The sequence below is a fragment of the Rathayibacter sp. AY1F6 genome, assembly GCF_002932035.1.
Taxonomy (GTDB): domain Bacteria; phylum Actinomycetota; class Actinomycetes; order Actinomycetales; family Microbacteriaceae; genus Rathayibacter.
Genome location: NZ_PSVD01000005.1, coordinates 1 through 56,407, shown reverse-complemented (window position 1 = coordinate 56,407; position 56,407 = coordinate 1). Strand labels below are relative to the sequence as shown.

The following is a 56,407-nucleotide window of genomic DNA, read 5'->3' as shown; positions in this document are numbered from 1 at the left end:
GGTGAGGGGCGGGCTGCGCGTCGAGCTGCTGATGCACGAGACGCGGGGCTGACGGGCGGAGGGCCGGCCGGGTCGGCGCGGTCCATGGAGGAACCGCACCGCGGCTGATAGCATGAACCGGTTCCGAATCCGAAAGCGACCGCCGGTCGACCCAGGATTCGAGCCACGGAGCAGGCCGGCAGGAAGCTGGTCCTCGGTGGTGGAGTCCCGGACGGCGGCAGCGTGCGACAGAGCACGGGCCGCCGCGGCACGAGTCGCAGGCGGCACGTCCCGCTCGCGGCACAGGTCGCGACAGCCCGGAGCTCTTCTACTGGTGGCCAGCACGAACGCCCTCCACACGACGGCACGGCGCGAAGCCCTGCCGTGGGATCGTCTCGATTCCTGACCGGACCGCTGCTCCGACGAACGCCGGCGCCCAGAAGGGGCGCCGCTGCAGACGTTAAGGAGACAGACCTCTTGGAAGGTCCTGAAATCACATTCGCCGAAGCCGTTCTCGACAACGGCTCGTACGGCACCCGCACCGTCCGCTTCGAGACCGGCCGCCTCGCGCAGCAGGCTCAGGGCGCCGTCGCCGCCTACCTCGACGAGGACACCATGCTCCTCTCGGCCACGTCGGCCTCGAAGAACCCGAAGGACAACTTCGACTTCTTCCCGCTGACCGTCGACGTCGAGGAGCGCTCCTACGCCGCCGGCAAGATCCCCGGCTCGTTCTTCCGTCGCGAGGGCCGCCCCTCCACCGAGGCGATCCTGGTCTGCCGTCTGATCGACCGGCCGCTGCGCCCCTCGTTCGTCGAGGGCCTGCGCAACGAGGTCCAGATCGTCATCACGGTCCTCAGCATCGCGCCGGACGAGTTCTACGACGCCCTCGCGATCAACGCCGCGAGCGCGTCCACGCAGATCTCCGGCCTGCCGTTCTCCGGCCCGGTCGCCGGCGTCCGCCTGGCGCTCATGTCCGACGGCTCCGGCAACGACCAGTGGGTCGCCTTCCCCAAGGCCTCCCAGCTGGAGAACGCCGTCTTCGACCTCACCGTCGCGGGCCGCGTCGTCACCAACGAGGACGGCTCCTCGGACGTCGCCATCATGATGGTCGAGGCCGAGGCCACGGAGTCCTCCTGGAACCTCATCAAGGCGGGTGCGACCAAGCCCAGCGAGGACGTCGTCGCCGAGGGCCTCGAGGCCGCCAAGCCCTTCCTCCGCGCACTCGTCGAGGCGCAGGCGAAGCTCGCCGCCGAGACCGCGAAGCCGGTCAAGGACTACCCGGTGTTCCTGCCCTACGCGCAGGAGACCTACGACAACGTCGCCGAGCTCAGCTACGACGAGCTCGTCCGCGTGTACCAGATCGCCGACAAGGTCGAGCGGCAGGACGCCGACGACGCCCTCAAGGCGCGCGTCAAGGAGCAGATCGCCGAGCGCATCGCCTCGGGTCAGCTCTCCGCCGAGGCCTACAACCAGGTCGGAGCGGCGTACAAGTCCGTCACGAAGGTGGTCGTCCGCGGCCGCATCCTTCGCGACGGCGTGCGCATCGACGGACGCGGCCTCGCCGACATCCGCCCGCTCGACGCCGAGGTGCAGGTCATCCCGCGCGTCCACGGCTCGGCCATCTTCCAGCGCGGCGAGACCCAGATCCTGGGCGTCACCACGCTGAACATGCTCAAGATGGAGCAGCAGATCGACTCGCTGTCGCCCGTCACCAAGAAGCGGTACCTGCACCACTACAACTTCCCGCCCTACTCGACCGGTGAGACCGGCCGAGTCGGATCGCCGAAGCGTCGCGAGATCGGGCACGGCTTCCTCGCCGAGCGCGCCCTCGTGCCGGTGCTGCCGAGCCGCGAGGAGTTCCCCTACGCGATCCGCCAGGTCTCCGAGGCGCTGAGCTCCAACGGCTCGACCTCGATGGGCTCGGTCTGCGCGTCGACCCTGTCGCTCCTCAACGCCGGAGTGCCGCTGCGCGCGCCGGTCGCGGGCATCGCGATGGGCCTCGTGTCCGACGTCGTCGACGGCCAGACCCGCTACGCGGCGCTGACCGACATCCTGGGCGCCGAGGACGCGCTCGGCGACATGGACTTCAAGGTCGCCGGAACCGCCGAGTTCGTCACGGCCATCCAGCTCGACACGAAGCTCGACGGCATCCCGTCGTCGGTGCTCGACGCCGCGCTCAAGCAGGCCAAGGACGCCCGCACCACGATCCTCGCGGTGCTCACGGCGGCCATCGACCAGCCCGACGAGATGGCCCCGACCGCGCCCCGCGTGATCTCGGTGCAGATCCCCGTCGACAAGATCGGCGAGCTGATCGGCCCCAAGGGCAAGACGATCAACGCGATCCAGGACGAGACCGGCGCCGACATCTCCATCGAGGAGGACGGCACCGTCTACATCGGAGCCGTCGACGGTCCGTCGGCCGAGGCCGCGCGTGCGCAGGTCAACGCCATCGCGAACCCGACCAACCCCGAGGTCGGCGAGCAGTTCCTCGGAACCGTCGTCAAGCTCGCGACCTTCGGCGCGTTCGTCTCGCTCCTCCCCGGCAAGGACGGACTGCTGCACATCAGCGAGGTCCGCAAGCTCGCCGGCGGCAAGCGCGTCGAGAACGTCGAGGACGTCCTCGGAGTCGGCCAGAAGCTGCTCGTCCAGATCACCAAGATCGACGACCGCGGCAAGCTGTCCCTCGCGCCCGTCGTGGCCGAGGAGGCCGAGGTCGAGGCTCCCGCCGAGAGCTGATCCCTCCTGCACGACCGTGACGCCCGTCCCACACCGGTGGGGCGGGCGTCCGTCGTCGGCGGGGGCATGGGGTACGGTGGCGGGACCGCGCCGCACCGCCCCGACCGGAGGACTCCGTGACCGACCCGACGCCCCTGGCCACCGAGCCGGAGACGCCCCTCCTCTCACGCACCCTGGGTCGGACCGGCCTCCCCGTGCATCCGCTCGCCCTCGACGGCTCCGTCTTCGGCTGGGCCGCCGGGATCGACGACACCACCGAGGTGCTCGACGCGTTCGGCCGTCTCGGCGGCACCCTGATCTCGACCGCGGACCACTACGCGACCGGTCGGAGCGAGTACATGATCGGCCGCTGGCTCGAGCAGAGCGGGCTGCGCGAGCGGATGCTGGTCGCGACGAAGGTCGGTCGGCACCCGGACGCGCCGGGACTCGCCCCGGAGGACGTCCGCATCGCGATCGAGGGGAGCCTCGAGCGGCTCGGCACCCGGATCGACCTGCTCTCGTTCGACAGCGAGGACCCCGGGATCCCCATCGCCGACAGCCTGGCGGCGGTCGCGCCGTTCCTGGCGGACGGCTCGGTCGGCGCCCTGGGTGCCGCGCACTTCAGCGGAGCGGCGATCACGGCGCTGCACGAGACGGCGACCGCGTTCGCGCTGCCGTCGCTCTCGGCCGTCGTGTCGGAGTACAGCCTGATGGAGCGCCGGACCTACGAGACCGACGTCGCCCCCGAGGTGGTGCGGCTCGAGCTCGGCACCCTCGCGCGGCTGCCCCTGGCGAGCGGCTACCTCACCGGCGCCCTGCGCAGCCGCACGGACGAGCCGGAGTCGGCCCTGTTCGAGGCGGGCCTGGACTACGTCGGCCGCCACGGCTCCCGCGTGCTCGCTGCCCTCGACGAGATCGCCGGCGCCCACGGCACGGAGCCCGGCGTGGTCGCGCTCGCCTGGGTGCTCTCGCACCAGGAGGTCTCGGCGGCGATCGTCCGGGCCCGGAACGCCGCGGAGCTCGAGTCGCTGTTCGCGGCGGCCGCGCTCCCACTGACCCGGAGCGACATCGCCCAGCTGGACCGCGTCTCCGCCTGAGGCTCTCGCCCGCTGGTCCGCCGCCGTCGGGCGCCGCGCCCCGCGCCGGGCTCGGAGCGGGGCGCGGCGAGGTTCAGCGGCGCAGGATGCGCGCCTCCCACGGGCCGAGCGTCGACCCGGTCGCACCGGCGACGTTGCCGAGGACCGTCTCGGCAGCCGCCCACTCCTCGAGCAGCGGCACCTCGAGCGGCTCACCGGACACGTTCCCGACGACGAGCAGCTCGCCCGGTCCGGTGCGCGTGAAGGCGAAGAGCGCGGGGTGCTCGGGCTCCAGCAGCGCGAAGCGGCCCAGCTGCACCGTCTCATCGGCGTGCCGCAGCGCGATCAGCGCCCGGTAGTACTCGAAGACCGACCGCTCGGCGGCCCGGTCGGCGGCGACGTTCACCTCGGCGGCGTTCGGGTTGACCGCGATCCACGGCTCGCCGGTCGTGAAGCCGGCCTGGGGGCCGTCGTCCCACTGCACCGGCGTGCGGGCGTTGTCGCGGCTCTGCGCGCGCAGCCCGGCGAGCACGGTCGCGGGGTCCTCGCCGCGCTCGTCGACGGCCTCGGCCCAGTAGTTCAGGGACTCGACGTCGCGGAAGTCCTCGATGCCGGCGAACGGGACGTTCGTCATCCCGATCTCGTCGCCCTGGTAGATGTACGGCGTGCCGCGCTGGAGGTGGAGGAGCGTCGCCCAGAGGGTCGCGGACTCGTAGCGGTGCGCGCCGTCGTCCCCGAAGCGCGAGACGAGACGCGGCTGGTCGTGGTTGCCGAGGTACAGGCTGTTCCAGCCGCGCTCGGCCAGGCCGTCCTGCCAGCGCGCGAGGTTGGCCTTCAAGGCGACCAGGTCCAGCGGCACCGGGTGGAACTTGTCGACTCCGTGGTCGATGCCGACGTGCTCGAACTGGAAGACCATGTCGAGCTCACGCCGCTCGGGATCGGTCACGAGCACCGCCTCCTCGAGGGTGACCCCGGGCATCTCGCCGACGGTGAGGAAGGAGCCCTCGCGGTGCGCGAACACGGCCTCGTGCATCTCGCGGAGGTACTCGTGGAGCCGCGGACCCACCCCTCCGACGATGCCCGCGCCGCCCTGCTCGCCGTCGACGGCTCCGACGTCCTTCGAGACGAGGTTGATCACGTCCATCCGGAAGCCGTCCACTCCGCGGTCGAGCCAGCGGTTCATCATCGCGTGCACCGCGTGCCGCACCTCGGGGTTCTCCCAGTTGAGGTCCGGCTGCTGCACCGCGAAGAGGTGGAGGAAGTACTCGTCCGTCGCCGGGTCGAGCGTCCAGGCCGGGCCGGAGAAGTAGGAGCGCCAGCCGTTCGGCTCGGCGACGTCGAGGCCGGCGCCGGCGGCCGCCTCGAGCTCGCGGCCGGGCTCGGCCGAGCGGCGCCCGCGGCGCCACCAGTACCAGTCGCGCTTCGGGTCCTCCTGCGAGGAGCGGGACTCGACGAACCAGGCGTGCTCGTCGCTCGTGTGGTTGACCACGAGGTCCATCACGATGCGGATGCCGCGCTCGTGGGCCTCCGCGAGGAGCAGGTCGAACTCCTCCAGCGTCCCGAACCGCGGGTCGATGTCCTCGTAGTCCGAGATGTCGTAGCCGTTGTCGTGCTGCGGCGACGGGTAGACCGGCGAGAGCCAGATCACGTCGACCCCCAGGTCGGCGAGGTGGTCGAGCTTCGAGCGGATGCCGCCCAGGTCGCCGATGCCGTCGCCGTTCGAGTCCGCGAACGAGCGCGGGTAGATCTGGTAGACGACGGCGCTCGTCCACCAGGGCGCGGACATCTCCCGCTCGGGGGAGTCGGAGGTCGGGGCGGCGGTCTCGGAGGGGGTCGGGGCGGCGGAGTCCATGGTCGCGAATCTAGCCCGGACGGCCGACACGGAGGGGCCCGCCGCACCGCTCGCCGGCGCGAGTCGACCCCGCCGGCGGCGCCCGTGTAACGATCTGGTGAACCGTGCGCGACCCGGCGGAGTGGCGGCTCCGGCGCTCGGATACTCTCTCCCCTGGCGGGACCCGAGCCGCCGCAGGGAGAGTGGTGGCGTGCCCAGGGACAGGACCGGCGCCGTCGTGCGGGCTCCCCGTCACAGTGCCGTCCCGCTCCCGCCCGCGGCGTCCCGCGCAGCCTCCTCGAGCGGCGTCCTCGCCGAGACCGGCCCCGTCGAGCCGACCGCCGTCGCACCCTCGCACCGTCGGCCGATGGGCGACTCCGGCCACGACCTCTTCCCCTTCGTGCTCGACGCGGCGGCCCTCGGCCGCGACGACGGTGCCGCGCTGCTCGAGCGCTACGCGGCGTGGGGCGGCAACGGCGTCGTCGTCACCGATTCGAGCCTCGCGGAGGGCGTCGGCGGCTGGCCCGCCGGACACCGCGACCGGGACCGCTTCCTCCTGATCGGCCGCTTCGCCGCTCCGGTCGGCGCCCCCGCGACGCCACGTGCGCTGGTGGACGGTGTCGAGGGGGCGCTGCGCCGCCTCCGCACCGATCGCCTCGACGTGCTGGCGGTCCGCCCCGACGGGGCCGGGCGCCTCGACGAGCTCCTCAGCGCTGTCGACGTGCTGCTGGCGCGCGGGCTGGTGCGGTCGGTGGTCGCCTCCGGGTTCTCCCCGGAGGAGCTGTTCGAGGCGCGCGTCCTGGCCGCCCACGGGCTGCCCCGCCTCGCCGGCGCGGAGGTCCGCTGGAACCTGCTCGAGCGGCCCGGCTCGGAGGGCGATCTCGGCCTCGTCGCCGCCGGCCAGGGACTCGCCCTGCTCGCGACCGTCCCCCTCGCCCACGGGTTCCTCCGCGGCGCCGAGCGCACCCGCCGCGAGCTCGGCCGCCTGCCCGACGGGGCACTCGCCGCCGCCCACCTCGGGCGCCGCGGACGCCGGGTCCTCGCCGTCCTCGACGCGATCGGTGCCGAGCTCTCGGCCGCTCCCGCCGCCGTCGCCCTGGCCTGGCTGCTCGGCCGGCCGCGGCTGACCGCCGCGACGGTCGCCCCGCGCTCACCCGCCGACGTGGACGCGCTGGTGCGCGCGGTCTCGCTCGAGCTCGACCCCGGACACCTGGCCGCGCTGGAGCGCGCGCGCCGCTGACCGCGCCCGTCCGCGACGCCCCCGGCACCTCTCCCGCCACGGCGCGACAGCCCGGCTCGGGCCGCCGTCGCGGTGGCCTAGGGTGGGCACGATGAATCACGGAGTCGCACTGCCCCTCGACCAGCCGGAGACGTCAGTCCGGGCCGCAGGCGGATCCACGGTCCGCCGCTCCGTCCTCCCGAGCGGTGTCCGCATCCTCAGCGAATCGGTGCCCGGCGCCCGCAGCGCCACGATCGGCTTCTGGGTCGCCGCGGGTTCTCGCGACGAGCGGCCCGGCCGCCCCGCGACCGCGGGCGAACCCGCCGTGCCCTCCAACGTCGGCTCGACGCACTTCCTCGAGCACCTGCTGTTCAAGGGCACGCAGAAGCGGTCCGCCCTCGACATCGCCGTGTCCTTCGACTCCGTGGGCGGGGAGCACAACGCTCTCACCGCCAAGGAGTACACCTGCTACTACGCCAAGATCCAGGACCGCGACCTCCCGATGGCGGTCGAGGTGATCGCCGACATGGTGACCTCGAGCCTGATCGATCCGGACGAGTTCGAGACCGAGCGCGGGGTCATCCTCGAGGAGCTGGCGATGGCGGACGACGATCCGGCCGACGTGGCGGGCGAGAAGCTGTTCGAGGCCGTGTTCGGCGACCACCCGCTGGGCCGCCCGATCGGGGGCACCGCCGCGACCATCGGCGAGGCCACCCGGGACGCGGTCTGGGCGCACTACCGCGCCGCCTACCGCCCGCGAGACGTGGTGATCACCGTCGCCGGCGCCGTCGACCACGAGGCGCTCGTCGCGCTGCTCCAGCGGGTCCTCGTCGCCGACGGCTGGGACCTCGGCACGGCGGCCCCGCCCGTCGAGCGGCGCGTCGGCGGCCGTGCGTCCTACACCCGCGGCAGCGCCCTGTCGGTGGTGCACCGCCCCACCGAGCAGGCGAACCTGCTGGTCGGCTTCCCCGGTCTCGCCGCGGGCGACGAGCGGCGGATGACGATGGGCGTCCTCAACTCGATCCTCGGCGGCGGCATGTCCTCGCGGCTGTTCCAGGAGGTGCGCGAGAAGCGCGGCCTGGCCTACTCCGTCTACTCCTTCGCCCCGTCCTACTCGGACGCGGGCCTCTTCGGGCTCTACGCCGCGTGCACCCCGGCGAAGGCGGGGACGGTCGCCGAGCTCCTGCTCACCGAGTTCCACCGCCTCGCCGAGGACGGCGTCACCGACGACGAGCTCGCGCGCGCCCGCGGCCAGCTCTCGGGAGCGGCGGCGCTCGCGCTGGAGGACTCCGACACCCGGATGTCGCGCCTCGGACGCGCCGAGCTGACCTTCGGCGAGTTCGTCGACCTCGACGAGAGCCTGCGCCGACTCGCCCTCGTCGGCGCGGAGGACATCCAGGCACTCGCGGCAGACTTGGCCCGGGGGCCGTCGTCGATCTCGGCCGTCGGCGCGGTCGACGAGTCGGCCTTCGCCGGGATCGCCGGGATCGAGAGCGCCTCCGCGATCTGATCCGATCGTCGAACGCCCGCTGACCGCGCACCGCCGCGCCGCACCAGGGAGGACCCCGTGTCCCACTACATCTACCTCGTCCGCCACGGCGAGCAGCAGGACGCCGAGCACGGCATGCCGGACGGCCCGCTCTCGGCCCGTGGTGAGCGCCAGGCGAGGCTCATCGCCGAGCGGCTCGGCGGAGTCCCCTTCACGGGAGCGTGGCACTCCCCGCTGCGCCGGGCCGAGGAGACGGCCGCACGCTTCCAGACGCTTCTGCCGAGCCTGCCGCTCCAGCCGTCCTCGCTGCTGTTCGACTGCATCCCCTCGGGGCCGACCCCGGACATGCCCAAGGCGTTCGAGCCCTTCTTCGGCAGCGTCACCGCGGCCGAGATCGAGGCGGGGCACGCGCAGATGCAGGACGCGGTGGCCGAGTTCCTGGCGCCGTCGCGCGAGGACCGCCACGACCTCCTCATCACCCACAACTTCGTGATCGGCTGGTTCGTCCGCCACGTGTTCGACGCTCCCGACTGGCGGTGGCTGGGCCTCAACCAGGCCAACTGCGGGCTGACGATCATCCGCGTCCGCTCCCGCAAGCCGCCGGTGCTCGTCGTGCACAACGATCTCTCGCACCTGCCTGTGGAGCTGCGCACCGGCCTGCCCGAGGCCCAGCCGTACTGAGCCGCGGGCTACGCTGAGTCGGTGACTACCTCCGTCGCCGTGGTCGGCGCGTCCGGCCGACTCGGCTCGTTCACCTGCTCGCTCATCGAGGCGTCGAGCGAGTTCTCGCTCGTCGCGCGGCTCGGCTCGCGGAGCGATCCCGCCGAGATGCTCGCGGCCGACGTCGTCGTCGACATGACCGTGCCGGCCGTCAGCCAGCAGATCGTCGACTTCGCCGTGGCCAACGGGAGGAAGGTGCTCGTCGGCACCTCCGGCTGGACCGGCGACCGGATCGCGGCCCTCCGGCGCAGCGTCGCCGAGCAGCCCGAGGCCGGCGTCGTGATCATCCCCAACTTCTCGCTGGGCTCGGTGCTCGCGACCGCGCTGGCCACCGTGGCCGCGCGCTTCTTCGACGCCGCCGAGATCGTCGAGACCCACGGCGCCCGCAAGGTCGACTCGCCCTCCGGGACCGCGGTCCGCACGGCCGAGCTGCTGCTGCGCGCCCGGGCCGAGCTCGGTCCGGTGCAGGCTCCGCACACCGACCAGCGGGCCCGCGGCCAGCAGGTCGCGAGCGTCCCGGTCCACAGCCTCCGCCTGCCCGGAGTGGAGGCGCGCCAGGAGGTCGTCTTCGGCGGCACCGGCGAGACGGTCACCATCCGGCACGACACCACCTCGCAGGCGTCCTACGAGCAGGGCGTCCTGCGTGCTCTCGACGCGGTCCGGACGACCTCGGGCGTGGTAGTGGGCCTCGACGCGCTGATCGACCTGCGCGCCGCCTTCGACGCCGCGCCTCTCGCCGAGCGGCCGGTCGACGAGCAGCCCGTCGTCGACCGGACTCCGTCCGGCCAGGCCGCCGCAGCGACGAGCACCCCGTGAGGACCCGCGTCGGGGTCGTCCTGATGGCGGTCCTGCTGGCCCTCTATCTGTTCGTCTGCCTGCAGTACTCCGTCGTCGCCTTCGCCGCGGCGACGGTGCCCGGCATCGTGATGGGCGTCGGCCTGCTGATCCTCGGCGCCGTCGGCGTCTGGGGGCTCGTGCGCGAGCTGCTGTTCGGGCTCCGCGCCGAGAAGCTGGCCCGTCGGCTGGAGGGCGAGAACGCGCTGCCGCAGGAGGTCCTCGACTCGCGGGCCAGCGGGCGTCCGCTCCGGGAGGAGGCGGACGCGCTGTTCCCGCAGTACGCGGAGGAGGTCGACGCGCAGCCCGGGAGCTGGCGCGCCTGGTACCGCCTCGGCCTCGCCTACGACGCCAGCGGCGACCGCAAGCGCGCCCGAGGCGCCATCCGCCGGGCCATCGCGCTGGAGCACGAGGCTCCGGCCTGACCGCTCAGGCGGCCGGGATCAGGCGAGCACCCACTCCAGCGCCGCGCCGACCGTGCGGTGGCGGAACTCGAAGCCGTCGTCGAGCAGCCGCTGGGGGACCAGGCGCTGGCTCGAGAGCAGGAGCTCGTGCCCGGCGTCGCGCAGCGCGAGCTCGATGATCTTCTCGGGGACGGCCAGCTTGAACGGGCGGTGCAGCTGCTCGGCGAGGGTGCGCATCACGTCGTTCGCGGTCGCCGGCACCGGTCCGGCGAGGTTCACCGGGCCCGAGAGCGAGGACGTGAGCAGGTGGCGGATCGCCGCGGCCTCGTCGTAGAGGCTGATCCAGGGCCAGGCCTGATTGCCGCTGCCGAGGGGTCCGCTGAGACCGAGCTTCGTCAGGGGCAGGAGCGGCTTGAGCGCGCCGCCGTCGCCGAGGACGAGCCCGGTGCGAGCGGTGACCACCCGCGTGGCCTCGGGCGCGAGGTGGGCGGCCTTCTCCCAGCGGTCGACGACATCGGCGAGGAATCCGTCGCCACGCGAGGACTGCTCGGTGAGCTCCTCGCCCGGGCGGTCTCCGTAGTAGCCGACCGCGGAGGCATTGATCAGCGTCGTCGGCGGGGTCGAGGACATCCGCATCGCGTCGGTGAGGGTCTGCGTGGACTGGATCCGCGAGTCGAGGATCTCCCGCTTGTAGGACGCGGTCCACGGCAGGCGGCTGATCGAGGCGCCGGAGAGGTTGATCACGGCGTCGACGCGGTCGAGCACGCTGAAGTCGAGCATGTGCGAGGTGGGCGCCCAGTGGAACTCGTCCGGGCTCGACGGCGCGTGGCGCACCAGGCGCAGGATCTCGTGCCCCTCGGCGCGCAGCTGGCGGGTCAGCTCGGAGCCGATCATCCCGCTGGCGCCCGAGATCAGGACGCGGAGCCGGGGAGCGGACGCATCCGGCCGGGCCGAGGGCAGCTCGGACGGCGTCGACACGTGCTCGCCCGGCGTGCGCGCGGCGCGCCGCGGCGAGCCGGAGTCCGTGGTCCCGTCGTGGTCGGAGTGCCGTGCGGATGAGTCGCTCATGGTGCCTCCCGGAGCCGGTCGCGGGCCGCCCGCGAAGCGGACCCAGCCTAGAGCCTCACGCCCGGGAGCCGGCCGAGCGCCCGACCAGGCCGGCCCGCGCGAGCACGAGGTAGAGCTCGCAGCCCAGGCAGAGGCCGAACACGGCGTTGAGGAAGGCGGCGAGGAAGGCGACGGCCGCGGCGACCGGAACCGATCCCGGGACGCCGGCGACGTGCAGGAGGACTCCGGCGCCGGTCACCACCAGGCCGATCAGCTGGGCGAAGCGCGGCGGGCGGGCGTCCTCCCACTCGCGCGGCGGTGCCAGGTGCGGCCGGACCACCCGGCGGAACAGCACCGCCCAGGGGCCGGAGCCGACGCCGCGCGCGGCCGACCAGGCGAAGAGGGCGGCGAGCGCGAGCAGCAGGAGGAAGCCGGGCTGGGAGAGCCGGCCGTCGAGGTCGGCCCGGGCCGCGGCCGCGAGCCCGAGGCCCACGGCCGTGAGGAGGAGTGCGGCGGTGACTCCGGCGGCGACCCTCGGGCCGCGGGGATCGACGGTGCCGGACGGGGGAGTGGCGCCGGTGGTGGAGGGGGAGCGGGTGCTCATCATGTCTCCTGGAGTCGGTCGAGCTCGATGGTCAGGGCGGCCCGGGTCGGAGCGCCGCCGACGCGGCTGCGCGGCACTCCGTCTCGATCGAGCAGGAGGAGCGTGGGCGTCTGCCGGACGCGGAAGCGCGCCGCGAGGTCGGGGCGGTGCGTCAGATCGACGTCGAGGTGCGCCAGCCCGGGCCGCTGCTGGGCGAGCTCCCCGAGCATCCGTCGCACTGCAGGGCACCGCGTGCAGACGTCGGTCGAGAACTGCACGACTGTGGCCCGGGTCCCGAGCACTGCGCCGGGGACGAGCTCGCCGGGGTCGATCGCGGGGTCCTGGCGCGAGGGGGCGCTCGCGACGCGCCCGGAGCGGGCCCGATGGACAGCCCCGAGGACGACGCCCAGCACGACGAGGCCGAGCAGTGCGGCGAGGATCGTCACGGGCTCCATCCGGGAAGCGTAGGTCGGCGCGGGCGCTGCGCGGACGACTGTTTCGGGATGTGACGACGGCCGCGGTCGGAGCGTGGTCTAGGTTCGATCCGTGACCGAACAGAGCAGCCTCAGCGCAGACCCGAGCAGTCCCGTCTTCCGCAGTGATGTCGTCGTCGAGCTGGTCCGCGCGAGCGCCCACGACTCCGACGTGCTGTTCGCGGCCCGCGTCTCGACCCAGGGCGAGAAGACGCTCGCCGAGGCGCTCGACAGCGAGGAGTCCGACGCCGAGCTGCAGCGCAAGCGCGACCGCGGCCTGATCAACTACCTCATGCGCGACCGCCACGGCTCGCCGTTCGAGCACAACTCGATGACCTTCTACGTGCAGGCGCCGATCTTCGTCTTCCGCGAGTTCATGCGGCACCGCATCGCCTCCTACAACGAGGAGTCGGGCCGCTACCGCGAGCTCCGTCCGGTCTTCTACGTGCCCGGCCCCCGGCGCAACCTCGTGCAGGTCGGCAAGCCCGGCGCCTACTCCTTCGAGCCGGGCACCGCGGAGCAGGCCGAGCTCGTCGCCGAGGAGACGCGCCGCGTCAGCACGCAGGCCTACGAGTCGTACCGGCGGATGCTCGGCGAGGGCGTCGCCCGCGAGGTCGCCCGGATCGTCCTCCCGCTGAACATCTACTCGTCGATGTACGTCACGCTCAACGCCCGCTCGCTGATGAACTTCCTCTCCCTGCGCACCAAGCGCGAGGACTCGACGTTCCCCTCCTTCCCGCAGCGCGAGATCGAGATGGCGGCCGAGCAGATGGAGACGCACTTCCAGGAGCTGATGCCCCTCACGGCCGCCGCCTTCACAGCGAACGGCCGCGTCGCCCCGTAGCCCGCCGCCCGGCGAGGACGAGCGGGCCGTCCCGCCCGATCGCCTGCTGCCGTCCGCGCGGGCGGCTCCGGGAAGCTCCTCCCGGCGGCGCGGCGGCGACCCGCTACCCTGGCAGCGTGTCAACTCCGGAGAATCCCTTCGGCCAGGTCCTGGTCGCCCTGGTCACCCCGTTCACCGCCGACGGCGAGGTCGACTGGCCCGGTGTCGAGAAGCACATCGACGACTGCATCGCAGCGGGCGCGGACGGCATCGTGGTCACCGGGACCACGGGCGAGACCAGCACCCTGACCGACCCGGAGAAGATCCGCCTCGTCGAGGTCGGCCGCTCGGTCGCCGGGGGCCGCGCGAAGATCATCACGGGAGGCGGCTCGAACGAGACCGCCCACGCCATGCAGCTCGCCCGTCAGAGCGAGAAGGCCGGCGCCGACGGCAACATGATCGTCACCCCGTACTACAACAAGCCCACGCAGGCGGGCGTGCTCACCCACTTCCGGATGATCGCGGATGCGACGGACCTGCCGGTCATCCTCTACGACATCCCCGGCCGCACCGGCGTGCCGATCCGCTACGAGACGATCCTGCGGGCGGCCAAGCACCCGAACATCCTGGCCGTGAAGGACGCGAAGGGCGATCTCTCCGAGGTCAGCCGCGTGCTCAACCAGACCGACCTGATGTACTTCTGCGGCGACGACGCGAACGTGCTCCCCGAGCTCGCCATCGGCGCCGCGGGGCTCATCGGCGTCACCGCCAACATCGCCGCCGCGCCGTACCGCACGATCGTCGACGCCGTGAACGCGGGCGACCTCCACGCGGCCACCCGCGCGCACCAGCAGCTCGAGCCGCTCGTGCGCGCCGTGATGACGCACGTCCCCGGGACCGTCGCCGCGAAGTACATCCTGCACGGCCTCGGCCGCATCTCCTCGCCGCGCGTGCGGCTGCCCCTGGTCGGCCCGGAGGAGTCGGAGGCGGCGCTCATCGAGGACGAGCTCGGCCTGGTCCGCGACATCCCGGGCGTCGACTTCCGCAACTTCCGGCCCGACCGCAACGCCGCGGCCGGCGGCGCCCTCCCGAAGGTCGCCGGCACCACCCGCTGAGCCCGAGCGGCACGTCCCGAGAAAGCACCGCTGGAGAAGGAGGGCGCATGCCCGGTCCCGTGATCATCCCCGCCCCGCTCGCTCCGGGAACGCTCCGGATCATCCCCCTCGGCGGCCTCGGCGAGATCGGCCGCAACATGACCGTCTTCGAGATCGACGGCAGGCTCCTGGTCGTCGACTGCGGCGTGCTCTTCCCGGAGGAGGACCAGCCGGGCGTCGACCTGATCCTCCCGGACTTCACGCCCATCCGGGACAGGCTCGACGACATCGTCGGAGTGGTCCTCACCCACGGCCACGAGGACCACATCGGCGCCGTCCCCTACCTGCTCCGCCTGAAGCGCGACATCCCGCTGATCGGCTCCACCCTCACGCTCGCCCTCGTCGAGGCGAAGCTCAAGGAGCACCGGATCACGCCGTACACGCTCACGGTGAAGGAGGGCGACGTCGAGAACCTCGGGCCCTTCGAGCTCGAGTTCGTCGCCGTGAACCACTCGATCCCGGACGCGCTGGCCGTGTCGATCGTCACCGACGCGGGCTCGGTGCTGCACACCGGCGACTTCAAGATGGACCAGCTGCCGCTCGACGGCCGGATCACCGACCTGCGCGCCTTCGCCCGCCTCGGCGAGGAGGGAGTCGACCTGTTCATGGTCGACTCCACCAACGCCGACGTCCCCGGCTTCACGCCGAGCGAGCGCGACATCGGCCCGGTCATCGAGAGCGTCATGGCCAGGGCGACCCGCCGCGTCATCGTCGCGAGCTTCTCCAGCCACGTGCACCGGGTGCAGCAGGTGCTCGACGCGGCTCACGCCACGGGCCGCCGCGTGGCGCTGCTCGGCCGCTCCATGGTCCGCAACATGCGCATCGCCGCGGATCTCGGCTACCTGCACGTCCCTCCGGGAGTCCTGGTCGACATGAAGAAGTCGGGCGATGTCCCCGAGGACAGGATCGTCTACATGTCCACCGGGTCGCAGGGCGAGCCGATGGCCGTCCTCAGCCGGATGGCCAACCTCGATCACCAGATCGAGCCGGGGGAGGGCGACACCGTGATCCTCGCCTCCAGCCTCATCCCCGGCAACGAGAACGCGGTGTACCGGGTCATCAACGGGCTCACCCGGCTCGGAGCGACCGTCGTGCACAAGGGCAACGCGAAGGTGCACGTGTCCGGGCACGCCGCGGCCGGCGAGCTCCTCTACTGCTACAACATCCTCAAGCCGCTGAACGTGATGCCGGTGCACGGCGAGTACCGGCACCTGGTCGCGAACGCGCAGCTCGCGCGCGAGACCGGGATCGCGGAGGAGAACACGATCATCGCCGAGGACGGCACCGTGATCGACCTGCTCGACGGCAGGGCGACCGTCGTCGGACGGCTCGACCTGGGGTTCGTCTACGTCGACGGATCGTCGGTGGGCGAGATCACGGACGCCGACCTCAAGGACCGGCGGATCCTCGGCGAGGAGGGCTTCATCTCGATCATCGTGGTGGTCGAGGCGGGCACGGGGCGGATCGTCGTCGGCCCCGAGATCCACGCGAAGGGCTTCGCGGAGGACGACAGCGTCTTCGACGAGGTCAAGCCGCGGATCGCGGCCGCGCTCGAGGAGGCGGTGCGGAACGGGGCGAGCGACCAGCACGCGCTGTCGCAGGCCGTCCGTCGCGTCGTCGGCCGCTGGGTCAACACCTCCTACCGCCGCCGGCCCATGATCGTGCCGCTCGTCATCGAGGCCTGAGCCTCCCGGCCGGCGGCGGATCGGCGCCGGCCGTCGCGGCGCGGGTCACCGGCCCTGACGGGGGCGGCGGGTACGGTGGCCTCATGGCGACCAGTACCAAGACGACCTCGCGCGGGCGCGGCAGCGCGACTCCGCGCTCCGGCGCGCCGCGATCCGGCCGGGGCTCGGGCAAGGCGGCCGCCGAGACGAAGACGGTGGCCTTCGAGTCCGCCCCGCGCACCAACCCCGCCGTGCGGCTCTGGATGGCGCTGGCCCACCTCGCGGGCGGCGCCGCGCGCGCCCTCGGTCCCGAGCGGCTGGCGAAGGAGGAGCGCCGCGACGGCGTCCCCTTCCTGCTGCTGCTGCTGGCCGTCGCGGGCGCGGTCGTCGAGTGGTTCCTCGCGACCGACCCGGTCGCCCTGGTGCTCGACGCGTGGAGCTTCGGCGGCTTCTTCGGCCGGGTCGCCTACGTGCTGCCGGTCGTCCTTCTCCTCTTCTCCCTCTGGCTCTTCCGGCACCCCCGGTCCGTCGACGACAACGGGCGGATCGGCGTGGGCGTCATCACGCTGCTCGTCGCCTCCGCCGGCATCTGCCACGCGCACCTCGGCCTGCCGCAGCCCGGCCAGGGAATCGAGACCATGGCGGCAGCGGGAGGCGTCCTCGGCTGGCTGGTGGGCGCCCCGCTCGCGGCGATCGCCACCGTCCCCGGCGCGACCGTGCTGCTGTCGCTCGTGATCCTGCTGTCGCTGTTCATCATCACCAAGACCCCGCCGAACCGCATCGGCGCGCGCTCGCGGGAGCTCTACGGCTACCTCTTCGGCGCCCCCGTGCTCGACGACGAGGAGCGCGCCCGCCTCAAGGCCGAGCGGGCCGCCGCGAAGGCCGCGGCGAAGGCGGAGGCCGAGCAGGAGGAGGACGCGCAGCAGGACGGCGGAGGGCTGCCCTGGTGGCGGCGCACCGAGTCCGGGCGCGAGGACGAGCCGACCGTGCAGACCGAGCTTCCGATCGACTCCTTCACCGAGGTCATCGAGGGCGCCGCGCCGGCCCGCGGCCGCGCGAAGGGCTTCGACACCGCGCTCGAGGAGCGCGACGACGAGGCCCACCCGCCGACCCGCTCCTACGCCACCGAGGTGCTGGCCGAGGCCGAGACCGCCGAGGCGGCGCTCGCCCGCTTCGAGCAGACGGGCGCTCCCCGCGGCGCGACCGGTGTGGTCGACGACGACGCGACCGAGGTCATCCGGCTCGACCGCCTCGACGTGGCGCCCGCCGTCCCGATCCCGCCCGTCATCGAGACCGGCCCGATCGCGCCCCTCGCCGAGGAGGACCCGACCGCCGGTTTCGACTCCTCGTTCGAGGACGACGCGCCGTACCGCCTCCCCTCGGCGGCCGCCCTCTCGACGGGCACGCCCTCCAAGGCGCGCTCGGCGGCCAACGACGAGATGGTCCGCGCCATAACCGAGGTGCTGCAGCAGTTCAACGTGGACGCGACGGTCACCGGCTTCTCCCGCGGCCCGACCGTCACCCGCTACGAGATCGAGCTCGGCCCCGGCGTCAAGGTCGAGCGCGTCACCGCGCTCAGCAAGAACCTCTCCTACGCCGTCGCCAGCAACGAGGTCCGGATCCTCTCCCCGATCCCGGGCAAGAGCGCGATCGGCGTCGAGATCCCCAACACGGACCGCGAGATCGTCTCGCTGGGCGACGTCCTCCGCTCGCCGGCCTCGACGACGTCCACGCACCCGATGACCATCGGCGTCGGCAAGGACGTCGAGGGCGGCTACGTCGTGGCGAACCTCGCCAAGATGCCGCACCTCCTGGTCGCCGGCTCCACCGGCTCCGGCAAGTCCAGCTTCGTCAACTCGATGATCACGAGCCTGCTGATGCGCGCGCGCCCGCAGGACGTGCGGATGGTCCTGATCGACCCCAAGCGCGTGGAGCTCACCATCTACGGCGGAGTGCCGCACCTGATCACTCCGATCATCACGAACCCCAAGAAGGCCGCCGAGGCGCTGCAGTGGGTCGTGAAGGAGATGGACATGCGCTACGACGACCTGGCGTCGTTCGGGTTCCGTCACATCGACGACTTCAACGCGGCCGTCCGCGCGGACGAGATCAAGCTCCCCGCGGGCAGCAGCCGCGTCCTCAAGCCGTACCCGTACCTCCTCGTGGTGGTCGACGAGCTCGCCGACCTGATGATGGTCGCCCCGCGCGACGTCGAGGACTCGATCGTGCGCATCACCCAGCTCGCGCGCGCCTCGGGCATCCACCTCGTGCTGGCCACGCAGCGGCCGAGCGTCGACGTGGTGACCGGCCTCATCAAGGCGAACGTGCCCAGCCGCCTCGCCTTCGCGGTGACCAGCGTGACCGACTCGCGGGTCATCCTCGACCAGCCGGGAGCCGACAAGCTCATCGGGCAGGGCGACGGCCTCTTCCTCCCCATGGGCACCAACAAGCCGATGCGCGTCCAGGGCGCCTGGGTCCGCGAGGACGAGATCGCGAAGGTCGTCGAGCACGTCACCCGTCAGGCGCAGCCCGAGTACCGCCAGGACATCACCGTGCAGGCGCAGCGCAAGGAGATCGACTCCGACATCGGGGACGACCTCGAGCTGCTGATCGCGGCGGCCGAGCTCGTCGTCAGCACGCAGTTCGGCTCGACCTCGATGCTGCAGCGCAAGCTCCGCGTCGGCTTCGCCAAGGCCGGCCGACTGATGGACCTGCTCGAGTCGCGCGAGGTCGTCGGCCCCTCCGAGGGGTCGAAGGCCCGCGACGTGCTGGTCACCGCCGAGCAGCTGCCGGGCGTCCTCGCGCGGATGCGCGGCGAGGACCCGGGCGAGGGGCCGGCCGCGCCGTCCTCGGTCGCCCCGGACCCGTACGCGGATCCGCTGGCCGAGCCGACGGGGCCCGCCGCCACCGACTACCACGACGACGACGAGGGGTCCGGCGAGGACGCCTGGACGCTGACGGGACGCGAGTGACCGTCCCGGTCGCCCGCACTGCGAGGAACGGCGGAGCACGATGACCCACCCCACCGCACCGGCTCCGGCCGCGTCGGGCAACTGGAACCTGCCGAACGCGATCACGGTCGTCCGGATCCTGCTGGCGCCCGTCTTCTTCTGGCTCCTGCTGGCCGACGGGGGGCAGGACGGCGGGATCCGGATCGCCGCGGCGCTCCTCTTCATCGTCGCGATCGCCACGGACGGCATCGACGGGCACATCGCCCGGAGCCGGGGCCTCGTGACCGATCTCGGCAAGCTCCTGGATCCGATCGCCGACAAGGTGCTCACCGGCGCGGCGCTCGTCGGGCTCTCGATCCTCGCGGAGCTGCCGTGGTGGGTGACGATCGTCATCCTGGTGCGCGAGATCGGCATCACCGTGTTCCGGATGGCCGTGCTCTCGGACCGGGTGATCCCCGCGTCGCGGGGCGGCAAGCTCAAGACGATCGTGCAGTCGATCGCGATCTCCCTCGCTCTGCTGCCGCTCTGGGCCGTCCTCGGCGAGTGGGTCCACTGGCTGAACGGGATCACGATGACGGCCGCGGTGGTGCTCACGGTCGCCACCGGGATCGACTACCTCGCCGACGCCGCCCGCCAGAGCCGGGCCGCCCGGTCGACGCGGTGACGGCCGCGCAGCTGATCGCCGAGCTCCGGCGGCGGGGTGTCGACCTCGCCGTCGCGGAGTCGCTCACCGGCGGCGCGCTCAGCTCCGCCCTCGTGGAGGTGCCCGGCGCCTCCGCCGTGTACCGCGGGGGAGTGGTGAGCTATGCCACCGACCTCAAGGACCGGCTCCTCGGGGTCGACGCGCGCGTCCTCGGCGAGCGGGGGCCCGTCGATCCCGGAGTCGCCGTGCAGATGGCGCGCGGAGCGTCCTCGCGGCTCGCAGCCGACGGGCGTCCGACGCTCGGCCTGGCGACGACGGGGGTCGCCGGTCCGGATCCGCAGGGGGATGCGGCCGTCGGCACCGTCTTCGTGGCGGCCGTCCTCGGCGAGGACGAGCTCGTGCGTGAGCACCGGTTCGACGGCGACCGCGCCGCGATCCGCGCCGCCTCGGTCGACGCGGCTCTCGCCCTCGGCGCGGAGCTGATCTCCCGCGGCGCATGAGGCGGATACCCAGCGAGGGCCCTCCGGGAATCGGAATGCGCCGCATTGCGGCCCGGTTACAACTGGTGTCGCTCACACGCAAAGTCCAGTCATCCGGTATTAGAGTCGACACCATACGAACCGGGTAGTGAACAGCTATCCGGTTCTCTCGTCCCAGCCCCCCGATCACCCGCTCCGGAATCTCCGGCGCTCGTGCTCGCGGTGCAGGTGCACGACATGCGGTTGACGTGGAGAAGGAGGGTCCAGTGGTTCTAGTTCGTCAGGAGATCGGCGATGTCCTCAGGGACTTTCGCCTGCAGAAAGGTCGTACGCTCCGTCAGGTGGCGAGCAAGGCGAGCGTTGCGCTCGGCTACCTGAGCGAGGTCGAACGCGGTCAGAAGGAGGCCTCCTCGGAGATCCTCGCCTCTGTCGCCGACGCCCTCGACACCCCCATCTCGGTGATCATGCGCGAGGTCGGCGATCGTCTCGCCGTCATCGAGGGCATCGACACCATCCCCGACACCATCCCGGCCGACATGGTCGCCGGCTTCGACGCGGACCTCGTCACGCAGTAGTCGGCCCCCGTCCCCTCCACTCACCGCACCCGTTCCACGCGAAGGGCGCCCAGGCTCCGGCCGGGCGCCCTTCGGCGTTCCCGGGGGAGTGCGGCCTCCGGGCAGCGGCTACCGTGGACGCATGCGCTTGAGCGAGTTCCGGCAGCTGGTGGACGACGAGTTCGGCGGCGCCTATGCCCGTGTCCTGGTCTCGGACCTCGTGCTGACCGAGCTCGGGGGCCGCACCGCCGAGCGCGCCCTCGCGGACGGAGCGGAGCCGCGCGAGGTCTGGCTCGCCCTCTGCCGCGCCAACGACATCCCGGAGGCCCGGTGGCACGGCGTGGATCCGCGAAAGCGCCACCGCTGACGCTCCCGTCGCCGAAGCCGTGTTCGACACGCCGACGGCTCGTGCTCGAATCCGTGTTCGAACGGGACTAGGCTCCTCCACAGAAGCAGGAACGGCCCCGTCTCCACGGAGTCGCTCTCGCTCGGCCCCGATGTCGGTGGTCGGGCGTACCGTCGGAGACACCTGAACGGACCTGCTTCACCGCCTTGTCGCAGCCGGCCGGCACTGTCACTCCGACAGCCACCGGCATGTCGCGACAGCCTGTAGGCGACACCACCACGAACACGAGAGCGAGACGGCCATGCCCAGTTCCTCCGACCGCGAGAAGTCCCTCGAGACCGCACTCGCCCAGATCGACCGCCAGTTCGGCAAGGGCGCCGTCATGCGCCTCGGCAGCGACGACCGCGCTCCCGTCGAGGTGATCCAGACCGGTTCGATCGCGCTCGACGTCGCGCTCGGGATCGGCGGGCTCCCCCGCGGCCGCATCGTCGAGATCTACGGCCCCGAGTCCTCCGGAAAGACCACCCTCACGCTGCACGCGATCGCGAACGCGCAGCGCAACGGCGGCATCGCCGCCTTCATCGACGCGGAGCACGCGCTCGACCCCGAGTACGCCAAGAAGCTCGGCGTCGACATCGACTCCCTCCTCGTGTCGCAGCCCGACACCGGAGAGCAGGCGCTCGAGATCGCCGACATGCTCGTGCGCTCGGGCTCGATCGACCTCATCGTGATCGACTCCGTCGCGGCCCTCGTGCCGCGTGCCGAGATCGAGGGCGAGATGGGCGACTCCCACGTCGGCCTGCAGGCCCGCCTCATGTCCCAGGCGCTGCGCAAGCTGACCGGCGGACTGAACACCACGAACACCACGATGATCTTCATCAACCAGCTGCGCGAGAAGATCGGCGTCTTCTTCGGAAGCCCCGAGACCACGGCGGGCGGCAAGGCGCTCAAGTTCTACGCGTCGGTCCGCCTCGACATCCGCCGCATCGAGACGCTGAAGGACGGCACCGACGCGGTCGGCAACCGCACGCGCGTCAAGGTCGTGAAGAACAAGATGGCCCCGCCCTTCAAGCAGGCCGAGTTCGACATCCTCTACGGCGTCGGCATCTCCCGCGAGGGCAGCCTGATCGACTTCGGCGTCGAGCACGAGATCGTCCGCAAGTCGGGCGCCTGGTACACCTACGACGGCGACCAGCTCGGCCAGGGCAAGGAGAAGGCGCGCCAGTTCCTCATCGACAACCCCGATGTGGCCGCCGAGATCGAGAAGCGCATCCTGGTCAAGCTCGGCGTGATCGTCGACCCGAACGCGGCCGTCGAGGCCGCGCCGGTCGCGATCGAGACCAAGCAGCCCGTGCGCAAGGGCGCCTAGCCCGTGGCGGAGAAGGCCGCGGAGGGGGCGAAGGGCCGCCCCGTGGCCTTCCTGCCCTGGGTCGACCGGGGTGCGGCGGGCGACGAGGGCTGGGCTCCGGCGGCGCCGGACGCCGACGGGGCCGGGTCGCTTCCGGAGCCGTCCGGAGCCGGGACGCCGCGTACCAGTGCGCCCGGGACGGTCGGAGGAGAGTCGGGAGGCTCGGCCGTCGGCGGCGCCGCGTCTCCGGCCTCCGAGCGGATCGCCGAGCTCTCGGCTCATGTCGCCCGGCGCGCGCCGGCGTTCGTCGAGAACGCGGACGACGAGGACGACGACGACGCGATCGAGATCCCGGAGGAGATCGATCCCGAGCAGGTCGCGGATCGGATCGTACGGGGGCTCTCCCGCAAGAGCCTCTCGGTCGCCGAGGTCGAGGCGCGCCTCTACACGGAGGGCGTCGCCGAGAAGGACGCCCTCGAGATCCTCGAGCGCTTCACGCGCTTCGGCTACCTCGACGACCTCCGCATGGCGGAGCAGCTGGTCGTCTCGCTCCGCGACCGCAAGAAGCTCGGCCGCTCCTCCATCCAGCAGGAGCTGCGCGCGCGGAAGATCGACCCCGAGGCGATCGCGTCAGCGCTCGACGAGCTGGACGGCGACGACGAGTACCGCACGGCGCTCGAGCTCGCGCGCAAGCGCCTGCCGAGCCTGCGCTCGCTCTCCGACGAGGTCGCCGAGCGCCGACTCACGGGATTCCTCGCGCGCCGCGGCTACGCCGGCGGACTCGTGCAGCGCGTCGTCCGCGAGACGATCCGGAAGCCGGGGTCGAGCGTCCGCTTCCGCTGACACGGCGGCCCGGGAGCGGTCCGACCGGAGCGTAGAATCCCACACCATGAGCACGCTCGGTACCGCCCCGTCGCCCGTCGCCGAGACCCGGCCGAGGACCTACGAGGTCCGTACGTTCGGGTGCCAGATGAACGTGCACGACTCCGAGCGGCTGAGCGGTTCGCTCGAGGCGGCGGGCTACGTGTCCGCCGATGGAGCCGAGGCCGACGTCGTCGTGATCAACACCTGCGCGGTGCGCGAGAACGCCGACAACAAGCTCTACGGCAACCTCGGCCACCTCGCGTCGGTGAAGCGCCGCCACGAGGGGATGCAGATCGCGGTCGGCGGCTGTCTCGCGCAGAAGGACAAGAACGTCATCCTCGACCGTGCCCCGTGGGTCGACGTGGTCTTCGGCACGCACAACATGGGCGCCCTCCCCAGCCTGCTCGAGCGCGCCCGCCACAACGACGAGGCGCAGCTCGAGATCCTCGAATCGCTCGATGTCTTCCCCTCCACGCTCCCCACGAAGCGCGACTCGACCTACAGCGGCTGGGTCTCGATCTCGGTCGGCTGCAACAACACCTGCACCTTCTGCATCGTCCCCTCGCTCCGCGGCAAGGAGAAGGACCGGCGCCCCGGCGACGTGCTCGCCGAGATCCAGGCGCTCGTGGACGACGGCGCGATCGAGGTCACCCTTCTCGGCCAGAACGTGAACTCCTACGGCGTCGAGTTCGGCGATCGCCAGGCGTTCTCGAAGCTGCTCCGCGCGGCGGGCACCATCGACGGGCTCGCGCGGATCCGCTTCACGAGCCCCCATCCCGCGGCCTTCACCGACGACGTGATCGACGCCATGGCCGAGACGCCGGCGGTGATGCCGCAGCTGCACATGCCGCTCCAATCCGGCTCCGACCGCGTCCTCAAGGCGATGCGCCGCTCCTACCGCTCCGAGAAGTTCCTCGGGATCCTCGACCGGGTGCGCGATCGCATCCCGCACGCGGCGATCAGCACCGACATCATCGTGGGCTTCCCCGGCGAGACGGAGGCCGACTTCCAGGAGACCCTGCGGGTGGTCGAGGCGGCCCGCTTCGCCTCCGCCTTCACCTTCCAGTACTCCATCCGGCCCGGCACCCCGGCCGCGACGCTGCCCGACCAGATCCCCAAGGCGGTCGTCCAGGAGCGTTACGAGCGGCTCGTCGCCCTGCAGGACGCGATCAGCGAGCAGGAGAACCGCGCAGTCGTCGGCCGAGAGGTCGAGGTCCTCGTCGCGACCGGCGAGGGCCGTCGCGACACGGAGACGCACCGGCTGAGCGGACGCGCCGAGGACAGCCGTCTGGTGCACTTCGACGTGCCCGAGGGCTCCGAGCAGCCGCGTCCCGGAGACGTGGTCTCCGTCCGGGTCACCCGTGCCGCCCCCTTCTACCTCCTGGCGGATTCGCCCGACGGCGCGCCGCTCCGCATCCGCCGCACCCGCGCGGGCGACGCCTGGGACCGGGCGCAGACCGAGTCCTGCGGAGTTCCGGCCGCCCCGGGCGGGAGCGGGGCGCCCCGGGTCTCGCTGGGCCTGCCGTCGCTGCGCGTGCGCGACGCCGGCACGCTGACGACGCCGATCTACGACGCCCTCGATGGCGAGCGCTGAGACCGGAGCCCCCGATACCGCGCCGGAGCTCATCGCGGTCGTCGGCGCGACCGGCACGGGCAAGTCCGACCTCTCGCTCGAGCTCGCCGAGGCGATCCGGCAGGACGGCGGCGCCGCTGAGATCGTGAACGCCGACGCGATGCAGCTCTACCGCGGGATGGACATCGGCACCGCGAAGCTGCCCGCCGACGAGCGTCGGGGCGTCCCGCACCACCTGCTCGACGTCCTCGACGTGACGGAGGAGGCGTCGGTCGCCCGCTACCAGAGCGAGGCGCGGCGCGTGATCGAGAGCGTGCTGGCGCGCGGGGCGACGCCGATCCTCGTCGGGGGCTCCGGTCTGTACGTCTCCAGCGTCGTCTTCGAGTTCTCGTTCGCGGGCACCGACCCGGCCGTCCGGCGCCGGCTCGAGGAGACCGCCGAGCGGGAGGGCCTGGGCGCCCTCGTCGAGCGGTTGCGCCGGATCGACGCCGGAGTGGCCGAGCGGATCGGTCCGCACAACGCCCGGCGCATCGTCCGCGCGCTCGAGATCGCGGAGCTCACCGGCGGGAGCACGCACAGCGCGCTGATGTCCGACGAGCCGGTTCGGTGGCGCCCCGCCTCGATCCTGTTCCTCGAGGCTCCGCGGGAGGAGCTGGTGCAGCGCCTCGACCGGCGGGTGGAGCGGATGTGGGCGACCGGGATGCTCGACGAGGTCGAGCGGCTCGTCCCCTTCGGCCTGGAGCGCGGCGTCACAGCCGGGCGGGCCATCGGGTACGCCCAGGCGCTCGCCCAGCGTGCCGGCGTCCTCCGCGAGGAGGAGGCGATCGCGGCGACGCAGGCGCTCACGCGCCGCTACGCACGTCGGCAGAACAGCTGGTTCCGGCGCTACGCCGGCGCCCACCGGCTCCCGTACGACGCGCCGGACCTGGTGTCGCGGGCGCACGCCGCCGCCCAGGCCGCCGCTCCCGCTCCTCGCTAGGCTGTGCGCCATGACGATCGAGCTGCACTTCACCAAGGGCCAGGGCACCGGCAACGACTTCGTGCTCTTCAGCGACCCGGACGGTGAGGTCGACCTCTCGCCCGCGCAGATCGCGATGATCTGCGACCGCCACTTCGGCGTCGGCGCCGACGGCGTCATCCGTGCCGTCCGCTCCCGCGCGATCCTGGAGGGCGCCGCGGCTCTGGCCGAGGAGAGCGAGGCGGAGTGGTTCATGGACTACCGCAACGCCGACGGCTCGATCGCCGAGATGTGCGGCAACGGCATCCGCGTCTACGCCGCGTTCCTGCTCGCGGGCGGCCTCGCGGCGCTCGAGCCCGGCGACACCCTGCCGATCGGCACCCGCGCCGGCGTCCGCGACGTCACCCGCAGCGGTGCCGGGTTCCAGGTCGACCTCGGCCGCTGGGAGCTGGCGGGCGGCGAGCCCCTGGTGCGGGCGAAGGAGCTCAAGGTCGCGCGCCCCGGTCTCGGGATCGACCTCGGCAATCCGCACGTGGTCGTCGCCCTCAGCAACGACGAGGAGCTCGACTCCGCCGACCTCTCCTACATCCCGCAGCTCGACCCGGAGCTCGAGGACGGCGCGAACGTCGAGTTCGTGGTTCCCGGCGAGCCCCTGGTCCACGACGGGATCGGGCGGATCCGGATGCGCGTGCACGAGCGCGGCAGCGGCGAGACCCTGAGTTGCGGCACGGGTGCCGCGGCGGCGGCACTGGCGGTGCGCTACTGGGCGGGAGCGCGCGCTCCGCAGGCCTGGCGCGTGGAGGTCCCGGGCGGCACGCTCGGCGTGACGATGTTCGCGGCGGAGGAGGGCGAGCACGTCGGGCTCTCCGGCCCGGCCGACCTCGTCTTCACCGGGACGATCCGGATCGACTGAGGACCCGGTCAGGCCAGGCGGGTCGTCCGCAGCACGCGGAAGCCCTTCGCCGAGGAGACGCGCTCCACGTCGAGCCGCCCGGCGAACGCGGCGCCCAGCCAGGTCTGGAGCGAGTCGGAGCCGAGGTTGCGCTGCACGACGAGCCAGGCGTCCGCGCCCTCCTCGAGCCGCGGCAGCCAGCGTTCGAGCAGGAGGTGCAGCTCCTCCTTGCCGATGCGGATCGGCGGGTTCGACCACACGGTGCGGAAGCGGACGTCGTCGGGAACATCCTCGGGCAGCACGGCGTTGACATTGAGGACGCCGAGTTCCTCGCAGTTGCGACGGACCAGCTCGAGCGCCCGCTGGTTGACGTCGACCGCCCACACCCGGGCGTCGGGGGAGGCGAGGGCGAGCGCGAGGGCGATCGGGCCCCAGCCGCAGCCGAGGTCCAGCAGGTCCCCGTCAGCGGGGGCGTCGGGCACCGCGTCCAGCAGGACGCGTGTGCCGAGATCGACGTGACCGGGGCTGAACACCCCTCCTGCCGTCGTGACCTCGAGGTCGCGGCCGGCCAGGCGGGCCTGGATCCTGCGGGGCCGGAGGTCGCCGTCGGGAGTACTCGAGAAGTAGTGCTCGGCGGCCATGAGAAGTGAACCTATCAAGACCTGAGGAGTTAGTGTTATCCGGATGACGGAAGACCTGAACGAGACCGACACGACCGAGGCCGTGGACGTCGTCTCGAGGGTCCTGGCGAACGCGCAGTCGCGTTCGGCGGGGTACTCGCGCTTCGTCGCGGGTGGAGCCCAGGCGCTGCAGAGCGCCGGCCACGAGGGCGAGAACAGCGACGGCGAGCAGTTCGACCGCGACGACCGGCAGGCGCTGCGACGCGTCGCCGGCCTCTCGACCGAGCTCGAGGACGTCACGGAGGTCGAGTACCGCCAGCTGCGCCTGGAGAACGTCGTGCTCATCGGCGTGTACTCGCAGAATTCGCTGGAGGACGCGGAGAACTCGTTGCACGAGCTCGCCGCGCTCGCGGAGACGGCGGGAGCGACGGTCCTCGACGGCCTGCTCCAGCGCCGCCCGCACCCCGATCCGAGCACCTACCTCGGCAAGGGCAAGGCCCAGGAGCTCGCGGGGCTCGTCGCGGCCCTCGGCGCGGACACGGTCGTCGCCGACACCGAGCTCGCACCGAGCCAGCGGCGTGCGCTGGAGGACGTGGTGAAGGTCAAGGTGATCGACCGCACCGCGGTGATCCTCGACATCTTCAGCCAGCACGCGAAGAGCCGTGAGGGCAAGGCGCAGGTCGAGCTCGCGCAGCTCGAGTACCTGCTCCCGCGACTGCGCGGCTGGGGCGAGTCCATGTCCCGCCAGGCCGGCGGCCAGGTGGGCGCGGGAGCCGGAATGGGCTCGCGCGGTCCGGGTGAGACGAAGATCGAGCTCGATCGTCGCCGCATCCACACCCGCATGGCGCGCCTGCGCAAGCAGATCACGGCGATGAAGCCCGCCCGCGAGGCCAAGCGCGCGAACCGCAAGCGCAACGCCGTCCCCTCGGTGGCGATCGCGGGGTACACGAACGCCGGCAAGTCGAGCCTGCTGAACCGGATGACGCACGCGGGCGTCCTCGTCGAGAACTCGCTCTTCGCGACTCTCGACGCCACCGTCCGCAAGGCCCAGACGAAGGACGGGCGCCTCTACACGCTCGCCGACACGGTCGGCTTCGTGCGAGCGCTTCCGCACCAGCTCGTCGAGGCCTTCCGGTCGACGCTCGAGGAGGTCGCGGACTCCGATGTGATCGTCCACGTCGTGGACGCCTCCCACCCCGATCCGGCCGGGCAGATCGCCACCGTGCGCGACGTGATCGGCGAGGTGGGCGCCCGCAGCATCCCCGAGATCATCGCCTTCAACAAGGCCGATCTGGTGGACGAGGGCACGCGGCTGGTGCTGCGCGGTCTCGCTCCCGACGCGGTCTTCGTGTCGGCACGCAGCGGCGAGGGCATCGACGAGCTGGAGGCGCGGATCGCCGAGATCCTGCCCGAGCCGGACGTCGAGATCGACCTGCTCGTGCCGTACGACCGGGGCGACGTGATCTCGCATCTGCACCGCAGCGGCCGGATCCTGTCGACGCAGTACGTCGAGGGCGGCACCCACGTGGTCGCCCTCGTGCACGCCGATCTGGCGGGCTCGCTCACCGAGTTCGCGGTTCCGCGCGCGGCCGTCCAGGCCTGATCGCCACTACCCGAGCGCCCGTCTCCCCGTCAGGGAGGCGGGCGCTCGGCGCATCCGGGAGGGGGTGCGGCGACCCGCACCATCGACCCGCTCCGGCGGCCGGAGGGTTCGGCGATCTCGTGTCGGCGGCCCTCCTCCGCCTTCCCGTGACCGCGACGGAGGGGCGCGCGCCCCGATCGCCGGTGCCCGTCGAACGCAGGAGGGGGCCCGGCCGGCTGCACGCCGGTCGGGCCCCTCCTGCGTTCCCGGTGTCAGACCGAGCGGAGGACCGCCACGATCTTCCCGAGCACCTCGGCCTCGTCGCCGAGGATCGGCTCGAAGTTGGAGTTGCGGGGCAGCAGCCAGGTGTGGCCGTCGCGCTGGCGCAGCACCTTGACGGTGGCCTCGCCGTCGAGCATGGCCGCTACGATCTCGCCGTTCTCGGCGGTGCGCTGCGAGCGGACCACGACCCAGTCGCCGTCGCAGATCGCGGCGTCGATCATCGACTCGCCGACGACCTTGAGCATGAAGAGCTCGCCCTTGCCGACGAGCTGCCGGGGAAGCGGGAACACCTCGTCGATCTGCTGGTCGGCCATGATCGGCACGCCCGCCGCGATGCGGCCGACGAGAGGGACCATCGCCGCGTCGCCGACCGTCGCGGTCGACTCGAACGACCCGTCGTCCTCCGTCGAGCTGGGGACGTCGATGAGGATCTCGAGGGCGCGGGGCCGGTTCGGGTCGCGGCGCAGATAGCCGCTGAGCTCGAGCTGGTTGAGCTGGTGGGTGACGCTCGACAGCGAGGCGAGGCCGACCGCGTCGCCGATCTCGCGCATGCTCGGCGGGTAGCCGCGGCTCGACACCGAGCGCTGGATCGCGTCGAGGATCGCGAGCTGCTTGGCGCTCAGGCTCTTCCGGCGCCGGCCCGCGGCCGCCTTCGTCTTGGCGGCCGGGGTCCCGGCCCTCTGCGCGTCGCTCACGATGCTCCCTCTTCCCGGTGCGCACGCCGCGTGCGCGCCCGCCCGGTCGCGACCCGACAAGGAATGTCGGTGGTCGCTGCTGTACTACGACCAGGCTCTCGAAACTGTATCCGCCGGAACTCCCGACTCGGAACATTCGTTCGAGTGTGTCGCGCGCGAGTACGCCCGCGGATCAGCCGGACGGTCCCTTGACCGCTCCGTCGTTCGAAGATATGTTCGGTACAGGCGTTCGGGGCGGCCCTCCCGGCCGAGGGCCTCTCCGAATCCCTATTGAAAGGAGCGATCCCATGACCGCACAGCTCACCTCCCGCCCGCTGCAGCGCTCGTCCGCGGCCCGGCCCGTCGAGGTCCTGCCGTCCGCTCCCGAGCCGATGAACGCGTTCGGCGAGGCGCGGATCGTCCGCACCCGTCTCCGCCTCACGCGCCGCGGCCGCGCCGTGGTGGCCGCTCTGGGAGCCCTGCCGATCGTCGCGGGTGCCTTCGCCTTCGGGCTCAACGGCGGTGGAGCGGTCGCGTCGAGCGACGCCGCTGTGGTCGAGTTCCAGTACGTCACCGTCCACGCGGGCGAGTCGCTCTGGTCGCTCGCCGAGGAGCTCGCCCCGCAGGCGGACCCGCGCGACGTGGTCGACGACATCCTCTCCCTCAACCAGCTCTCGAGCGCGGGCGTCGAGCCCGGGCAGCGCCTCGCCGTCCCGGCCGAGTACGACACCGCTCGCTGAGCCGGGCTGCCCGGTCGTCCGCGTCGGGCGCTTCGCTACCATTCCCTGGTGACGACTCTCGACGACCTGCCCCTCCGCGACGACCTCCGAGGCAAGCACCCGTACGGCGCACCCCAGGCGGTCGTGCCCGTCGCCCTCAACGTCAACGAGAACACCCACCCGGTCCCGGACGACGTGATCGCCGACATCGTCGGGCGGGTCTCGGAGGCGTTGCGCACCGTCAACCGGTACCCCGACCGCGAGTTCCGAGAGCTGCGCGACTCCCTCGCCGGCTACCTCGGTCACGGGCTCACCGCGGACGGCGTGTGGGCTGCGAACGGATCGAACGAGGTGCTCCAGCACGTCCTTCAAGCGTTCGGCGGTCCGGGGCGCTCGCTGCTGGGGTTCGCGCCCACCTATTCGATGTACTCGATCCTCGCGTCGGGGAGCGGAACGGAGTGGATCCCCGCTCCGCGCGAGGCGGAGTTCGAGATCGGAGCCGAGTACGCCGCCGAGCAGGTGCGCCGGGCCCGGCCCGACATCGTCTTCCTCTGCGCTCCGAACAATCCGACCGGGACGCCGCTCGACCTCGCCGTGATCGAGGCGGTCTGCGACGCGACCGACGGCATCGTCGTCGTCGACGAGGCGTACGCCGAGTTCGCGGGCAGGGGCGCGCCCACCGCGCTGAGCCTCCTCCCCGGGCGACCGCACCTGCTCGTGTCCCGCACCATGAGCAAGGCCTTCGCCTTCGCCGGTGTCCGCCTGGGCTACCTCGCCGCCGACCCCGCGGTGATCGACGCACTCCGCCTCGTCCGCCTCCCGTACCACCTGTCGGCCCTCACCCAGGCCGCCGCGACCGCCGCCCTCGCTCACGCCGACGAGATGCTCGCCATGGTCGGCGAGATCATCGTGCAGCGCGACCGGATGATCGACGGCCTGCGCGCCCTCGGCTACCGCCCGTACGCGACCGGCAGCAACTTCGTCCTCTTCGGCGGTGTCGCGGATCCGGCCGCCGTGTTCGAGGGCCTGCTCGCCCGCGGCGTCCTCATCCGCGACGTCGGCATCCCGAACCACCTCCGTGTCAGCGCCGGCACCGAGGAGGAGACGACCGCGTTCCTCGAGGCGCTCGCCTCCCTCCCCGCACCGTCGGCCGACCCCGCGGTGGCGCTCTCGCGCGAGTGAGCTCCGCCCGGGGGCGGCGACGCGGCGCGAATAGACTGGGAGGCATGACCTCCCCGAGCGCCGCACCCGGGCGCACCGCCTCCCTCAGCCGTGCCACCAGCGAGTCGAGCATCGAGCTCTCCCTCGACCTCGACGGCACGGGCGTCGCCGATCTCGAGACCGGCGTGCCCTTCTTCGACCACCTGCTGACGGCGTTCGCGAAGCATTCGCTCACGGACCTGCGCGTCCGGGCCCGCGGCGACATCGAGATCGACATCCACCACACCGCGGAGGACATCGGCATCGTGCTCGGCACGGCCATCCGACAGGCTCTCGGCGACAAGGCCGGGATCTCCCGCTTCGGCGACGCGCTCGTCCCCCTCGACGAGGCGCTCGTGCAGGCCGTCGTCGACATCTCGGGGCGCCCCTACCTCGTGCACACCGGCGAGCCGGAGGGCTTCGCGCTGCACCTGATCGGCGGTCACTTCACCGGGTCGATGGTGCGCCACGTCTTCGAGGCGATCGCCTTCAACGCCGGCCTCACCGTGCACGTCACGGTGCTCGGCGGCAGGGACCCGCACCACATCGCCGAAGCGGAGTTCAAGGCGTTCGCCCGCGCCTTCCGTCAGGCCAAGACCCTCGATCCGCTCGTCTCCGGCGTGCCGTCGACGAAGGGCGCGCTGTGAGCTCGGCCCGCCCCTCCGTCGTGGTCTACGACTACGGCTCGGGGAACGTGCACTCCGCCGTCAAGGCGCTCGAGCTCGCCGGGGCCGACGTCGAGCTGACGGGGGACCGGCAGAGGGCGCTGGAGGCGGACGGCCTCCTCGTGCCCGGCGTCGGCGCCTTCGACGCGGTGATGTCGGCGCTGACCCGCGCCCGCGGCGGCGAGATCATCGAGAAGCGCCTCGCCGGCGGGCGCCCCGTCCTGGGCATCTGCGTCGGGATGCAGGTGCTCTTCGAGCGCGGCGTCGAGCGCGGGGTCGAGAGCGAGGGCCTGGGCGAGTGGCCGGGGACGGTCGACCTCCTCCCGGCCGAGGTCGTCCCGCACATGGGCTGGAACACCGTCTCCGCTCCCGAGGGCTCGGTGCTCTTCGACGGCATCGCCGAGGAGCGCTTCTACTTCGTGCACTCCTACGGCGCCCGCGAGTGGTCGCTCGACGTGATGCCCCCGTTCCCGCGTCCCGCGGTCACCTGGGCCGATCACGGAGGCCCCTTCATCGCCGCGGTCGAGAACGGGCCGCTCTCGGCCACGCAGTTCCACCCCGAGAAGTCGGGGGCCGCCGGGCTCCGGCTGCTGGCCAATTGGCTGGGCACCCTCCGCACGAACTAGGATCGGCCGGTGGTCGGCGCCTCCAGGGGCCGGCACCGGCTCCGAGACTGAGGATGACGATGAGCGAGTTCACCAAGGCCCCGGGCCTGGTCCTCCTGCCCGCGATCGACGTGGCGGGCGGCAGGGCCGTGCGGCTCACGCAGGGCGAGGCCGGGACCGAGACCAACTACGGCGACCCGATCGACGCCGCGGGCGACTGGGCCGACCAGGGCGCGGAGTGGATCCACCTCGTCGACCTCGACGCCGCCTTCGGCCGCGGCGACAACCACGGCATCATGAAGAAGGTCATCCGGCAGGTGAAGGGCGTCAACGTCGAGCTCTCCGGCGGGATCCGCGACGACCGCAGCCTCGAGTCCGCGCTGAGCGCCGGCGCGAAGCGCATCAACCTCGGCACCGCGGCGCTCGAGAACCCCGAGTGGGCCGCGAGCGTCATCGCGCAGTACGGCGACCAGATCGCCGTCGGGCTCGACGTCCGGGGCACCACGCTCGCCGCGCGCGGCTGGACCAAGGAGGGCGGCGACCTCTGGCAGGTCCTCGACCGCCTGGAGGAGGCCGGCTGCACCCGCTACGTCGTCACCGACGTCACGAAGGACGGCACGCTCAAGGGCCCGAACCTCGAGCTCCTCGAGCAGGTCATGGCCCGCACCCACCGCCCCGTGATCGCCTCGGGCGGCATCTCGAACCTCGACGACATCGCCGCTCTGCGCGACCTCGTGCCCCAGGGGCTCGAGGGCGCGATCGTCGGCAAGGCGCTGTACGCGGGCGCGTTCACGCTCGCGGAGGCCCTGGATGTCGCATCCGAGTGAGCCCCGCCCGCTCCCGGCGCATCTGACCGACTCGGCCGGCACCCCCTGGGCGGGCCGGCACTTCGAGCCGAGCGCAGCACCGGAGGACGACGGAAGCGCCCCTGAGCCGCTGGTCGCAGCGCTCGAGTCCTTCGCCCGCGGCACTCGCGGCCCGGAGGCCGTGGTCGACGCGATACGCACGTCCCGCCTGCTCATCCCGCTGGTCGCCCGCCTCGGCGAGGAGGCCGAGGGAGTCGGGGGACTCCGGGCGGACAAGACGCAGGAGCTCGCGATCGTCACGGTCGCCGGACCCGACGGCCGCACGGTGCTCCCCGTCTTCAGCGGCGTCGAGAGCATGCGCCGGTGGGACCCGGCCGCCCGTCCCGTCCCTGTCGACGGGCGCCGCGCGGCCCTGGCGGCCGTCGCGGAGGGCACCGAGGTGATGGTCCTCGACCCCGCGTCCGAGCGGGAGTTCGCGGTCCGGCGCCCGGCCCTCTGGGCGATCGCGGAGGGCGGCGCCTGGCGGCCGGCCCCCGCCGATGCGGAGGTGCTCCGGGCTCTGCGCGCGGCTGCGGAGGGGGAACGGGCGGTCGCCTCGCTCGAGGTGCGCGCGGGAGACCCGGAGCAGCGCCTCGCGGGCCCCGAGCTCGTGGTGGTCCTGAGCCTGCGCCCGGGGCTCGATCAGGACGCGCTCGGCGCCCTCGTCGCGCGCCTGGGGGAGCGGTGGGCGGCCGACGAGACCGTCGCGCAGCGCGTCGACTCGATGACGCTGCAGCTCGCCGCCGCCCGCTGACTCCCGATCAGGTGACCGGGCCGGTCCACTTCTCGCCCGGGCCCTTGCCGATCGGGTCGGCGATCGGGGACGCCTCACGGAACGCGAGCTGGAGGGTGCGGAGGCCGTCGCGCAGGCTCCGGGCGTGCATGTCGCTGATGTCGGGCGCCCCGGCCGTGACCAGGCCCGCGAGCGCGCTGATGAGCTTGCGCGCCTCGTCGAGGTCGACCTGCGCTCCGGGCTCGTCGGCGAGCCCGCACTTGACGGCGGCCGCGCTCATCAGGTGCACGGCGGCGGTGGTGATGATCTCCACCGCCGGGACCTCCGCGATGTCGCGCGCGGCCTCCACGTCGGAGGCTCCGCCGTCCTCGCCGAATCGTCGCGTGTAGTCGTCGTCGTACTGGGCCATGGGTCCTTCGTTCGTCGTCCGTGGTGGAGGGGCGCGGTCGCCGCAGCAGAGGATCGAGGGCGGCCGGATTCGCTCTGTCGGGCGGGCCGCTGGTCTGCTATGGTTGTCCGGGCTCCGAGGCATGTCCTCGGTTCGAAAGTGGAGATTCTCCCACCCGCGCTTGACCGCTTCACAAGGTTACCGGGTCAGAAGCACTCCGCCCCCGAGGGTCATCAGGCCACCGGAGGCAGGGCTGCGGCTCTCGAGGTCCGCCTCGGGAACCGCGTCACAGGGTGCGAGCGCCGTGCTGCAGGCACGACGTGGACGGGACGATCACCTCTCTCGGGTGCGCTGGAGAAGACTCCGGCAGCGCAGCTGCACTCACCGAGATCAGAGGAGAAACGCAATCAGCGATCCCCGTACCAACGACCGTATCCGCGTCCCCGAGGTCCGCCTCGTGGGTCCCGCAGGAGAACAGGTCGGCGTCGTCAAGATCGAGGTCGCCCTGCGACTCGCGCAGGACGCAGACCTGGACCTGGTCGAGGTCGCCCCCAACTCCAAGCCGCCCGTGGCCAAGATCATGGACTACGGGAAGTTCAAGTACGAGCAGGCTCAGAAGCTCAAGGAAGCCCGTCGCAACCAGGCGAACACGATCCTCAAGGAGGTCCGTTTCCGCCTGAAGATCGACAAGCACGACTACGAGACCAAGCGCAAGCGCGCCGAGGGCTTCCTCAAGGCGGGCGACAAGGTCAAGGCGATGATCCTCTTCCGCGGTCGCGAGCAGTCGCGCCCCGAGATGGGCGTCCGCCTGCTCCAGCGCTTCGCGGAGGACGTCGCCGAGTTCGGCCAGGTCGAGTCCACCCCGACCATCGACGGTCGCAACATGGTGATGGTCATCGGCCCGCTGAAGAACAAGTCCGAGGCGAAGGCCGAGGCCAATGCGGTCCGCGCCGCTCGTCGCGAGGCCAACACCCCCGAGGACACGGCCGAGGCCGAGTCCGTCTAGTACTTCGCCGCCCCGGCCTCGGGGCCGGTGGACGCCCCGCTCGCGGGGCACCGGTTTCGCCCCGCCGAGCGCGGAGTGACGTTCACAAGGAGAGAACATGCCCAAGATGAAGACCCACTCGGGTGCCAAGAAGCGCTTCAAGGTGACCGGCTCCGGCAAGGTCATGAAGCAGCAGGCCGGCATGCGTCACAACCTGGAGTCCAAGTCCAGCGTTCGCACGCGCCGCCTCAACCAGGACCAGGTCCTCGCCCCGCAGGACGCCAAGGTCGCCAAGAAGCTTCTCGGTCTGTAGCCCACCGCCGGCGCAGCCCGCTGCGCCGCGTGGTCGCTACTCAGCCGACACGGATCGATAGGAAGAAACAGCAATGGCAAGAGTGAAGAGGGCCGTCAACGCCCACAAGAAGCGTCGCGTCATCCTCGAGCGCGCCTCGGGCTACCGCGGCCAGCGGTCGCGCCTCTACCGCAAGGCGAAGGAGCAGGTCACCCACTCCCTCGTCTACTCGTACCGCGACCGCCGCGCCAAGAAGGGCGAGTTCCGTCGTCTCTGGATCCAGCGCATCAACGCCGCGTCCCGCGCGAACGGCCTGACCTACAACCGCTTCATCCAGGGCCTCGCCCTGGCCGGCGTCCAGGTCGACCGCCGCATCCTCGCGGACCTCGCGATCACCGAGCCGGCCACGTTCGCCTCGCTCGTCGCGACCGCGAAGAGCGCGCTGCCCGCCGACACCTCGGCGCCCAAGGCCGCAGCGTAGTCAGCACGGCTTCCCGGAGGGGGTCGCGACCGAGAGGTCGCGGCCCCCTCCGTCGTCCGCAGGCCCTCCCGCGCCGTGTCTGCGGGGGCGGCGATCACCGCGCCGATAGGCTCGCCGCATGCTCGACAACCCCCGCTCTCCCCGTGTCCGCTCCGTGGCGAAGCTCACCCGCCGCCCGGCCCGGCTCGAGACGGGGCTCTTCCTCCTCGAGGGCCCGCAGGCTCTCTCCGAGGCGCTGCAGTACCGCCCGGAGCTGATCGTCGAGTCGTTCGCGACTCCGACAGCTCTGGAGCGCCACCCCGAGATCGTCGCCGCCGCCGCCGAGGCGGAGGTGGAGATCGAGTACGTGACCGAGGACGTCCTCGACGCGATGGCCGACACCGTCACTCCGCAGGGCTTCGTCGCGGTCTGCCGTCAGTTCCCCACGTCGCTCAAGGACGTCGTCGCCTCCGAGCCGCGTCTCGTGGCGGTGCTCGAGGAGGTCCGCGACCCGGGCAACCTCGGCACGATCATCCGTGCCGCCGACGCCGCCGGTGCTGACGCGGTCGTGCTGTCCGGCCGCTCGGTCGACCTCTACAATCCCAAGGTCGTGCGCTCCACGACCGGCTCGCTCTTCCACCTCCCGGTCGCGGTCGGCGCCGACCTCGCCGACGTGCTGGGCCGGCTCCGCGGCGTGGGCCTCCGCTCCGTCGCGGCCGACGTGAAGGGGGAGGACCTGCTCGACGTCCGCGCACGCGGGGACCTCGCCCAGCCGACCGTCTGGGTCTTCGGCAACGAGGCGCGCGGCCTCGAGGACGAGTCGCTCGCCCTCGTCGACGGCGTGGTCGCGGTGCCCATCTACGGGGCGGCGGAGTCGCTCAACCTCGCGACCGCGGCCTCCGTCTGCCTGTACGAGAGCGCCTTCGCGCTGCGTTCCTGAGAGGAACCGGGCCGAGGGTGCCGCGAACCTGGAGAACAGGGCGCGTTGTTACCCTTCGGTTAAGAATTCCCTCATGATTTGACCGGCCCATCCCCGTGTGCTTCTCTGACGGCATGGTCACAGCCCCGCAAGACGAGCGCGCCGCCGCTCCCGCCGGTGAACCCCTCGTCGTCCTCTCCGGGGTGCAGAAGCACTACGGCGACTTCCAGGCTCTGAAGGACATCGATCTGACGGTGCACCGGGGCGAGGTCGTCGTGGTCCTCGGCCCCTCCGGGTCCGGCAAGTCGACGCTCTGCCGCACGGTCAACCGGCTCGAGACGATCTCGGGCGGCACCATCACCATCGACGGGCAGAAGCTCCCGGAGGAGGGCAAGGGCCTCGCCGCGCTCCGCGCCGACGTCGGGATGGTCTTCCAGTCGTTCAACCTGTTCGCGCACAAGACGATCCTCGAGAACGTCACCCTCGGCCCGATCAAGGTCCGCGGGCTCTCCCGCAAGGACGCGGAGGCCCAGGCCACGGCGCTGCTCGACCGGGTCGGCGTCGGCCACCAGGCCGCCAAGACGCCGGCCCAGCTCTCCGGCGGGCAGCAGCAGCGCGTCGCGATCGCGCGGGCGCTGGCGATGAAGCCCAAGGTGATGCTGTTCGACGAGCCGACCTCGGCGCTCGACCCCGAGATGATCAACGAGGTCCTGGACGTGATGGTCGGGCTCGCCAAGGACGGGATGACGATGATCGTCGTGACCCACGAGATGGGCTTCGCCCGGAAGGCCGCCGACCGCGTCGTGTTCATGGCCGACGGCGAGATCCTCGAGGACACCGACCCGGAGTCGTTCTTCACCGCGCCCCGCACCGACCGGGCCAAGGACTTCCTCTCCAAGCTCATCACGCACTAGAAGCGCGATCAGCAGCCACCAGGCAGGTCGGACCCGTGACCCGGGAGCCGACCCGACATCGCCCGCTCCGGCGGGCCGAACCCCAGGAAGGACGATCATGCGCACCAGGCTCATGTTCATGACCGCGGGACTCGCAGCAGCGACCCTCGCCCTCGCCGGCTGCTCCGGCGACTCCGGGACCGCCGGCGGCGGCGCCGGTGGAGGCTCCGAGGGAGGGACCTCCGCGTACGAGGTCGCCTCCGACGTCACTCTCGAGGGCAGCCCGACCTTCGACGCGATGACCGCGGACGGCAAGGTCGTCATCGGCGTCAAGGAGGACCAGCCGGGGCTGGGCTACCTCGACGCGGCGACCGGCGAGCGCTCCGGCTTCGACATCGAGATCGCCAAGTGGACCGCCGCCTCGCTCGGCTTCGCGGCCGACGCCATCGAGTTCAAGGCGATCCCGTCGGCCAACCGCGAGGCGTCGATCGTGAACGGCGACATCGACTACTACGTCGGCACCTACTCGATCACCGACAAGCGCAAGGAGCAGGTCGGCTTCGCCGGACCCTACTTCGAGACCGGCCAGCAGCTGCTCGTCGCGGCCGACAACGACACGATCACCGGACCGGACGACCTCACCGCCGACACCACCGTGTGCTCGGCCACCGGCTCCACCCCGATCCAGAACATCCGCACCAACTACCCCGAGGTGAAGACCGAGGAGTTCGACACGTACTCGCAGTGCGTGGACGCGCTCGCCGACGGCACCGTCGACGCCGTCACCACCGACGGCGCGATCCTGATCGGCTACGCCGCTCAGCGGCCCGACGAGCTCAAGGTCGTCGGAGAGCCCTTCAGCACCGAGCTGTACGGCATCGGCCTGCCCAAGGACGACGACGCCCTGCGCCACTTCGTCAACGGCATGCTGACCGACGGCAGCGAGACCTGGAGCGCCATCTACGACGAGACGCTCGGCCAGTCCGGCACGACCGTCACCCAGCCGGCGGTGAACGACTACTAGGAAGCGCCCCGGGCGGCCCGACCGCCGCCCGGGGGTCCCCTCTCCTCGACCACCACCACCGCTCCGACAGAAGGGCCAGCCGCATGGATGTCCTGTTGAACAACCTCGACGTCTACGTCCCGGCCTTCGGCAACACCCTGATCCTCTTCAGCGTCTCGCTCGTGTTCGCCCTGCTGATCGGCACGGTGGTCGGCGCGATGCGCGTCTCGCCCGTCCCGATCGCCCGCGCGGTCGGCACGGTGTACGTGAACACCATCCGGAACACCCCGCTCACGCTGGTGATGTTCTTCTTCGCCTTCGGCTACCCCAAGCTCGACCTGCCGCAGGTGGACTACACGAACCTGGCGATCTGCGCCCTCAGCCTCTACACCGCGACCTACGTCGCGGAGGTGCTGCGGTCGGGCATCAACACCGTGCCGATCGGCCAGGCCGAGGCGGCCCGCGCGATCGGCCTCGACTTCGGCCTCACGATGACGCAGGTCGTCCTGCCCCAGGCCTTCCGCTCCGTGATCCCGCCGCTCATGAGCGTCCTGATCGCGCTGCTGAAGAACACCACCGTCGCCGCCGGCTTCTCGGTCGCGGAGGCGGGCACCATCGTCCGCGTCCTCAACGAGCGCGGCGAGAACAGCCTCATCGTCGTCCTCTGGGTGGCCCTGGTCTTCGTGGTCCTGGTCACCCTGCTCTCGCTCGTCCAACGTCAGCTCGAGAAGAAGTGGAGGGTCGCCCGATGAGCTCCGTCCTCTTCGACAACCCCGGCCCCCGGGCCGTCGTGCGCAACCGCGTCATCGGCGTCGTCGTCGTCCTGCTGATCGCGGCGTTCCTCGGCTTCGTGGTCTGGCGCTTCGCGGAGTCCGGCCAGTTCGACGCCTCCAAGTGGCGCGCGTTCGGCTACCCGCTGGTCTGGCAGAGCATCGGCGGCGCCCTCGGCCGCACGCTCGCGGCCTTCGCCACGGCGGGCGTCGCCAGCCTCGTCCTCGGCCTCCTCCTGGCGATCGGCCGGCTCTCGGACCGGCGCTGGATCAACGTCCCCGTCACGCTCTTCATCGAGCTGTTCCGGGCGATCCCCGTCCTGATCCTGATGATGCTGATGTACTACGGCCTGCCGTTCGCTGGCCTCAAGCTCAGCCCCTACCTCGCCGTCGTCATCGCCCTGACCCTCTACAACGGCTCCGTCTTCTCCGAGATCTTCCGCGCCGGCATCGAAGCCCTCCCGCGAGGACAGAAGGAGGCGGGCTACGCGATCGGCCTGCGCAAGTCCGGCGTGATGCGGCTCATCCTGTTCCCCCAGGCGATCCGCTCGATGCTGCCCGTGATCATCGCCCAGCTCGTCGTCGCCCTCAAGGACACGGCGCTCGGCTCGATCATCACCTACAACGAGCTGCTGTACTACGCGCGCTACCTGGGCAACCAGTCGAGCCTCGACAGCCCGATCATCCCGGCGGCGATCGTCATCGGAGCGATCTACATCGGCATCTGCCTCCTCCTCTCGGGGCTGGCGAAGTGGATCGAGATCCGCACGAAGAGCGGCGGACGCGGCGGCCGCACCATCGGCGGCCACCCCGCAGCCCGCGCGCAGACGGACACGCAGCTGATCGCTGTGCAGGATTGAACTGTGAGGATCGCCCGAGGGCGATCCTCACCGCGGTCGGCTTCCTGACGGGGTCGGGTTCCGCAGAGCGTCCTGCGTCCGGCTAGGAGGAATCGCTCGCACGCGATTCCTCCGTTCGCCTCGAGGGTCCGGCGATCGCTCAGCGCATCGAGCGGTGGTGCTCCGCTCCGGCGTCGTCGACGCGGAGGCGGTGGTGATCGGGGAGTCGCGATCGGTCCGGGGGTCTTCCCGTCCGGCGGCGCCCAGCTTCCTGCCGGTCGAGCAGCCTCCGACCCCGGCGTAGCGAGAACCCGCCCCTGCTGGTCGAGCAGCGCCGGTGGCGGGGCTTCGAGAGCCGTCGGCGCAGACGGGGGCCTGGCCGCGGGCGAGCGCGACGAGCACCGCGCGCGGGCGGCGGGAGGGGGCGGAGGCCCTCGCCTACACTGGGGGATCGTGTCAGACAGCAACCCGATCACCGACGAGGCCGTCTCCGCGGCGGTCGCCGACGCCCTCGCCGCCATCGGCGCGGCGGGCGACTCCACCGCTCTGAAGTCCGCCCGAGCCGCCCACCTCGGCGAGGGGTCCGCCCTCGCCCGCCTCAACGCGCAGATGCGCTCCGTCCCGCCCGAGCACAAGGCGGCGTCCGGCAAGCTCGTCGGCGGTGCCCGCAAGCAGGTGGGCGACGCCTACGCCGCCCGCGAGGCCGAGCTCGTCGAGGCAGAGGACGCGGCCGCGCTCGAGGCCGAGCGCGTGGACGTCACCGCCGGCGCCAGCTTCGTGCGCCGCGGCGCCCGCCACCCCCTCTCTCTGCTCCAGGAGTCGATCGCCGACGTGTTCGTCGGGATGGGCTGGGAGATCGCGGAGGGGCCGGAGCTCGAGAACGAGTGGTTCAACTTCGACGCCCTGAACTTCGACGAGGACCACCCGGCCCGCGCCATGCAGGACACCTTCTTCGTCGACCCCGTCGACTCGCACCTGGTGCTGCGCACGCACACCTCGCCGGTGCAGATCCGCTCGATGCTCGAGCGCCCGCTGCCGCTCTACGTGATCGCTCCCGGACGGGTGTACCGCACCGACGAGCTCGACGCGACTCACACGCCCGTGTTCACGCAGTTCGAGGGTCTCGCCGTCGACCGCGGCCTGACCATGGCGCACCTGCGGGGCACCCTCGAGCACGTCGCGCGGATCCTCTTCGGCGACGACGCGCGCATCCGCCTGCGCCCGAACTACTTCCCCTTCACCGAGCCCAGCGCCGAGCTGGACGTCTGGCACCCGACCTTCGTCGGCGGTGCCCGCTGGATCGAGTGGGGCGGCTGCGGCATGGTGAATCCGAACGTGCTGCGCGCGGCCGGGATCGACCCGGAGGAGTACTCCGGATTCGCCTTCGGCATGGGGATCGAGCGGACCCTGATGTTCCGCAACGACGTGAAGGACATGCGCGACATGGTCGAGGGCGACGTCCGCTTCAGCGAGCAGTACGGGATGGTGATCTGATGCGCATCCCGCTGAGCTGGCTGGGGGAGTACGTCGACCTCGAGCAGGACGTCACGACGGAGTCCGTGCACGCGGCCCTGGTGTCGGTCGGCCTGGAGGAGGAGGACGTCCACCGCTTCGAGGTGACCGGCCCCGTCGTCGTCGGCGAGGTGCTCGACCTCGCTCCGGAGCCGCAGAAGAACGGCAAGACCATCAACTGGTGCCACGTCCGCGTGGCTCCGGAGGGCGGGCGGGCCGCCGACGGCGGAGAGGACGTCCGCGGCATCGTCTGCGGAGCCCACAACTTCGCGGCCGGCGACAAGGTCGTCGTGTCCCTGCCGGGTGCGGTCCTGCCCGGGCCGTTCCCGATCTCCGCGCGGAAGACCTACGGGCACGTGTCCGACGGGATGATCGCCTCGAGCCGCGAGCTCGGCCTCGGGGACGACCGCGAGGGCATCCTCCGCCTCGCCTCGCTCGGGCTCGACCCGGAGCCGGGCACGGACGCCGTCGCGCTCCTCGGTCTCGACGACGCCGCGGTCGAGGTCAACGTGACGCCCGACCGCGGCTACGCCTTCTCGATCCGTGGCATCGCCCGCGAGTACGCCCACGCCACCGGAGCCACCTTCCGCGACCCCGCTCAGGCGCTCCCTCCGCACGAGCGCACGGAGACAGCGCCCGTCTTCCCCGTGTCCGTGGCCGACGAGGCGCCGATCCGCGGCCGTGTCGGCGCCTCCGTGTTCGTCACGCGCGTCGTCCGGGGCGTCGACGTCTCGCGACCGACGCCGCCGTGGATGCTCGCGCGACTGCGCCTGGCCGGCGTCCGCTCGATCTCGCTCGTCGTGGACATCACCAACTACGTGATGTTCGAGCTGGGCCAGCCGCTGCACGGCTACGACCTGGCGACCCTGCAGGGCGGCATCGTGGTGCGCCGCGCCGCACCGGGGGAGACCCTCGAGACGCTCGACGGCCAGACCCGGCGCCTGCACGCGGAGGACCTCGTCATCGCCGACGACAGCGGGGCGATCGGCCTCGCCGGAGTGATGGGGGGCGCGCGCACCGAGATCTCGGACGCCACGTCCGACGTCCTGCTCGAGGCGGCGAACTTCGACCCGGTCTCGATCGCCCGGACGGCTCGCCGGCACAAGCTGCCGAGCGAGGCGTCGCGGCGCTTCGAGCGCGGCGTCGATCCCGAGGTGGCCTCGGTCGCCGCGGCCCGCGCGGTGCAGCTGCTAGTGGAGCTCGCCGGCGGCACGGCGGACGAGCTCGGCTCGGTCCTGGCCGACCCGCGCACGGCGGAGCCGGTCGAGCTGCCGGACGGCTACGTCGCAGGCCTCATCGGGGTGGAGTACACCCCGGAGGAGATCCGCGGCGCGCTCGTCGAGATCGGCGCTTCCGTCGAGGCCGGCGGAGCGGGCCTGCTGGTGACTCCGCCGAGCTGGCGCCCGGACCTCGTCGACCGCGCCTCGCTCGCGGAGGAGGTCGCCCGCATCACCGGGTACGACCGCATCCCGGCGATCCTGCCCGTCGCGCCTCCCGGCCGCGGTCTGACCCCGGGCCAGAGGCTGCGCCGCACCCTCGCCCAGGCGCTCGCCGCCGCGGGTCTTACCGAGGTGCTCTCGTACCCGTTCCTCTCGCGCTCGATCAACGACCGGCTCGGCTCGGTCGACGGGGAGCCGCAGGAGCAGATCACGCTCGCGAACCCGCTCGACGCGACCGCGGGCCAGCTGCGGATCTCGCTGCTGCCGGGTCTCGTGCAGGTCGCGGCCCGCAACCGCTCGCGCGGCCTGACGGATCTCGCGGTCTACGAGCTCGGCTCCGTCTTCCTCCCGGCCGTCGGCGGCCCGTTCGGCTCCGGGGCGCTTCCTGCGGGCGGGGCGCGTCCGTCCGCGGAGGTCGAGGCCGAGCTGAACGCGGGCATCCCACCGCAGCCGCGGCACCTCGCGGCGCTGCTCACGGGTGCCGCCGTCGTGCGCCAGCCCGGTGTCGCCGGCCGTGACGTCGACTGGCGCGACGCCCTCGACGTGGTCCGCGAGGTCTCCGCGGCGACCGGCACCGAGCTGGTGCTGCGCCAGGGGGCACATGCAGCGCTGCACCCGGGCCGCACCGCCGAGGTCGTTCTCGACGGCGCGGTCATCGGGCACGCGGGGGAGCTGCTCCCGGCGCTCGCCGAGGAGCTCGACCTCCCGCGCCGCGTCGCCGTGGTCGAGCTCGACCTGGAGCCGCTGATCGCGCGGGCCGGGAGGGTCGTCGTGGCCCGTCCGGTGGGCGCGCTGCCCGCCGCGACCCAGGACCTCTCGCTCGTCGTGCCGGTCGGCACCGCGGCCGCCGAGGTGCGCGCCGCCGTCGCCGAGGGGGCGGGCGAGCTGCTCGAGGCGATCCGCCTGGTCGACGACTACCGCGGCACCGGGCTCGCCGAGGGGACGAAGTCGCTGACGTTCGCGCTGCGCTTCCGTGCGCCGGACCGCACGCTCACCGCGGCCGAGGCGACGGCCGCGAAGGAGAGCGGCGTGGCCGTCGCGGCGGAGCGCTTCGGCGCCCGACTCCGCGAGTGAGGCCGGGGGTCCCGTCCGGCTCGGCCGGGCGGGGCCCCGCACCCGCACCGGCTAGGCTCTCGGGCATGACTTTCTCCGTGGCGGTGGCCGGTGCGAGCGGCTACGCGGGCGGCGAGCTGCTGCGACTGCTCGCCGACCACCCCGAGTTCGAGGTGCGCACGGTGACGGCGCACGCCAACGCGGGTCAGCCCCTCATCGCTGTGCACCCGCACCTCCGCTCGCTCCGCGACCTCGTCCTCGTCGACACGACGACCGGGAACCTCGCCGGGCACGACGTCGTCTTCCTCGCCCTCCCGCACGGGAAGTCGGGCGAGATCACCGCGACCCTCCCCGAGGACGTCCTCGTCGTCGACTGCGGCGCCGACCACCGCCTGACCGACCCGCAGGACTGGGCCGACTTCTATGGGGGCGACTTCGCCGGGGCCTGGCCCTACGGGCTCCCGGAGCTGCTGATCGGCGGCGGCGGACGCAAGCAGCGCGAGGCGCTCGCCGGAGTGCGGCGCATCGCCGTCCCCGGCTGCAACGTCACGGCGATCACGCTCGGCCTGGCCCCCGGTCTGCACGCCGGAGTGATCGAGTCGTCGGACCTCGTCGCGGTCCTCGCCGTCGGCCCCTCGGGTGCGGGCAAGAGCCTGCGGACCGACCTCCTCGCCAGCGAGCTCCTCGGCTCCGCGCACGCCTACGGCCTCGGCGGAGCGCACCGTCACAATCCCGAGATCCGGCAGAACCTCCTGCTCGCCGGAGCCGGACCCGTCTCGATCTCGTTCACGCCGGTCCTCGTGCCGATGTCCCGGGGCATCCTGGCGACCTCGACCGCGCGCCTCGCTCCCGGCGTCTCGGCGCAGGACGTGCGCGCCGCGTGGGAGACCGCCTACGGCGACGAGACCTTCGTCCAGCTGCTCCCGGAGGGCTCCTTCCCCCGGACGGCCGACGTGGTAGGGGCGAACACCGCTCTGATCGGACTCGCCGTGGACGAGCGGGCCCGCCGGGTCGTGGTCGTCTCGGCCATCGACAACCTGGTCAAGGGCACCGCGGGCGCGGCCGTCCAGTCCACCAACATCGCCCTGGGACTCCCGGAGTCCCTCGGCCTGAGCGTGAACGGAGTCGCGCCGTGAGCGTCACCGCAGCAGCAGGGTTCCGGGCGGCCGGAGTCGTCGCCGGGCTGAAGTCGACCGGAGCGCGCGACGTCGCGCTCGTGCAGAACCTCGGCCCGCTGCAGAGCGCCGCCGCGGTCTTCACCAGCAACCGCTGCAAGGCGAACCCCGTCCTCTGGAGCGAGCAGGTGATGCGCGACGGCGTCGTCTCGGCGATCGTCCTCAACTCCGGCGGCGCCAACTGCTACACGGGTGCTCAGGGCTTCCAGGTCACCCACCGCACCGCGGAGCTCGTGGGCGAGAGCCTCGAGGTGTCCGCCGGCGACGTGCTGGTGTGCTCCACCGGGCTGATCGGCGACCAGCTCGATCTCGCGAAGCTCACCACCGGCGTGACCGGCGCCTCCGCCGAGCTCGCCGGGGGACCCGAGGCGGGCGAGGCGGCCGCCCGCGCGATCATGACCACCGACACGGTCCCGAAGCAGGCGGTGGTCCGTTCCGAGCAGGGCTGGAGCATCGGCGGCATGGCCAAGGGCGCCGGGATGCTCGCGCCGGGTCTGGCGACGATGCTGGTCGTGATCACGACCGACGCGGCTCTCGAGTCCGCCGCTCTCGACACCGCCCTGCGCGCCGCGACCCGCGTCACCTTCGACCGCCTCGACTCGGACGGCTGCATGTCGACGAACGACACCGTCGCACTGCTCGCGAGCGGCGCCAGCGGCGTCGAGGCCGACGCCGACGAGTTCACCGCGGCCCTGACCGCGGTCTGCCGCGACCTCACCCTGCAGCTGCAGGCCGACGCGGAGGGCGCCGACCACGACGTCGCGATCCGCGTGCTGAACGCCGCGACCGAGGACGAGGCCGTGGTCGTCGCCCGCGCCGTCTCCCGCAGCAACCTGTTCAAGGCCGCGATCTTCGGCAAGGACCCCAACTGGGGCCGCGTCCTCGCCGCCGTGGGCACGACCGATGCGCAGTTCGACCCGTACGGCATCGACGTCGCGATGAACGGGGTGCAGGTCTGCCTCGCGGGCGAGCCGCACGAGAGCCGCGACCTCGTCGACCTCGCCCCTCGGCAGGTCGCCGTCGACATCGACCTGCACGCCGGCGACGCGACGGCCACGATTTGGACCAACGACCTCACGCACGACTACGTGCACGAGAACTCCGCGTACTCGAGCTGAGGCGGCCATGAGCGACGACACCACCCTCTCGGCCGAGAGCCGCGCCGAGCGCGACGCCGCACCCGGGAAGGCCGCGACGCTCATCGAGTCGCTGCCCTGGCTGCAGAGCTTCCACGGGCGCACGATGGTGATCAAGTTCGGCGGCAACGCGATGGTGTCGGAGGAGCTGCAGCGCTCCTTCGCCCAGGACATGGTCTACCTGCGCTACGCCGGGATCCGCCCCGTGGTCGTCCACGGCGGCGGGCCGCAGATCTCGCGGATGCTCGACCGGCTCGGGATCGAGAGCGAGTTCCGGGGCGGCTACCGGGTCACGAGCCCCGAGGCGATGGAGGTGGTGCGGATGGTGCTCACCGGCAGCATCAGCCGCGACATCGTCCGCCGGATCAACGAGCACGGCCCCCTCGCCGCCGGCATCTCCGGTGAGGACGCGGGCCTCTTCGTCGGCCGCCGCCGCGGTGTCGTGATCGACGGCGAGGAGCACGACCTCGGACTCGTCGGAGACGTGATCGCTGTGGACCCCGCCGCCGTCCTCGCTCAGCTCGAGGCCGGCCGGATCCCGGTCGTGTCCTCGATCGCCCCCGATTCGGACGACCCCACGCAGTCGCTGAACGTCAACGCCGACGCCGCCGCCGCCGCGCTGGCCGTCGCGCTCGGCGCCGAGAAGCTCGTCGTCCTCACCGACGTGGCCGGCCTCTACTCCGACTGGCCCGACCGCGAGTCGCTCGTCTCGCACATCCGCTCGGACGACCTCGCGGCTCTGCTGCCCTCGCTCGAATCGGGCATGATCCCCAAGATGACCGCCTGCCTCGACGCCGTGCGCGGGGGAGTGCCCAAGGCCGCCATCATCGACGGCCGCATCCCGCACTCGATCCTGCTCGAGGTGTTCACCTCGGAGGGCATCGGCACCGAGGTCGTCGCCTCGCTCGACCCCCGCGACCGGGAGCGAATGTCGGGCCGCTGATCCTCAGCGGCCCCGGCTCCGAGCGCCCGTCCCGTCCGGGACGCGCGCACCGTCGGCCCTCGCGGCCGGACCGCTCCGATCGAAAGGCCACCATGTCCACCCCCACGACCGCGTCCCGCACCGGCTCGGCGCGCGACCGCTACTCCGCCGCGATGATGCAGACCTTCGCGCCGCCGCTCGCCGTGCTCGAGCGCGGTGAGGGCTGCCGGGTCTGGGACGTCGACGGGCGGGAGTACCTCGACTTCCTCGGCGGCATCGCCGTCAACTCGCTCGGCCATGCGCATCCCGTGTTCGTCGAGGCCGTGACGCGCCAGGCCGGTGCGCTCGCCCACGTCTCCAACTACTTCGCGACCGCCCCGCAGATCGAGCTGGCCGAGACCCTGCGCCGCCTCACCGGGGCCGGGGAGACGGGCCGCGTCTACTTCGCCAACTCGGGCACCGAGGCCAACGAGGCGGCCTTCAAGCTGGCGCGGCTGAACGCGGCCGGCGGCCGGCACCGCGTCCTGGCGCTGCAGAACGCGTTCCACGGGCGGACGATGGGCGCGCTCGCGCTGACCGGCAAGGCGGCCATGCGCGCGCCGTTCGAGCCGATGCCGGGAGGGGTCGAGCACCTCGAGGCGAGCATCGAGGCCCTCGAGGCGGCTCTCGACGAGTCCGTCGCCGCGCTGATCGTCGAGCCCATCCAGGGGGAGGCGGGCGTCATCCCGCTGCCGGCCGGCTACCTCGAGCGCGCGCGGGAGCTCACCCGCGAGCACGGCGCGCTGCTCATCGTCGACGAGATCCAGACCGGGGTCGGGCGGACCGGACGCTGGTTCGCGTACCAGGAGGCGGGGATCCTGCCCGACGCCGTCACCCTGGCCAAGGGGCTCGGCGGAGGCTTCCCCGTCGGAGCGCTGGTGACCTTCGGCGAGGCGTCCGACCTCCTGCAGAAGGGCCACCACGGCAGCACGTTCGGCGGCAATCCGCTCGCGACCGCCGTGGCCGGAGCCGTGCTCGCCGAGATCGAGCGCGCCGACCTTCTCGGCAACGCGCGGGAGCGCGGGGCGCAGATCGTCGACGCGCTGACCGCTCTCGACTCGCCCCTGATCGGAGGGGTCCGCGGCGCGGGCCTCCTCCTGGGCATCGCCCTGACCCGGCCGGTCGCCGCCGAGCTCGCCGCCGCCTGCCTCGACGCCGGCCTGATCGTGAACGCGGCGAACGACTCGAGCGTCCGGCTCGCGCCTCCGCTCGTGGTGACCGCCGCCGACGTCGCCGAGTTCGCCGAGCGCTTCGGCCGCGCACTGCAGACCCTCTGACCCCGTACCTCCACCGAAAGCGACCAGCACCGTGACCCGCCACTTCCTCCGCGACGACGACATCACTCCCGCCGAGCAGGCCGAGATCCTCGACCTCGCCCTCGAGCTCAAGCGCGACCGCTTCTCCCGGAAGCCCCTCGCCGGGCCGCAGACCGTCGCCGTGATCTTCGACAAGTCCTCCACGCGCACCCGCGTCTCCTTCGCGGTCGGCATCGCCGATCTCGGCGGCAGCCCCCTGATCATCTCGACCGCGAGCAGCCAGCTCGGCGGCAAGGAGACCGCCTCCGACACGGCGCGGGTCCTGGAGCGCCAGGTCGCCGCCATCGTGTGGCGCACCTACGCGCAGTCGGGCCTGGAGGAGATGGCGCGCAGCACGCGCGTGCCGGTCGTCAACGCGCTCTCGGACGAGTTCCACCCGTGCCAGCTCCTCGCCGACCTGCTGACCATCCGCGAGCACCGCGGTCGCCTCGCCGGCCTCACGCTCACGTTCTTCGGCGACGGAGCGAGCAACATGGCGCACTCGTACCTCCTGGCGGGGGCCACGGCCGGCATGCACGTCCGCATCGTCTCTCCGGAGTCGTACTCGCCGGACGCGGCGGTCCTGGCCGATGCGCAGCGCATCGCCGCGACCACCGGCGGATCGGCGATCACCACGACCGACCCCGACGAGGGCGCGGCCGGCTCCGACATCGTGATCACGGACACGTGGGTGTCGATGGGCAAGGAGGACGAGAAGGCGGCGCGCGTCGCGACCTTCGGCGCCTACCGGGTCGACGCGGCCACGATGGCCGCTGCCGCTCCCGACGCGCTGTTCCTGCACTGCCTGCCCGCGGATCGCGGCTACGAGGTGACCGCCGACGTGATCGACGGCCCGCAGAGCGTGATCTGGGATGAGGCGGAGAACCGCCTGCACGCGCAGAAGGCCCTGCTCGTGTGGCTCCTGGAGCGCGCCGGCACCGCCGACGCGGCTCAGTAGACTCGACAGCCGAACCCGAGGAGAACCATGACGGAACGACCCTCCGCCCGCGCGGGCGAGGCCGGAGCCCTCTGGGGCGGCCGCTTCGCCGGCGGCCCCTCGCCCGAGCTCGCCGCGCTCTCGAGGTCGACCCACTTCGACTGGCAGCTCGCCCCCTACGACCTCGCCGGCTCCCGCGCCCACGCCCGGGCGCTCGCCGGAGCGGGCTACCTCGACGACGCCGAGCTCACCGCGATGCTCGCGGCGCTCGACCGGCTCGAGGCTGCCGTCGCCGACGGGAGCTTCGCCGCCGACGAATCCGACGAGGACGTGCACGGCGCCCTCGAGCGCGGCCTGATGCTCGAAGCCGGTCCCGAGCTCGGCGGCAAGCTCCGCGCGGGGCGCTCGCGCAACGACCAGATCGCCACCTTCGTCCGGATGTACCTCCGCGACCACGCGGCGCTCGTCTCGGAGCTGGTGGTGCAGCTCATCGACGCCCTCGCCGCGCAGGCGTCGGCGCACCCGACGGCGATCATGCCCGGGCGCACCCACCTCCAGCACGCTCAGCCCGTGCTCCTCGCGCACCATCTGCTCGCCCACGGCTGGGCGCTGCTGCGCGATCTGGAGCGCCTGCGGGACTGGGCCGTCCGGGCGGACGTCTCGCCCTACGGCTCGGGCGCCCTCGCCGGCTCGACCCTCGGCCTGGACGCCGAGGCGGTCGCCCGCGATCTCGGCTTCGCGTCGAGCGTGCCGAACTCGATCGACGGGACGGCCAGCCGCGACCTCGTCGCCGAGTTCGCCTTCGTCAGCGCCATGATCGGGATCGACGTCTCGCGCATCGCGGAGGAGGTCATCCTCTGGAACACGCGGGAGTTCGCCTTCGTCACGCTCGACGACGGCTACTCGACCGGGTCCTCGATCATGCCGCAGAAGAAGAACCCCGACATCGCCGAGCTCGCCCGGGGGAAGTCCGGCCGGCTGATCGGCAACCTCACCGGGCTGCTCGCGACCCTCAAGGCGCTGCCGCTCGCCTACAACCGCGACCTGCAGGAGGACAAGGAGCCGGTCTTCGACTCGGTGACGACCCTCGAGGTCCTGCTGCCCGCGTTCACCGGCATGATCGCGACCCTCACCTTCCACACCGACCGGATGGCGGAGCTCGCGCCCCAGGGCTTCTCCCTCGCGACCGACGTGGCCGAGTGGCTCGTGAAGAAGCACGTGCCCTTCCGGGACGCCCACGAGATCACCGGCGAGCTGGTCAAGCTGGCGGAGTCGCAGGGGAGGGGGCTCGAGGATCTCGACGACGCCGCGCTCGCCTCGGTGTCGCCGCTGCTCACGCCCGACGTGCGCTCCGTTCTCAGCATCGAGGGATCGGTGGCGAGCCGGGACGGTGTCGGCGGCACGGCTCCCGACCGCGTCTCGGAGCAGCTCGCCCGGCTGACCGAGCGCGTCCGGGTCGTGCGCGGATCCCTCCGGGGGGAGCGCCCGTGACCCTTCGAGGAGCGCCGGGCGACGACGGCCGTCCGCCGCTGCGCCCCTGGCAGCAGCGGACTCTGGTGCTCGTCGCCGCAGTCGTCATCGTCGCGGTGATCGTGATCACCCTCGTGTCGGGCCAGAGCTTCTTCTGAGCGCCGACCTCCCCGACCTCGCGCGCTCGGCCCTCGAGGTGGCACCGGAGCTGCTCGGCCGCGTCCTCCTGCACCGCACGCCGGAGGGCGTGGTCGGCGTCCGGCTGACCGAGGTCGAGGCGTACCTCGGAACCGGTGAGGATCCGGGCTCGCATGCGCACCGCGGACCGACACCCCGGACGGCTCCCATGTTCGGTCCGCCCGGGTCCGTGTACGCGTACTTCACCTACGGGATGCACACCTGCGTGAACATCGTCTGCTCCCCGGCGGGCACGGCGTCGGCGGTGCTGCTGCGCGCCGGCGAGGTCGTATCGGGGGAGGATCTCGCGATGATCCGGCGCGGACCCGTTCGCAGCCGGGATCTGGCCCGCGGACCCGCACGGCTGGCGAAGGCCCTCGGAGTCCGTCTCACCGAGTCGGGCGACCCGCTCGAGGCGGCGTTCGAGCTGCTGCCGGGGGAGAGGCCGTCCTCCGTGGCGGCGGGCCCGCGCACCGGAGTCTCGGGCCCGGGCGGCGGGGACGACTTCCCGTGGCGCTTCAGCATCCCGGGCGACCCCACCGTCTCGCCCTACCGGAGAGCAGTGCCCCGGCGGCGGCCCGGAGCTCAGCCCGCGAGGTAGAGCCGGGCGAGAACGCCGAGAGCCGCCGCCCAGGCGAGGCTCGCCAGCGTGCCGATGATGAACCGCTCGCGCGCCTCCGGGGAGGCGAGCTCGCTGAAGCGGCCGACGCCCTTGATCGCCACCACGACCGCGATCCCCTCGGGGAGACCGCTCATCAGTGCGCCGGCCGTCGCGATCCGCTCGAGGACCCCGATCGTCGTCCCCCCGCGCAGCACCTCGATCGGCTGGCCGATCGCCGAGGGCGCGCTCCCGGCGGCGGGGCGGGAGGTTCCGGCGACCATGATGCCGCCGTGGCTGCCGCTGCGGGAGTCGGCCCTCGCGAGCCGGAGGGTGAGCAGCACGACCGGCCCGCCGCCCGCGATCGCCAGCGCGAAGGCCAGCACCGCCACCAGGACGGAGTGGATCGGGGGCGCGGACGGTCCGGCGACCGCCGTGAGCAGGAAGGCGGCGGCCGCCGCCACGAGGGGGATCCAGGCGAGCTGCGGACGGCGAAGGCGCACGGCGAGCACCGCACCGGCGAGTCCGGCGAGCAGCACGAGCACCACGCCCGTCCACGAGGCGGACTGCAGCGCGGAGGCGAGGAGCAGGGCGGGGGATCCGGGGGGTGCCGTCATCGGGGTGTCCTCTCGTCGGTGGGGTCGAGCGTACGGTCGACCACTGTCAGCAGGCGCGCGAGCGCGTCACGGGCGGGAGCGTCGACTCGAGCACTCGCCGCGCGGACCCGGAGGCTGACCGCCTGCGGGCTGACGGCGAGGCGCTCGGCCGCATCCTTCTGGGAGAGGCCGCTCTCGAGCAGGTCGACGATCTGCCAGCCGGCCTCGGAGCGCGCGTCGCGCAGCAGGAGGAGCGGATCGATCAGCGCCTGGACGTCCGCCGGTGCCGGCGCCGCCGTTCCCGGTGCGTCCGGATCGAGGGAGAAGCGCGTCGGCCGGCCCTTCGCCGCCTCGACCGCCCGGCGCGCCGCGAAGTACGCCTCCCCGGTCGCCGCTCTCGTGGTCGCGGGGAGTGGCCGGTCGACGGGTCCGATCCCGAGGCCGATGCTCCAGTGGCCGGTCCGGTGCAGCTCGAGCACGAGCGCGACGACGGCATCGGCCCGGTCGAGCACGCACTGGAACTCGTCGCCCGCCGTCCGCTCCGGGGGCAGGACGAACGACGCCCGACCGTCGTCGATCAGGCTCGCGATCACCTGGTCCACGCGGTCGTGGTCGTGCCTGCTGTCGCGCTGATCCGCGGTGACGACGAACATCGGACCTCCTCGATCAAGTATCGACACTTGATCGCCCGGGATCAAGCCCGTGCGCTTGACTGGCGGAGACCGGCTCCTTCCCGCCGCGGTAGCCTGGTCGGGTGATCGACCAGCACCTCCCCGGGTCCGCGACGAGCCCGCAGCTCGACCCCGCCTTCGACTCCGTGTGGGACGAGCTGGTCTGGCGAGGCTCGGTGCACGTGTCGACCGATGCGGGAGCGCTGCGCGAGCTGCTGTCGGGGGAGCCGATCACCTACTACTGCGGGTTCGACCCGACCGCGCCCAGCCTCCACCTCGGGAACCTGGTGCAGCTGATCGTCATGCGCCGGCTCCAGCTGGCCGGGCATCGGCCGCTCGGGCTCGTCGGCGGCTCGACCGGGCTGATCGGGGATCCGCGTCCGACGGCCGAGCGGACGCTGAACTCGCGCGAGACGGTGACGGCGTGGGTCGAGCGCCTCCAGGCGCAGGTGTCCCGGTTCGTTCCCGCGGGCGGCGACAACGGGCTGCGTCTGGTCAACAACCTCGACTGGACCGCTCCGCTGTCGGCGATCGACTTCCTGCGGGAGATCGGGAAGCACTTCCGCGTGGGGACGATGCTCAAGAAGGACGCGGTCAGCGCCCGCCTCAACTCCGACGCGGGGATCAGCTACACCGAGTTCAGCTACCAGATCCTGCAGGGTCTCGACTACCTGGAGCTCTACCGGCAGTACGGGTGCGTCCTGCAGACCGGCGGCAGCGACCAGTGGGGCAACCTGACGAGCGGGACCGACCTCATCCACCGCACGGAGGGCGTGTCGGTCCACGCGATCGGCACACCGCTGGTGATGAACTCCGACGGCACCAAGTTCGGCAAGAGCGAGGGCAACGCCGTCTGGCTCGACTCCGAGCTCACCAGCCCGTACGCGTTCTACCAGTTCTGGGTCAACACGGACGACCGTGACGTCGCCGACCGCCTGCGGATCTTCACCTTCCTGCCGCGCACGGAGATCGAGCGCCTGGAGAAGGCCGCCGCCGACGAGCCGTTCCGCCGGGAGGCGCAGCGCGCGCTCGCCTGGGAGGTCACGTCGCTGGTGCACGGAGCGGAGGCGACGCGCTCGGTGATCGACGCCTCGGCCGCGCTCTTCGGCAAGGGCTCGCTCGAGGGGATCGACCCGGTCATCCTCCGCGGCGCGCTCGAGGCGGTGCCCTCGATGGAGGCGACCCCGGAGACGCCGGCGCTGCAGGCGTTCGTCGAGACCGGACTCGTCGCCAGCACGGGGGAGGCGCGGCGGGCTCTCGCCCAGGGCGGGCTCTCGGTGAACAACACCGCCCTCCCGTCCGAGACCGTCACGCTCGGCGAGCTTCCGTTGATCGACGGGATCGCCGTCCTCCGTCGCGGCAAGAAGAGCTTCGCCGGGGCCTTCGTCCGCTGACCGCGTGCCCGCTGTCCTCGAGCGGACGCGGGCGATGACGGCGTCGGCGGTCTCATCAGCTCGGTGTCCGGTAGCCGGTAGCCGGTAGCCGGATGTCCGGTGTCGGGTACCGAGTCGGACACTCAGCGACGCAGAGCCCTTGAATCGCGACACGCCCGGGACGCAGGCGATTTGCCGCTCGGCCGAGGCCCGACGTAATGTAACTCCTCGTCACCCCAAAGGAGCGGCAAGCGGGAGTCAGGCGCAGAGCGTCGAGACCAGCTGGCCCACCTCAAGCGGGGACCATCCCCTCGCTCCCAGGCCTGTTAGAGATTCGTCTCTTGAAGACTGCGGGATCGCGAGCGTAAGATGCAAAGCCTCCACGGGACACGGTCCCGGCTTCGTTGCAAGGCCTCACGGCCGAGCCCGGTGCAGCGGTGCGGTCCTCGATCGCGCAACGAACACCACGAAGAAGCCGGACTTGACACGGCCTGCGGATGTGCTAAGTTAGTCGAGTTGCCACGGAGGCGATCGGGACTTCGGTTCTGACAAGCCTAACCGGTCTCGGCAAGTAAGACAAATCGAGTGGCTCACGCCCTCGTACAGCAAACTTCGATCACTTTCGTTGTGAAGCACCGTTCTGGTGTGGAGGCGGGATGTGTCCGATTCTTGAGAACTCAACAGCGTGCACTATGTTCAATGCCAATTTTATACCCCGGCCTTGATCTTCGGATCGGGTTGGGATTCCTTTGGAAATTGATGTCAGCTTCCGGCTTTCGGGTCGGAGAGATGTCTTATTTGCTAGAGGTCAAACTTGACTCTCCTTCTCTTCGGGGTTGGGGGTCGTAATTTTTTTACGGAGAGTTTGATCCTGGCTCAGGACGAACGCTGGCGGCGTGCTTAACACATGCAAGTCGAACG

At 72.1% G+C, this 56,407-nt stretch carries 56 protein-coding genes and 1 rRNA gene (1 of these 57 cut by a window edge); 48 read left to right on the top strand and 9 right to left on the bottom strand.

The window, feature by feature from the left end:
* From C5C44_RS06490 to C5C44_RS06480, 3 genes are all read left to right on the top strand, one after another.
* Window positions 1-52: the final stretch of a hypothetical protein gene (locus C5C44_RS06490; RefSeq protein ID WP_104335550.1), read on the top strand. 389 nt of this gene lie to the left of the window's left edge; the window shows 52 of its 441 coding nt (coding positions 390-441); the start codon falls outside the window, past its left edge; it ends in the stop codon at window positions 50-52.
* A 404-nt stretch (window positions 53-456) separates the two neighbouring features.
* Complete coding sequence (locus C5C44_RS06485; protein WP_104224806.1) at window positions 457-2,715, top strand: polyribonucleotide nucleotidyltransferase; 2,259 nt, start codon at window positions 457-459, stop codon at window positions 2,713-2,715.
* Between the two features lie 116 nt (window positions 2,716-2,831).
* A complete protein-coding gene (locus C5C44_RS06480; protein ID WP_104233259.1) occupies window positions 2,832-3,791 on the top strand; it encodes an aldo/keto reductase in 960 nt (319 codons plus the stop codon).
* A gap of 73 nt (window positions 3,792-3,864) precedes the next feature.
* On the opposite strand, the gene C5C44_RS06475 is transcribed toward C5C44_RS06480, so the two are convergent.
* Window positions 3,865-5,556 carry an alpha-glucosidase gene (locus tag C5C44_RS06475; RefSeq protein WP_104335599.1) on the bottom strand — a complete coding sequence of 564 codons (1,692 nt, stop codon included), beginning with the start codon at window positions 5,554-5,556 and terminating at the stop codon, window positions 3,865-3,867.
* Window positions 5,557-5,812: 256 nt separating this feature from the next.
* On the opposite strand from C5C44_RS06475, the gene C5C44_RS06470 reads away from it, so the two are divergent.
* From C5C44_RS06470 to C5C44_RS06450, 5 genes are all read left to right on the top strand, one after another.
* Entirely contained in the window at window positions 5,813-6,841 is a 1,029-nt protein-coding gene (locus C5C44_RS06470) for an aldo/keto reductase (RefSeq protein WP_146086937.1), read from the top strand.
* A gap of 91 nt (window positions 6,842-6,932) precedes the next feature.
* Entirely contained in the window at window positions 6,933-8,330 is a 1,398-nt protein-coding gene (locus C5C44_RS06465) for a pitrilysin family protein (protein WP_104260638.1), read from the top strand.
* A gap of 57 nt (window positions 8,331-8,387) precedes the next feature.
* Window positions 8,388-8,990, top strand: coding sequence for a histidine phosphatase family protein (locus C5C44_RS06460; RefSeq protein WP_104224462.1), 603 nt, complete (start codon window positions 8,388-8,390; stop codon window positions 8,988-8,990).
* Between the two features lie 21 nt (window positions 8,991-9,011).
* Window positions 9,012-9,845: a 4-hydroxy-tetrahydrodipicolinate reductase gene (dapB, locus tag C5C44_RS06455; protein ID WP_104335549.1), complete on the top strand. Its 834-nt coding sequence runs from the start codon at window positions 9,012-9,014 to the stop codon at window positions 9,843-9,845.
* Window positions 9,842-10,288 carry a tetratricopeptide repeat protein gene (locus tag C5C44_RS06450; protein ID WP_104233263.1) on the top strand — a complete coding sequence of 149 codons (447 nt, stop codon included), beginning with the start codon at window positions 9,842-9,844 and terminating at the stop codon, window positions 10,286-10,288. Before dapB ends, C5C44_RS06450 begins: the two co-directional genes overlap by 4 nt.
* A gap of 18 nt (window positions 10,289-10,306) precedes the next feature.
* Here the strand turns inward: C5C44_RS06450 and C5C44_RS06445 are convergent, their stop codons facing one another.
* From C5C44_RS06445 to C5C44_RS06435, 3 genes are read right to left on the bottom strand one after another with little or no spacing between them, the layout of a single operon-like run.
* Window positions 10,307-11,335, bottom strand: coding sequence for a TIGR01777 family oxidoreductase (locus C5C44_RS06445; RefSeq protein ID WP_104238626.1), 1,029 nt, complete (start codon window positions 11,333-11,335; stop codon window positions 10,307-10,309).
* A gap of 55 nt (window positions 11,336-11,390) precedes the next feature.
* Window positions 11,391-11,918: a DUF4395 domain-containing protein gene (locus C5C44_RS06440; protein WP_104233265.1), complete on the bottom strand. Its 528-nt coding sequence runs from the start codon at window positions 11,916-11,918 to the stop codon at window positions 11,391-11,393.
* Window positions 11,918-12,352, bottom strand: a complete 435-nt coding sequence (locus C5C44_RS06435; protein WP_104233266.1) for a thioredoxin family protein — start codon at window positions 12,350-12,352, stop codon at window positions 11,918-11,920. Before C5C44_RS06435 ends, C5C44_RS06440 begins: the two co-directional genes overlap by 1 nt.
* 91 nt (window positions 12,353-12,443) lie before the next feature.
* Between C5C44_RS06435 and thyX the strand changes: the two genes are divergently transcribed.
* From thyX to dapF, 13 genes are all read left to right on the top strand, one after another.
* On the top strand, window positions 12,444-13,214 hold the full coding sequence (gene thyX / locus C5C44_RS06430) for an FAD-dependent thymidylate synthase (RefSeq protein ID WP_104335548.1): 771 nt from the start codon (window positions 12,444-12,446) through the stop codon (window positions 13,212-13,214).
* 116 nt (window positions 13,215-13,330) lie between these two features.
* Window positions 13,331-14,308, top strand: coding sequence for a 4-hydroxy-tetrahydrodipicolinate synthase (gene dapA, locus C5C44_RS06425; RefSeq protein ID WP_104319205.1), 978 nt, complete (start codon window positions 13,331-13,333; stop codon window positions 14,306-14,308).
* A gap of 47 nt (window positions 14,309-14,355) precedes the next feature.
* A complete protein-coding gene (locus tag C5C44_RS06420; protein WP_104224470.1) occupies window positions 14,356-16,032 on the top strand; it encodes a ribonuclease J in 1,677 nt (558 codons plus the stop codon).
* 83 nt (window positions 16,033-16,115) lie between these two features.
* Window positions 16,116-18,983, top strand: coding sequence for a DNA translocase FtsK (locus tag C5C44_RS06415; RefSeq protein WP_104335547.1), 2,868 nt, complete (start codon window positions 16,116-16,118; stop codon window positions 18,981-18,983).
* Window positions 18,984-19,023: 40 nt separating this feature from the next.
* Window positions 19,024-19,626, top strand: a complete 603-nt coding sequence (pgsA, locus tag C5C44_RS06410; protein ID WP_104226303.1) for a CDP-diacylglycerol--glycerol-3-phosphate 3-phosphatidyltransferase — start codon at window positions 19,024-19,026, stop codon at window positions 19,624-19,626.
* Entirely contained in the window at window positions 19,623-20,105 is a 483-nt protein-coding gene (locus C5C44_RS06405) for a CinA family protein (RefSeq protein ID WP_104224473.1), read from the top strand. The genes pgsA and C5C44_RS06405 overlap by 4 nt, the downstream gene beginning before the upstream one ends.
* Before the next feature lie 245 nt (window positions 20,106-20,350).
* Entirely contained in the window at window positions 20,351-20,659 is a 309-nt protein-coding gene (locus tag C5C44_RS06400; protein WP_068207524.1) for a helix-turn-helix domain-containing protein, read from the top strand.
* Window positions 20,660-20,780: 121 nt separating this feature from the next.
* Window positions 20,781-21,005, top strand: a complete 225-nt coding sequence (locus tag C5C44_RS06395) for a DUF3046 domain-containing protein (RefSeq protein WP_104267091.1) — start codon at window positions 20,781-20,783, stop codon at window positions 21,003-21,005.
* A gap of 280 nt (window positions 21,006-21,285) precedes the next feature.
* A complete protein-coding gene (recA, locus tag C5C44_RS06390; protein ID WP_104224475.1) occupies window positions 21,286-22,353 on the top strand; it encodes a recombinase RecA in 1,068 nt (355 codons plus the stop codon).
* A gap of 42 nt (window positions 22,354-22,395) precedes the next feature.
* Window positions 22,396-23,175 (top strand): regulatory protein RecX, encoded by a 780-nt coding sequence (locus C5C44_RS06385; RefSeq protein WP_181132746.1) that lies wholly within the window; start codon window positions 22,396-22,398, stop codon window positions 23,173-23,175.
* A 46-nt stretch (window positions 23,176-23,221) separates the two neighbouring features.
* Window positions 23,222-24,790 (top strand): tRNA (N6-isopentenyl adenosine(37)-C2)-methylthiotransferase MiaB, encoded by a 1,569-nt coding sequence (miaB, locus tag C5C44_RS06380; protein ID WP_104335545.1) that lies wholly within the window; start codon window positions 23,222-23,224, stop codon window positions 24,788-24,790.
* Complete coding sequence (gene miaA, locus C5C44_RS06375; RefSeq protein ID WP_104262716.1) at window positions 24,777-25,748, top strand: tRNA (adenosine(37)-N6)-dimethylallyltransferase MiaA; 972 nt, start codon at window positions 24,777-24,779, stop codon at window positions 25,746-25,748. The genes miaB and miaA overlap by 14 nt, the downstream gene beginning before the upstream one ends.
* Before the next feature lie 10 nt (window positions 25,749-25,758).
* Window positions 25,759-26,640, top strand: a complete 882-nt coding sequence (dapF, locus tag C5C44_RS06370) for a diaminopimelate epimerase (RefSeq protein WP_104335544.1) — start codon at window positions 25,759-25,761, stop codon at window positions 26,638-26,640.
* An 8-nt stretch (window positions 26,641-26,648) separates the two neighbouring features.
* On the opposite strand, the gene C5C44_RS06365 is transcribed toward dapF, so the two are convergent.
* Window positions 26,649-27,260: a class I SAM-dependent methyltransferase gene (locus C5C44_RS06365; protein ID WP_104224480.1), complete on the bottom strand. Its 612-nt coding sequence runs from the start codon at window positions 27,258-27,260 to the stop codon at window positions 26,649-26,651.
* 43 nt (window positions 27,261-27,303) lie between these two features.
* Here C5C44_RS06365 and hflX point away from each other — a divergent pair, with 43 nt between their 5' ends.
* Entirely contained in the window at window positions 27,304-28,842 is a 1,539-nt protein-coding gene (gene hflX, locus C5C44_RS06360; RefSeq protein ID WP_104224481.1) for a GTPase HflX, read from the top strand.
* A 251-nt stretch (window positions 28,843-29,093) separates the two neighbouring features.
* Here the strand turns inward: hflX and lexA are convergent, their stop codons facing one another.
* Entirely contained in the window at window positions 29,094-29,798 is a 705-nt protein-coding gene (lexA, locus tag C5C44_RS06355; protein WP_104224482.1) for a transcriptional repressor LexA, read from the bottom strand.
* Between the two features lie 287 nt (window positions 29,799-30,085).
* On the opposite strand from lexA, the gene C5C44_RS06350 reads away from it, so the two are divergent.
* From C5C44_RS06350 to C5C44_RS06325, 6 genes are read left to right on the top strand one after another with little or no spacing between them, the layout of a single operon-like run.
* Window positions 30,086-30,517: a LysM peptidoglycan-binding domain-containing protein gene (locus C5C44_RS06350; RefSeq protein WP_308471038.1), complete on the top strand. Its 432-nt coding sequence runs from the start codon at window positions 30,086-30,088 to the stop codon at window positions 30,515-30,517.
* A gap of 45 nt (window positions 30,518-30,562) precedes the next feature.
* Complete coding sequence (locus C5C44_RS06345) at window positions 30,563-31,678, top strand: histidinol-phosphate transaminase (protein WP_104335543.1); 1,116 nt, start codon at window positions 30,563-30,565, stop codon at window positions 31,676-31,678.
* A 44-nt stretch (window positions 31,679-31,722) separates the two neighbouring features.
* Complete coding sequence (gene hisB, locus C5C44_RS06340) at window positions 31,723-32,343, top strand: imidazoleglycerol-phosphate dehydratase HisB (RefSeq protein ID WP_104238636.1); 621 nt, start codon at window positions 31,723-31,725, stop codon at window positions 32,341-32,343.
* The gene (hisH, locus tag C5C44_RS06335; protein ID WP_104224485.1) at window positions 32,340-32,987 is read left to right on the top strand and encodes an imidazole glycerol phosphate synthase subunit HisH; all 648 of its coding nucleotides are present in this window, start codon (window positions 32,340-32,342) and stop codon (window positions 32,985-32,987) included. The genes hisB and hisH overlap by 4 nt, the downstream gene beginning before the upstream one ends.
* A gap of 59 nt (window positions 32,988-33,046) precedes the next feature.
* Window positions 33,047-33,793, top strand: a complete 747-nt coding sequence (gene priA / locus C5C44_RS06330; RefSeq protein ID WP_104224506.1) for a bifunctional 1-(5-phosphoribosyl)-5-((5-phosphoribosylamino)methylideneamino)imidazole-4-carboxamide isomerase/phosphoribosylanthranilate isomerase PriA — start codon at window positions 33,047-33,049, stop codon at window positions 33,791-33,793.
* Entirely contained in the window at window positions 33,777-34,565 is a 789-nt protein-coding gene (locus C5C44_RS06325) for an SseB family protein (RefSeq protein WP_104335542.1), read from the top strand. The genes priA and C5C44_RS06325 overlap by 17 nt, the downstream gene beginning before the upstream one ends.
* A gap of 7 nt (window positions 34,566-34,572) precedes the next feature.
* On the opposite strand, the gene C5C44_RS06320 is transcribed toward C5C44_RS06325, so the two are convergent.
* The gene (locus C5C44_RS06320) at window positions 34,573-34,953 is read right to left on the bottom strand and encodes a DUF1844 domain-containing protein (RefSeq protein ID WP_219814428.1); all 381 of its coding nucleotides are present in this window, start codon (window positions 34,951-34,953) and stop codon (window positions 34,573-34,575) included.
* 436 nt (window positions 34,954-35,389) lie between these two features.
* On the opposite strand from C5C44_RS06320, the gene infC reads away from it, so the two are divergent.
* The 18 genes from infC (at window position 35,390) to C5C44_RS06235 (ending at window position 52,849) form a co-directional block, all read left to right on the top strand.
* Window positions 35,390-35,938 carry a translation initiation factor IF-3 gene (gene infC, locus C5C44_RS06315; protein WP_374952931.1) on the top strand — a complete coding sequence of 183 codons (549 nt, stop codon included), beginning with the start codon at window positions 35,390-35,392 and terminating at the stop codon, window positions 35,936-35,938.
* Between the two features lie 97 nt (window positions 35,939-36,035).
* Window positions 36,036-36,230: a 50S ribosomal protein L35 gene (gene rpmI, locus C5C44_RS06310; RefSeq protein ID WP_055793295.1), complete on the top strand. Its 195-nt coding sequence runs from the start codon at window positions 36,036-36,038 to the stop codon at window positions 36,228-36,230.
* A 73-nt stretch (window positions 36,231-36,303) separates the two neighbouring features.
* Window positions 36,304-36,690 carry a 50S ribosomal protein L20 gene (gene rplT, locus C5C44_RS06305; protein ID WP_104224487.1) on the top strand — a complete coding sequence of 129 codons (387 nt, stop codon included), beginning with the start codon at window positions 36,304-36,306 and terminating at the stop codon, window positions 36,688-36,690.
* A 118-nt stretch (window positions 36,691-36,808) separates the two neighbouring features.
* Window positions 36,809-37,609, top strand: coding sequence for an RNA methyltransferase (locus C5C44_RS06300; protein ID WP_104224488.1), 801 nt, complete (start codon window positions 36,809-36,811; stop codon window positions 37,607-37,609).
* A 113-nt stretch (window positions 37,610-37,722) separates the two neighbouring features.
* Window positions 37,723-38,502, top strand: coding sequence for an amino acid ABC transporter ATP-binding protein (locus C5C44_RS06295; RefSeq protein WP_104224489.1), 780 nt, complete (start codon window positions 37,723-37,725; stop codon window positions 38,500-38,502).
* Between the two features lie 97 nt (window positions 38,503-38,599).
* Complete coding sequence (locus C5C44_RS06290) at window positions 38,600-39,505, top strand: glutamate ABC transporter substrate-binding protein (protein WP_181065688.1); 906 nt, start codon at window positions 38,600-38,602, stop codon at window positions 39,503-39,505.
* 83 nt (window positions 39,506-39,588) lie between these two features.
* Window positions 39,589-40,236 (top strand): amino acid ABC transporter permease, encoded by a 648-nt coding sequence (locus C5C44_RS06285; protein WP_104224491.1) that lies wholly within the window; start codon window positions 39,589-39,591, stop codon window positions 40,234-40,236.
* Complete coding sequence (locus C5C44_RS06280) at window positions 40,233-41,114, top strand: amino acid ABC transporter permease (RefSeq protein WP_104224492.1); 882 nt, start codon at window positions 40,233-40,235, stop codon at window positions 41,112-41,114. The genes C5C44_RS06285 and C5C44_RS06280 overlap by 4 nt, the downstream gene beginning before the upstream one ends.
* Before the next feature lie 432 nt (window positions 41,115-41,546).
* Window positions 41,547-42,587: a phenylalanine--tRNA ligase subunit alpha gene (pheS, locus tag C5C44_RS06275; RefSeq protein WP_104250188.1), complete on the top strand. Its 1,041-nt coding sequence runs from the start codon at window positions 41,547-41,549 to the stop codon at window positions 42,585-42,587.
* Window positions 42,587-45,118 (top strand): phenylalanine--tRNA ligase subunit beta, encoded by a 2,532-nt coding sequence (pheT, locus tag C5C44_RS06270; protein WP_104335540.1) that lies wholly within the window; start codon window positions 42,587-42,589, stop codon window positions 45,116-45,118. Before pheS ends, pheT begins: the two co-directional genes overlap by 1 nt.
* Before the next feature lie 65 nt (window positions 45,119-45,183).
* A complete protein-coding gene (gene argC / locus C5C44_RS06265) occupies window positions 45,184-46,233 on the top strand; it encodes an N-acetyl-gamma-glutamyl-phosphate reductase (protein WP_104226315.1) in 1,050 nt (349 codons plus the stop codon).
* A complete protein-coding gene (argJ, locus tag C5C44_RS06260; RefSeq protein WP_104335539.1) occupies window positions 46,230-47,390 on the top strand; it encodes a bifunctional glutamate N-acetyltransferase/amino-acid acetyltransferase ArgJ in 1,161 nt (386 codons plus the stop codon). Before argC ends, argJ begins: the two co-directional genes overlap by 4 nt.
* A 7-nt stretch (window positions 47,391-47,397) precedes the next feature.
* Window positions 47,398-48,351 (top strand): acetylglutamate kinase, encoded by a 954-nt coding sequence (gene argB / locus C5C44_RS06255; RefSeq protein WP_104224497.1) that lies wholly within the window; start codon window positions 47,398-47,400, stop codon window positions 48,349-48,351.
* Window positions 48,352-48,443: 92 nt separating this feature from the next.
* Window positions 48,444-49,646, top strand: a complete 1,203-nt coding sequence (locus C5C44_RS06250; protein WP_104313462.1) for an acetylornithine transaminase — start codon at window positions 48,444-48,446, stop codon at window positions 49,644-49,646.
* A gap of 31 nt (window positions 49,647-49,677) precedes the next feature.
* Window positions 49,678-50,622, top strand: coding sequence for an ornithine carbamoyltransferase (gene argF, locus C5C44_RS06245; RefSeq protein ID WP_104226319.1), 945 nt, complete (start codon window positions 49,678-49,680; stop codon window positions 50,620-50,622).
* Window positions 50,623-50,649: 27 nt separating this feature from the next.
* Entirely contained in the window at window positions 50,650-52,092 is a 1,443-nt protein-coding gene (gene argH, locus C5C44_RS06240; protein ID WP_104224500.1) for an argininosuccinate lyase, read from the top strand.
* Window positions 52,089-52,229 carry a hypothetical protein gene (locus C5C44_RS16975; protein ID WP_160034127.1) on the top strand — a complete coding sequence of 47 codons (141 nt, stop codon included), beginning with the start codon at window positions 52,089-52,091 and terminating at the stop codon, window positions 52,227-52,229. The genes argH and C5C44_RS16975 overlap by 4 nt, the downstream gene beginning before the upstream one ends.
* Entirely contained in the window at window positions 52,226-52,849 is a 624-nt protein-coding gene (locus C5C44_RS06235; RefSeq protein ID WP_104226321.1) for a DNA-3-methyladenine glycosylase, read from the top strand. Before C5C44_RS16975 ends, C5C44_RS06235 begins: the two co-directional genes overlap by 4 nt.
* On the opposite strand, the gene C5C44_RS17320 is transcribed toward C5C44_RS06235, so the two are convergent.
* On the bottom strand, window positions 52,834-53,463 hold the full coding sequence (locus C5C44_RS17320) for a hypothetical protein (RefSeq protein WP_104335538.1): 630 nt from the start codon (window positions 53,461-53,463) through the stop codon (window positions 52,834-52,836). The genes C5C44_RS06235 and C5C44_RS17320 overlap by 16 nt on opposite strands.
* Entirely contained in the window at window positions 53,460-54,095 is a 636-nt protein-coding gene (locus C5C44_RS06225; protein WP_104335537.1) for a DNA-binding protein, read from the bottom strand. Before C5C44_RS06225 ends, C5C44_RS17320 begins: the two co-directional genes overlap by 4 nt.
* A gap of 101 nt (window positions 54,096-54,196) precedes the next feature.
* Here C5C44_RS06225 and tyrS point away from each other — a divergent pair, with 101 nt between their 5' ends.
* Window positions 54,197-55,507: a tyrosine--tRNA ligase gene (gene tyrS, locus C5C44_RS06220; protein ID WP_104250196.1), complete on the top strand. Its 1,311-nt coding sequence runs from the start codon at window positions 54,197-54,199 to the stop codon at window positions 55,505-55,507.
* Between the two features lie 832 nt (window positions 55,508-56,339).
* Window positions 56,340-56,407, top strand: a 16S ribosomal RNA gene (locus C5C44_RS06215); the annotation flags it as partial.

Excerpts from the sequence above, each read along its gene's own strand:
- C5C44_RS06325 (WP_104335542.1), top strand. The coding sequence starts at position 33,777 with ATGTCGCATCCGAGTGAGCCCCGCCCGCTCCCGGCGCATCTGACCGAC.
- C5C44_RS06290 (WP_181065688.1), top strand. The coding sequence starts at position 38,600 with ATGCGCACCAGGCTCATGTTCATGACCGCGGGACTCGCAGCAGCGACC.
- C5C44_RS06395 (WP_104267091.1), top strand. The coding sequence starts at position 20,781 with ATGCGCTTGAGCGAGTTCCGGCAGCTGGTGGACGACGAGTTCGGCGGC.
- C5C44_RS06445 (WP_104238626.1), bottom strand. The coding sequence starts at position 11,335 with ATGAGCGACTCATCCGCACGGCACTCCGACCACGACGGGACCACGGAC.
- dapF (WP_104335544.1), top strand. The coding sequence starts at position 25,759 with ATGACGATCGAGCTGCACTTCACCAAGGGCCAGGGCACCGGCAACGAC.
- argB (WP_104224497.1), top strand. The coding sequence starts at position 47,398 with ATGAGCGACGACACCACCCTCTCGGCCGAGAGCCGCGCCGAGCGCGAC.
- C5C44_RS06280 (WP_104224492.1), top strand. The coding sequence starts at position 40,233 with ATGAGCTCCGTCCTCTTCGACAACCCCGGCCCCCGGGCCGTCGTGCGC.
- C5C44_RS06435 (WP_104233266.1), bottom strand. The coding sequence starts at position 12,352 with ATGGAGCCCGTGACGATCCTCGCCGCACTGCTCGGCCTCGTCGTGCTG.
- argC (WP_104226315.1), top strand. The coding sequence starts at position 45,184 with ATGACTTTCTCCGTGGCGGTGGCCGGTGCGAGCGGCTACGCGGGCGGC.
- miaB (WP_104335545.1), top strand. The coding sequence starts at position 23,222 with ATGAGCACGCTCGGTACCGCCCCGTCGCCCGTCGCCGAGACCCGGCCG.
- miaA (WP_104262716.1), top strand. The coding sequence starts at position 24,777 with ATGGCGAGCGCTGAGACCGGAGCCCCCGATACCGCGCCGGAGCTCATC.
- C5C44_RS06475 (WP_104335599.1), bottom strand. The coding sequence starts at position 5,556 with ATGTCCGCGCCCTGGTGGACGAGCGCCGTCGTCTACCAGATCTACCCG.
- pheT (WP_104335540.1), top strand. The coding sequence starts at position 42,587 with ATGCGCATCCCGCTGAGCTGGCTGGGGGAGTACGTCGACCTCGAGCAG.
- C5C44_RS17320 (WP_104335538.1), bottom strand. The coding sequence starts at position 53,463 with ATGACGGCACCCCCCGGATCCCCCGCCCTGCTCCTCGCCTCCGCGCTG.
- pgsA (WP_104226303.1), top strand. The coding sequence starts at position 19,024 with ATGACCCACCCCACCGCACCGGCTCCGGCCGCGTCGGGCAACTGGAAC.
- C5C44_RS06465 (WP_104260638.1), top strand. The coding sequence starts at position 6,933 with ATGAATCACGGAGTCGCACTGCCCCTCGACCAGCCGGAGACGTCAGTC.
- C5C44_RS06285 (WP_104224491.1), top strand. The coding sequence starts at position 39,589 with ATGGATGTCCTGTTGAACAACCTCGACGTCTACGTCCCGGCCTTCGGC.
- C5C44_RS06350 (WP_308471038.1), top strand. The coding sequence starts at position 30,086 with ATGACCGCACAGCTCACCTCCCGCCCGCTGCAGCGCTCGTCCGCGGCC.
- hflX (WP_104224481.1), top strand. The coding sequence starts at position 27,304 with ATGACGGAAGACCTGAACGAGACCGACACGACCGAGGCCGTGGACGTC.
- C5C44_RS06225 (WP_104335537.1), bottom strand. The coding sequence starts at position 54,095 with ATGTTCGTCGTCACCGCGGATCAGCGCGACAGCAGGCACGACCACGAC.
- hisB (WP_104238636.1), top strand. The coding sequence starts at position 31,723 with ATGACCTCCCCGAGCGCCGCACCCGGGCGCACCGCCTCCCTCAGCCGT.
- C5C44_RS06300 (WP_104224488.1), top strand. The coding sequence starts at position 36,809 with ATGCTCGACAACCCCCGCTCTCCCCGTGTCCGCTCCGTGGCGAAGCTC.
- C5C44_RS06365 (WP_104224480.1), bottom strand. The coding sequence starts at position 27,260 with ATGGCCGCCGAGCACTACTTCTCGAGTACTCCCGACGGCGACCTCCGG.
- C5C44_RS06295 (WP_104224489.1), top strand. The coding sequence starts at position 37,723 with ATGGTCACAGCCCCGCAAGACGAGCGCGCCGCCGCTCCCGCCGGTGAA.
- rplT (WP_104224487.1), top strand. The coding sequence starts at position 36,304 with ATGGCAAGAGTGAAGAGGGCCGTCAACGCCCACAAGAAGCGTCGCGTC.
- C5C44_RS06440 (WP_104233265.1), bottom strand. The coding sequence starts at position 11,918 with ATGAGCACCCGCTCCCCCTCCACCACCGGCGCCACTCCCCCGTCCGGC.
- recA (WP_104224475.1), top strand. The coding sequence starts at position 21,286 with ATGCCCAGTTCCTCCGACCGCGAGAAGTCCCTCGAGACCGCACTCGCC.
- rpmI (WP_055793295.1), top strand. The coding sequence starts at position 36,036 with ATGCCCAAGATGAAGACCCACTCGGGTGCCAAGAAGCGCTTCAAGGTG.
- C5C44_RS06320 (WP_219814428.1), bottom strand. The coding sequence starts at position 34,953 with ATGGCCCAGTACGACGACGACTACACGCGACGATTCGGCGAGGACGGC.
- C5C44_RS06420 (WP_104224470.1), top strand. The coding sequence starts at position 14,356 with ATGCCCGGTCCCGTGATCATCCCCGCCCCGCTCGCTCCGGGAACGCTC.
- priA (WP_104224506.1), top strand. The coding sequence starts at position 33,047 with ATGAGCGAGTTCACCAAGGCCCCGGGCCTGGTCCTCCTGCCCGCGATC.
- argH (WP_104224500.1), top strand. The coding sequence starts at position 50,650 with ATGACGGAACGACCCTCCGCCCGCGCGGGCGAGGCCGGAGCCCTCTGG.
- C5C44_RS06250 (WP_104313462.1), top strand. The coding sequence starts at position 48,444 with ATGTCCACCCCCACGACCGCGTCCCGCACCGGCTCGGCGCGCGACCGC.
- C5C44_RS06415 (WP_104335547.1), top strand. The coding sequence starts at position 16,116 with ATGGCGACCAGTACCAAGACGACCTCGCGCGGGCGCGGCAGCGCGACT.